This is a genomic window from Pseudomonas sp. (assembly GCF_032058845.1).
Taxonomy (GTDB): domain Bacteria; phylum Pseudomonadota; class Gammaproteobacteria; order Pseudomonadales; family Pseudomonadaceae; genus Aquipseudomonas.
Genome location: NZ_DAMCCR010000029.1, coordinates 1 through 43,610, shown reverse-complemented (window position 1 = coordinate 43,610; position 43,610 = coordinate 1). Strand labels below are relative to the sequence as shown.

The following is a 43,610-nucleotide window of genomic DNA, read 5'->3' as shown; positions in this document are numbered from 1 at the left end:
GACCGCCAAGGTGCCGTGCCCATGGCGCTGCTGACCACCTCAGGCAGCGGCCTCGACCCGCACCTGTCGCCGGCGGCAGTGGCCTGGCAAGTGCCAGGTGTGGCGGCGGCGCGCGGCGTGCAGGCATCGCGCTTGCAAGTGCTGATCGATGACGCCACGCTGCGCCCACTGATCGGCCCGCCGGTGGTCAATGTGCTGTTGCTCAACCAGGCGCTGGACCGCCTTGCGCCCCTGCCCACGAAAGGATGAACCATGACTGACGCGCAACGTGCCGATGCGCTGTTGAACGCTTTGCCGCGCCAGGGTCGGGGGCGGCTGAAGGTGTTTCTCGGTGCGGCGCCGGGTGTGGGAAAAACCTACGCCATGCTCCAGGCGGCCCACAGTCAGCGCCGTCAGGGCGTCGAGGTGCTGGCCGGGGTCGTGGAGAGCCATGGTCGCAGCGAGACCGAGGCGCTGTTGGTCGATCTGCCTCAGGTTGCGCTGCTGCGCTGCGACTACCGCGGTGTGCTCATGCAGGACATGGACCTCGACGCGCTGCTGGCCGCCAGCCCGCAACTGGCGCTGGTGGACGAACTGGCCCACAGCAACGTGCCCGGCAGCCGCCACGCTAAACGCTGGCAGGACGTACAGGAACTGTTGGCCGCCGGTGTCGACGTGTACACCACGCTCAACGTCCAGCATCTGGAAAGCCTGAACGACAAGGTGCGTGGCATCACCGGCGTGCAGGTTCGTGAGACCGTGCCGGACTGGGTGGTACAGGAAGCCTTCGAGTTGGTGCTGATCGACCTGCCGCCGCGCGAGCTGCTCGAGCGCCTGCGCCAGGGCAAGGTCTACGTCCCTGAGCAGGCGCGGGCAGCCATCGATGCGTTCTTCTCGCAGACCAACCTCAGCGCCCTGCGTGAACTGGCCCTGCACACCGCCGCGGCGCAGGTCGATGCGGATCTGGCCCAGGGTTATCGGCAGCGCGGTGAACAGGCGCCGGCGTTGCAGGGGCGGTTGCTGGTTGGGGTCGACGGCGATGCGCAGGCCGAACGGCTGGTGCGCCATGCCAGCCGCGTGGCCCAGCGTCGCCACCTGCCCTGGAGCCTGGTGCATGTGGATCGCGGTGAAGCACGGGACGACACCAGCAGGCAACGTCTGCAGGCCGCCCAGCAACTGGCCGAGCGTCTGGGCGGTGAAGTGGTGTTGCTGCGGGCTGCTGAAGTTGCCAAGGCACTGCTGCAACATGCCCAGGCGCGCCGGGCCAGCCTCCTGCTGGTCGGGCGTAGCCGCCGCCGCTGGTACGCTCCGGCGTTCGGCGCCGGGGTCGGTGTACGCCTGTTGCGTCAGCGTTCGGGCCTGGAAATCACGGTCTTCGATGCAGAGCCGGATGCCGTGCCGCGAGTGCCGACCCGCCGGCCCATCGGGCCGCTGAGGCACTATGGGCTGGCGATGTTGGCCACCGTGCTGGCGGCGGGCCTGGCCTGGACCGTGTCAAGTGTGCTGGAACTGCCGAACATATCTCTGGTGTTTCTTGCGGCAGTGCTGCTGGTGGCGGTGCGCAGCAGCCTGGGCCCAGCCCTGACTTGCGCGGTGCTGTCGTTCCTGAGTTATGACTACCTGTTCATCGCGCCGAATTTCTCGCTGAGCATCCAGCGTGAAGAAGACGTCCTGACCTTGCTGTTCTTCCTGCTGATGGCCGCGCTCACGGGCAACCTGGCGGCGCGGCAGCGGCGGCAGTTGCAGGCCCTGCGGTGGACCCAGGATGAGACCCGGCAGTTGCTCGAACTGTCCCAGCGCCTGGCCCAGGCCACCGATCGCCAGGCAGTCTTCGCGGCTGCAGCGCACCACCTGTCTGGTGGCGACGGGCAGCAGGTCTGCGTAGTGCAACACGAGGTTCATGCGGGTTTGACCGCAGCAGGCCAGCCACTGCCGGCCTTCACCGTCAACGAGCGCGCCGCTGCAGAGTGGGCCTGGCAGCACGGCCAGGCGGCCGGGGCGGGCACGGACACCTTGCCCGAAGGGCGCTGGTGGTGGTGGCCGTTGCGCGACGACGACCAGCCCCTGGCCTTGCTTGCTGCCTGTTCCACCACGTCACGCCCGCTCGGCCGGCAGCACCTGCTGCGCCTGCGCGCACTGGCCCAACCATTGAGCCTGGCGCTGGCCCGGGTGAACCTGGCCGAGCAGTTGGAGGCCGCACGCTTGCAGGGCGAAACCGAACAACTGCGCAGTGCGTTGCTCGCCTCGGTGTCCCACGACCTGCGCACACCCCTGACGGCCATGCGTGGCAGCATCGACAGCTTGTTGGCCCTGGGCGAGGTGATTCCCGCAGCGGATCGCCGCGAGTTGCTGGAGGGTACCCGTGATGAAGCCGAGCGCCTGGACCGCTACATCCAGAACCTGCTCGACATGACCCGCCTGGGCCACGGCGCACTGGCGCTGGCCCGCGACTGGGTGGCGCCGGCTGACATCGTCGGCAGTGCGCTGCAGCGCCTGCACAGCCTGTTGGCATCATTGCAGGTACGCACCGAGGTGCCGGCCGACGCTCCGTTGCTGTTCGTCCACGCCGCGCTGATCGAGCAAGCGCTGGTCAACGTGCTGGAGAACGCCGCACGTTTTTCGCCGGTCAATGGTCGCCTGCAGGTCCAGGTCCAGGTGCGTCCCGGGCAGCTGCGCCTGGCAGTGAGCGACGAAGGTCCGGGGATTCCCGACACCGAGCGCGGCCGGATCTTCGACATGTTCTACACCGCCGCCCGTGGCGACCGCGGCGGGCAGGGCACGGGCCTCGGCCTGGCCATCTGCCAGGGCATGATTGGCGCCCACGGTGGCCATGTCGAAGTGAGTGACGGGCTGGATGGTCAGGGCACCTGCATCACCTTATGCTTGCCGCTGCCCGAGCAGCCTGATCCCGATCCCGAGGCCCCATGAACCTGTCCGCTACCGTGCTGGTCATCGATGATGAACCGCAGATTCGCAAGTTCCTGCGCATCAGCCTGAGTTCACAGGGTTATCAGGTGATCGAGGCCGCCACGGGCGGTGATGGCCTGGCTCAGGCTGCGCTGGGCCAACCGGACCTGGTGGTGCTTGACCTGGGCCTGCCGGACATGGACGGCCAGCAGGTGTTGCGGGCGCTACGCGAATGGAGTGCGGTACCGGTCATGGTGCTGTCGGTCCGTGCCAGCGAAGTGCAGAAGGTCGATGCTCTGGACGGCGGGGCCAATGACTACGTCACCAAGCCGTTCGGCATTCAGGAGTTTCTCGCCCGCGTTCGCGCGTTGCTTCGCTCATCGGCAAGCGCCGGTCTGCCCCACGCGGCAGGCGCGCCAGCGATCAGTCTCGGGGCGTTGACCATCGACCTGGCCGAGCGTCGCGTCAGCCTGGACGGTACGGCCGTCGAGCTGACGCGCAAGGAGTACAGCCTGCTGGCGCAATTGGCCCGCCATCCCGGTCGGGTCATTACTCAGCAACAACTGCTCAAGGACATCTGGGGCCCGAGCCACGTCCATGACACGCACTACTTGCGCATCGTGGTCGGGCACCTGCGCCAGAAGCTGGGTGATGATCCAACGGCGCCGCGCTTCATCCATACCGAAGTCGGCGTCGGCTATCGCCTGCTGACGGGGTAGTGCTCTGCCTTGCGAGCGCGGCGTCGGCCGAGTGGCGGCCGTTCGGTGGCATCCTGAATGGGCCGCCAACACCGAATGGCCTGCTCGTCAGTCGGGGCGCCAGGCCTCACCCGTCGGGCTGAGAAACGCCGCCTCCAACAGCTGTCGCGTGTACGCATGCTGCGGGGCCTGGAAGATGCGTCGGGCGTCGCCTTGCTCCACCACCTCGCCCTGTTTGATCACTATCAACTGATGGCTCAGCGCTTTTACCACGGCCAGATCGTGGCTGATGAACAGGTAGGTCAGGTTGTACTTGCGCTGCAGCGAACGCAGCAGCTCTACGACCTGCCGTTGCACGGTGCGGTCCAGCGCCGAGGTTGGTTCATCCAGCAAGATCAGCGCGGGCTTGAGCACCAGGGCGCGGGCGATGGCGATGCGCTGGCGCTGGCCGCCGGAAAACTCATGGGGGTAGCGATGGCGGGTGGCCGGGTCCAGCCCCACCTCCTGCAGCGCGGCGATGATCGCGGCTTCACGCTCTTCGGCGCTGCCGATGCGATGGATCTGCAGGCCTTCGCCAACGATGTCGGCCACGCTCATGCGCGGGCTGAGGCTGCCGAACGGGTCCTGGAACACGACCTGCATCTGCCGGCGCAGTGGCCTGACCTGCTGCGGGTCGAGGCCTTCCAGCGACTGGCCGTCGAAGCGGATGGCGCCCTCGCTGGCAATCAGGCGCAGGATCGCCAGGCCCAAGGTCGACTTGCCTGAGCCACTCTCACCGACGATGCCCAGGGTCTGCCCCTGAGGCAGGCTGAAGTGGATGCCGTTGACCGCCTTGACGTGGTCGACGGTGCGTCGCAGAAACCCTTTCTTGATCGGGAACCATACTTTCAGGTCGTCGACTTCCAGCAACGCTGCACCGGCTGGATTCGGGACTGGGTCGCCCGTAGGCTCGGCGTTGATCAGCATCTGCGTATAGGGGTGCTGTGGCGCCTCGAACAAGGTGGCGCAGTCGGCCTGCTCGACGATCTTGCCCTGCTGCATCACGCACACGCGGTGGGCGATACGCCGCACCAGGTTGAGGTCATGGCTGATCAGCAGCAGCGCCATGCCCAGGCGCGCCTGCAAGGACTTCAGCAGCTCGAGAATCTTCAGCTGCACGGTCACGTCCAGCGCCGTGGTGGGCTCATCGGCGATCAACAGCTCCGGCTCATTGGCCAGGGCCATGGCGATCATCACCCGCTGACGTTGCCCGCCCGACAGCTCGTGGGGCAGGGCCTTGAGGCGCTTGTGCGGCTCGGGAATACCGACCAGTTCGAGCAACTCCACGGTACGTGCGGTGGCTTGCGGGCCGGTCAGGCCCTTGTGCAGCAAGAGGATTTCGTTGATCTGCTTTTCGATGGTGTGCAGCGGGTTGAGCGAGGTCATCGGCTCCTGGAAGATCATCGCGATGCGGTTGCCGCGAATGCGCTGCATCGGCTTTTCACCGAGCGTGAGCAGGTCCTGTTCCTGGTAGCGGATGCTGCCGCTGGGGTGCCGCGCGAGCGGGTAGGGCAACAGGCGCAGGATCGAGTGCGCCGTCACCGATTTGCCCGAGCCACTCTCGCCGACCAGGGCCAGGGTTTCGCCACGGCGGATGTCGAAGCTGATGCCATCGACCACGCGATTGACCTGGTCACCGCTGAGGAATTCGACGGCCAGGTCGCGCACTTCGATCAGGTTGGGTTCGGTCATGTCATTTCCTCGGATCGAAGGCATCGCGGGCGGATTCGCCAATGAACACCAGCAGGCTCAGCATCACTGCCAGCACAGCGAAGGCACTGATGCCCAGCCAGGGCGCCTGCAGGTTGGATTTGCCCTGTGCCACCAGCTCGCCCAGCGATGGCGCGCCGGCAGGCAGGCCGAAGCCGAGAAAGTCCAGGGCGGTCAGGGTGCCGATGGCGCCGGTGAGGATGAAGGGCATGAAGGTCATGGTGGAAATCATCGCATTGGGCAGGATATGCCGATACATGATCGCCCCGTCGCGCATGCCCAGGGCCCTGGCGGCGCGCACGTATTCCAGGTTGCGCCCACGCAGGAACTCGGCGCGCACCACATCCACCAGGCTCATCCACGAGAACAGCAGCATGATGCCCAGCAACCACCAGAAGTTGGGCTGCACGAAGCTGGCGAGGATGATCAGCAGGTACAGCACCGGCAGCCCCGACCAGATTTCCAGGAAGCGCTGCCCGGCCAGGTCCACCCAGCCACCGTAATAGCCCTGCAAGGCCCCGGCGATCACACCGATGATCGAGCTGGCGATGGTCAGGGTGAGGGCGAACAGTACCGAAATACGGAAGCCATAGATCACCCGCGCCAGCACGTCACGGCCCTGGTCGTCGGTACCCAGCCAGTTGTCTGCCGAGGGCGGGGCCGGGGCCGGTACCTTGAGGTCGTAGTTGATGCTCTGGTAGCTGAAGGGGATGGGCGCCCAGAGCACCCAGGCCTGTTGCTTGGCCAGCAACTCCCGGATGTAGGGGCTCTTGTAGTTGGCTTCGAGCGGAAACTCGCCGCCGAAAGTGGTTTCCGGGTAGCGCTTGAACGCCGGGAAGTACCACGTGTCGTCGTAGTGCACGGCAATGGGTTTGTCGTTGGCAATCAGCTCGGCGCCCAGGCTCAGGCCGAACAGGATGAGGAACAGCCACAGCGACCACCAGCCGCGGCGGTTGGCCTTGAAGCGCTCGAAGCGTCGACGGTTCAGGGGAGAAAAGGCCATGTCAGTGCTTCCTGCTGGCGAAATCGATACGCGGATCGACCAGGGTGTAGGTCAGGTCGCCGATCAGCTTCACCACCAGCCCCAGCAGGGTGAAGATGAACAGGGTGCCGAAGACCACGGGGTAGTCACGGTTGATCGCGGCCTCGAAGCTCATCAGGCCCAGGCCGTCGAGCGAAAAGATCACCTCGATGAGCAGGGAGCCGGTGAAGAAGATGCCGATGAACGCCGACGGAAAGCCGGCGATCACCAGCAGCATGGCGTTGCGGAACACATGCCCGTACAATACGCGTGACCGGCTCAGACCCTTGGCCTTGGCGGTGACCACGTACTGCTTGTTGATCTCGTCGAGGAAGCTGTTCTTGGTCAGCAGGGTCATGGTGGCGAAGTTGCCGATCACCAACGCGGTGATCGGCAGCACCAAGTGCCAGAAATAATCGAGCACCTTGCCGGTGGCCGACAGCTCATCGAAGTTGTTGGAGGTGAGCCCGCGCAGCGGGAACCAGTCGAAGTAGCTACCGCCGGCAAACAGCACGATCAGCAGGATGGCGAACAGGAACGCCGGAATCGCATAGCCGACGATGATCGCCGAACTGGTCCAGACATCGAAGTGGCTGCCGTGCCGCACGGCCTTGGCGATGCCCAGCGGGATCGATACCAGGTACATGATCAAGGTGCTCCACAGCCCGAGCGAGATCGACACCGGCATCTTCTCGACGATCAGGTCGATGACTTTGGCATCGCGAAAGAAGCTGTCGCCGAAGTCCAGGTGGGCGTAGTTCTTGATCATGATCCACAGCCGCTCAGGCGCTGGCTTGTCGAAACCGTACATGTGCTCGATTTCGGCGATCAGGGCAGGGTCCAGGCCCTGCGCGCCGCGGTAGTTGGAGCCGGCCACCGACACCTCTGCGCCACCGCCGGCAATCCGGCTGGTGGCCCCCTCGAACCCTTCGAGCTTGGCGATCATCTGCTCGACCGGCCCGCCAGGCGCGGCCTGGACGATGATGAAGTTGATGACCAGGATGCCCAGCAGGGTCGGGATGATCAGCAGCAGGCGCCGCAGGATATAGGCCAGCATGTCAGTTGGCCTCGGCAGCAGGGGCGGGTTGGGTGGTGACCGAGGGTTTCACCTCGGGCTTGATCCACCAGGTGTCGATGCCGATGTCGGACTTGGGATAGGCGGGCGGGTGACCGATGTGGTCCCAGTACACCACGCGCCAGGTCTTGATGTGCCAGTTGGGGATCACGTAGTAGCCCCACAGCAGTACACGGTCCAGGGCCTTGGCGTGGTCGACCAGCGACTGGCGTGAATCAGCGTTGATCAGCGATTCGACCAGCTGATCGATGGCCGGATCACGCAGGCCGATGTAATTGCGGCTGCCGGGGTTATCGGCGGCGGCGCTGGACCAGTATTCGCGCTGCTCGTTGCCCGGAGAGCTGGACTGCGCAAAGCTTCCGACCATGAGGTCGAAGTCTCGCGAGCGCACGCGATTGACGTATTGCGAGACATCCACGCGGCGGATGCTCAGCTCGATGCCAAGATCTGCCAGATTGCGCTTGAACGGCAGCAGGACCCGTTCGAATTCGGGCTGCGCCAGCAGAAACTCGATCACGACAGGCTTGCCCTGGGCATCGACCATCTTGTCGTCGACGATCTTCCAGCCCGCCGCTTGCAGCAGGCCATAGGCCTTGCGTTGCTGCTCGCGAATCATGCCGCTCGCATCGGTAACCGGGTTGTGGAACGCCTCGGTCAGTGCGCGCGCAGGTATCTGCCCGGCCAGCGGTTGCAGAATGGCCTGTTCGGCCGGCCCCGGCAGGCCTTTGGCGGCCATGTCGGAGTTCTCGAAATAGCTGCCGGTGCGCGTATAGGCGCCGCTGAACAACTGCTTGTTTGCCCATTCGAAGTCAAACAGCTGGCTGAGCGCTTCGCGTACACGGATGTCCTGGAACAGCGGCCGGCGCAGGTTGAAGACGAAACCCTGCATGCCGCTCGGCGTGCCGTTGGGCAGCTCTTCACGCTTCAGGCGGCCCTCGCGCACGGCAGGCACGTTGTAGGCCGTGGCCCAGTTCTTGGCAATGCGCTCTTCCCAGAAGTCGAACTGCCCGGCCTTCAGCGCTTCCAGCGCCACCACGTTGTCGCGGTAGGAATCGAAGGTCATGACGTCGAAGTTGTACAGGCCACGATTGAGCGGAAGGTCCTTGGCCCAGTAGTCCTTGACCCGTTCATAGCGGATCGAGCGCCCCGGCTTGACCTCGGCAACTTTGTACGGGCCGCTGCCCAAGGGAATTTCCAGGTTGCCGCGGGCGAACTCGCGATTGGCGTACCAGTGCTTGGGCAGCACCGGCAACTGGCCGAGGATCATTGGCAGTTCGCGGTTGGTGCCGTGTTTGAAGTCGAAGCGGACCTGCAGCGGGTTCTCCACCACCACCTTGTCGACATCGCCGTAGTACTGGCGGAACAACGGTGCACCCTGGGTCACCAGGGCGTTGAAGCTGAACGCGACATCTTCGGCGCGCATCGGGTGCCCGTCGTGGAAGCGTGCTTCCGGGCGCAGATAGAAACGCACCCAGCGGTTGTCCGGGGCTTTCTCGATCTTGCCGGCGACCAGCCCGTACTCGGTGAACGGCTCGTCCAGGCTCTGGCGCATTAGGGTGTCGTAGATGATCGAGATGTTTTCAGCCTGCACACCTTTGGTGATGTACGGATTGAGGCTGTCGAAACTGCCGAAGCTCGATTGGCGAAACGTGCCGCCTTTGGGCGCGTCCGGGTTGACGTAATCGAAGTGGGTGAAGTTGGCCGGGTATTTGGGCGCCTCGTCGTACAACGTCAGCGCGTGTTGCGGTGCGGCTATGGCGCCCAGGTTGAGACAGGCGAGCATCAGGCCGGCGGCCAGTGCGCCCAGGCGAGGCATCGGCTTCATGGTGCGGTCTCCGGAGTTTTGAGCCACCAGCTGTTCAGCCCCAGGGTGTAGGGCGGCGTGGTGACGAAGGCGAACCGGTTGCGGTAGGCCAGGCGGTGATTGTCGAGGTACCAGTTGGGAATCATGTAGTAGTGCCAGGACAGCACGCGGTCCAGGGCTTTGGCTGCGGCGACCTGGTCATCGCGGCTTTGCGCGGCGAGCAGCTGGTCGAGCAGGTGATCGACCACCGGGTCGTCGATGCCGGCGTAGTTCTTGCTGCCCTTGATCGCGGCCTGGCTGGAGTGGAAGTACTGCCATTGCTCAAGACCCGGACTGAGGGTCTGGCCCAGGGTCATGAGGATCATGTCGAAGTCGAACTGGTCCAGGCGCTGCTTGTACTGTGCCCGGTCCACGGTGCGCAGACCGGCGCTGATGCCGATGCGGTTGAGGTTTTCCACGTAGGGCTGGAAGATGCGCTCCAGGTTGGGGTTGACCAGGAGGATCTCCAGGCGCAGCGGTTGCCCCTTGGCATCGACCAGGCGCTGGCCGTCGAGGGTGTAGCCCGCCTTGGCGAACAGTGCCAGGGCGCGGCGCAGGCTCTCGCGAGGTACGCCATTGCCGCTGGTATGGCTCACCTGATAGGGCTGGGTGAACAGTTTGCTGGGCAATTGATCGCGAAACGGTTTGAGCAGCAGCCATTCCTTGCCCACGGGCAGGCCGCTGGCGGCGAATTCACTGTTGGGGTAGTAGCTGGTCGAGCGCTTGTAGGCGTCATTGAACAGGGCGCGGTTGCTCCACTCGAAATCCAGCATCAAGCCCAGCGCCTGACGCACGTTGGGGTCATCGAACGGGGCGCGGCGGCTGTTCATGAACAGGCCTTGGGTCTGGGTCGGAATGCGGTGCGGGATCTGCGCCTTGATCACCTCGCCACGGCGCACGGCCGGGAAGTTGTAGCTGTTGGCCCAGTTCTTTGCCTGGTGCTCGATGTAGATATCGAATTCACCCGCCTTGAAGGCCTCGAAGGCCACCGTGGCGTCGCGGTAGAACTCGAACTCGACGCGGTTGAAGTTGTACTTGCCACGATTCACTGGCAGGTCCTTGCCCCAGTAATCCTTGACCCGCTCGAAGACCAGGCGCCGGCCCGGCTGGACATCCGTGATGCGATACGGCCCGCTGCCCAGCGGCGGCTCGAACGTAGTGGCCTTGAAGTCGCGCTTTTCCCAGTAATGCTTGGGCAGGACCGGCATTTCGCCCAGGCGCAGGATCAGCAACGGGTTGCCGGCGCGCTTGAAGACGAAACGAATGCGCAGCGGGCCGAGGATGTCGACCCGTTGCACTTCCTGAAGGTTGGTGCGGTACTGCGGGTGGCCTTCCTTGAGCAGCGTGCGATAGGAGAACGCCACATCGGCCGAGGTGATGGGCTTGCCGTCGTGGAAGCGCGCTTCGGGACGCAGGTTGAAGACCACCCAACTGCGGTCCTCGCTGAATTCCACCGAGCGTGCGATCAGGCCATAGCTGGACGTGGGCTCGTCGCCGGACGGGTCGTACTGGCCGGTGCCGACCATCAGCGTCTCGTTCAGCTCGCTGACGCCGTACTGGCCGAAGTTCGGTGTGGCGATGGGGCTCGAGCCCTTGAAGGTATAAGGGTTAAGGGTATCGAACGTACCAAAGGCCATGGCCCGCAATGTGCCGCCCTTGGGCGCTTGCGGATTGACCCAGTCGAAGTGGGTGAAGCTGGCTGGGTACTTGAGCGTGCCGAACTGCGCGTAACCATGGCTTTCGCTCACGGCAGCGCTGGCAGGGAAGCTCAAGGCCAGACTGATTGACAGCAGGAGGGGACGTATCAAGTCGGCATCCGATCCAGAGGCATTGGGCTTGGGTCGGGCTACAGTAACAGCTTGTCAGGGATGGAAAAAGAGACCCCGGCATGGCGCTGTGCTACGGCTACGGCGGTGCTCTGCAAACGCCGTCAACGCCTCGTGGTTCGAGGCGTCGGCAGGTCGGGGCAGGGCGCTGTGGCAGGGCTCAGCGGCCCACGTAGACCGTGAGGGTCTGGCCCGGTTTCAGTGCTTGGCCACTGCGCGGATTCCAGCGCTTGAGGTGTTGCATTTCCACGTTGAAGCGCTTGGCCACCAGGTACAGGGAATCGCCTTTGCGCACCTTGTATTGCGTGGAGCGCTTTTGCGCTGCAGCAACTCGGTTGGCCGCGGCGCTTGGCGCGCTGGGTGCGCTGCCGCCACGCAGGGCCAGTACCTGACCCGCCCTCAGGCTGGAGCCGGACAGTCGATTCCACCGTTGCAGGTCGCGCACCGAGACCCGGTTGGCGCGAGCGATGGCGCCAAGGTTGTCGCCGCGCTTGACCCGATAGCTGCGCGAGGCGGCGGCCGCAGGCACTTGCACTTCGGCCAGCGCTGCCTGGAACACCGCCTTGTTAGGCTGCAGACTGACCCGTTGCTCAGGTTTGAGGTTGGACAGGCTGGCCGCGAGCAGTTGCGCCTTCGCCGTGGGCACCAGCAGTTGCTGCGGACCATCCACGGTCATGCGTTTCTTGAAAGCGGGGTTGAGCTGGATCAGCTCGTCTTCGTCGATGTCGGCGAAGGCCGCCACGCGGGACAGGTCGAGGCGGTCATTGATGGTGACGGCAGCGAAATAGGGTTCGTTGGCGATGGGGCTGAGGTTGACCCCGTAGGCCTCAGGGGCGTTCACGACCTGCGACAAGGCCAGCAGCTTGGGCACGTAGTCGCGGGTTTCCTGCGGCAGTGGCAGGTTCCAGTAGTCGGTGGGCAGGCCCAGGCGCTCATTGCGCTCGATGGCCCGGCTGACGGTGCCTTCGCCGGCGTTGTAGGCGGCCAGGGCGAGCAGCCAGTCACCGTTGAACATGTCGTGCAGGCGGCTCAGGTAGTCGAGGGCTGCGTTGGTCGAGGCGGTGATATCGCGACGGCCATCGTAGAAGTTGGTCTGGCGCAGGTTGAAGTGGCGCCCGGTGGACGGAATGAACTGCCACAGGCCGACGGCATGGGCCCGGGAATAGGCCATGGGGTTGTAAGCGCTTTCGATGGCTGGCAACAAGGCCAGTTCCAGGGGCATGTCGCGCTCTTCCAGACGCTCTACGATGTAGTGCATGTAGAGGCTGCCGCGCTCACCCAGCAGCTCCACGGAGCGGGCGTTGTTGGCGAACCAGATGCGTTGTTGCTCGATACGCGGGTTGAGGTCGACATCCTGCAGCGCGAAGCCCTGGCGCATGCGCACCCAGACGTCCTGCGGCACTTGCGATGCGGCCGGCACGATGATCCGGGGCGCAGGCCGGTGCTTGATCCGTACCTGATAGTTGGGCGCGCGAACGCTGTCGGTCTCATCGACCTTCGGCGCACTCTGACAGCCCACCAGGGTGGCTGTGAGGGCCAATGCGCTGGCCTGGGCCAAGCGCCTCAGGGCGACGGAATGAGAGGTTCTGCGGCTACGGAATGACATCGGCAGGTACGTTTATCCGGGCAAAAAAGTTGGGCGATTCTAGGAACCGCTTCCCCCCGGGTCAACCTTGGGGCTGCCATGCGCTACGTCCTGGCGCTATCAGAACGCGTTCTTCCAGGCCCTGAGGGCAGCGAAAACCGCAATGGAACTAGGGTTTGCCGCTTTTGTCCATTCGTCCGCTTTTTGTTTAACGGATGTTTCAGTCGTCCGCAAAAAAGGATTGGTCAGCCGTTCCAGGCCAATGCTCGAAGGCAATGTGATGCGCTGTTCGGCGCGCAGCTTTTCAACCTCTGCCAGACGCTCGAGCACGTGCGCGTTGTCGGGCTCTGCGGCGTTGGCGAAGCGCAGGTTGCTCAGTGTGTATTCGTGGGCGCAGTAGACGCGTGTGGCCTCTGGCAATACCGCCAGCCGCTGCAGCGAATGGTGCATCTGTTCAGGGGTGCCCTCGAACAGTCGTCCACACCCCCCCGCAAACAACGTGTCACCGCTGAACAGCAGTGGTCCGGTACCTTCAGCGCCTCCACTACCCTCTGCGCTATGAAAAGCGATGTGTCCCAGCGTATGACCAGGCACCTCGATGACCTCGAACGCGATGCCCAGGCACGTCACGGCGTCACCGTCGCGCAGTGCGACATCGCGTGCCGGGATCGTCTCGTTGGCAGGTCCGGACACCTTCGCGCCCGAGCGGGCCTTGAGCGCTTCGACGCCGCCGACATGGTCCTGGTGATGATGAGTGATGAGGATGTCGGTCAGCTGCCACTGGGGGTGAGCGTCGAGCCAGTCGAGCACCGGTCGCGCATCACCTGGGTCGACCACCGCGCAGCGCTGTGTGGCAGTATCCTGCAACAGCCAGATGTAATTGTCGGAGAAAGCAGGCAGTGCTTCGATCTGTATCATGGCGCGCATCCGAATCATCTGGTTGGACATGGACGCATCTTAACGTCCATGGCGCAGCGGGAGAACCTTCCAAGGGAGAGTGCAATGAGCGATCAAGCGTTTGCCCAGGCCGACAACGAGTGGATCGAGCTGATCAGCGAGGCCCGAGCCTGGTTCGAAGGGCCTGTTGGGCAACTGATGCTCAAGCAGGAGCAGGCCCTGCTCGAGGAGGAGCTGGCGCGCTTCTTTGGCGGTTTTCTGGTGCACTACGGCCCCAGCGCCGAAGCGCCGCCCAGCGCGCCACAGGTGCAGCGCAACGTACGCGTGGGTGCGCCGTTCCCGGGTGTGGAGATCGTCTGCGAAGAGCAGGCCTGGCCCTTCAGCGAGCACGCCGCTGATGTGGTCGTGCTGCAGCACGGGCTAGACTTCAGCCTCTCGCCCCATGGCCTGTTGCGGGAAGCGGCCATGACGGTGCGTCCAGGTGGGCACTTGCTGATCGTCGGCATCAACCCGTGGAGCACCTGGGGCATGCGCCACGTGCTGGGCAAGGGCGCGCTGCGCAAGGCGCGCTGCATTTCGGCCTCGCGGGTCGGCGACTGGCTCAACCTGCTGGGTTTCGCCCTGGAGAAACGCCGCTTCGGGTGCTATCGTCCGCCGCTTGCCTCGCCAGCCTGGCAGCGCCGTCTCAAGGGTTGGGAGCGCAAGGCTGGCCAATGGCAACTCGGTGGCGGCGGTGTCTACGTGCTGGTCGCGCGTAAAATGGTGGTCGGCCTTCGGCCATTGCGCCCGCCACGGCGCGAGCCGATGGGCAAGTTGCTGCCGCTGCCGCTGGCCAAGGTCAATCGCCGCCGCAGCGATTCGTGACCAGGAACGCTGCTCGCCGAGCGTCGACAATTTTCAAGCGAATGGGCAGTACATGACCGAAAGCGTCGAGATCTACACCGATGGTGCCTGCAAGGGCAATCCTGGCCTGGGCGGCTGGGGCGTTCTGATCGTCTACAAGGGTGCGGAAAAGGAACTCTGCGGCGGCGAGCTCAACACCACCAATAACCGCATGGAGCTGATGGCGGCCATCCAGGGCCTGATGGTGCTGACCCGTGAGTGTGAGGTCATTCTCACCACAGACTCCCAGTACGTGATGAAAGGCATCACCGAATGGATGACCAACTGGAAGAAACGCGGTTGGAAAACCGCGAGCAAGGAACCGGTGAAGAACGCTGATCTGTGGCGCCTGCTCGACGAGCAGGTCAACCGCCACAAGGTCACCTGGAAATGGGTCCGTGGCCACATCGGCCACCCCGGTAACGAACGCGCCGACCAGTTGGCCAACCGTGGCGTCGAGCAGGTCCGCAGCAGCCGCTGACCGCTGGCACCCCAGGCCAGCAACGCGCTCCAGCCTGGGGTACACTCAGCGCCTTTTTTCGTGATGCAAGTGGAGTCACCGCGTGGAGCAGCAGCAAGACAAACGGCTCATCATTCTCGACACCGAAACCACCGGCATGCCCGTGACCGAAGGGCATCGGGTGATCGAGATCGGCTGCGTCGAGGTCATTGGTCGGCGCCTGACCGGTCGCCACTTTCACGTCTACCTGCAACCTGACCGCGAAAGCGATGAAGGGGCGATTGGCGTCCACGGCATCACCGATGCATTCCTGGTCGGCAAGCCGCGCTTCAACGAAGTGGCGGACGAGTTTTTCGAGTTCATTCAGGGCGCGACCCTGGTGATTCACAACGCAGCGTTCGACGTCGGCTTCATCAACAACGAATTTGCCCTGATCCGCCAGCCACATCGAGCCGATATCTCGGTGCATTGCCCGATCCTCGATACCCTGATGATGGCGCGCTCGCGTCATCCTGGGCAGCGCAACAGCCTCGACGCCTTGTGTAAACGTTACGGCATCGACAACTCCGGACGAGACCTGCACGGTGCTCTGCTCGATGCCGAGTTGCTGGCGGATGTCTACCTGGCAATGACCGGTGGCCAGACCAGCCTGTCGCTGGCCGGCAATGGCAGTGACAACGACGACGGCGGCGCGGCACGCCCCAGCGAAATACGCCGCGTCAGCGGCCGTCAGCCTGGGCCGGTACTGCTCGCCAGCCCAGCCGAGCTCGAAGCGCACGCCGAACGGTTGGCAGCGATTGCCAAGGCTGCCGGTGGCCCGGCGTTGTGGGAAAGTCTTGGCTGAAATCCAAGCTGGGAGGCCCGCAGTTGTTGCTGTGGGCAAGTTAGGCAGCCTCAGGTGGAAGCTGCCACAGGCTGCGCTCACCGAGCGCTGGGCAGCCGTTGCTCAGGTTCGACCAACGGCTGCGTTTCACATCAGGGAACGCGGATCAGCTCAACGCCGTTGCTCACCAGCTCAAAACGATTTTCCCCGAGGTGATTGACCCGGTCACCAATCGCCAGGCGGTAGGTGACGATGGGTGAACCCACCGCGTGGCCATCATCCTGCAGGGTCGATTCCTGAAATTCGTGGACGGGATAGATACGGCCTTCGGCGTCGCGGGCGTGAAACTGGCCGACCATTACTGCTGCCATGAGCGAGGAAACCTCTGAAATATTAGGAAATGTCTGTAGCGATAGACCGATGACGCGGCCAGGAAGTTTTCTCCTCAACAGAAAAAAACCCTGAGCCCTGGCAGTGGTCATCTATACCTAGAACGTTTCACTCACCGTCCAGTCAGGAAATCGCCATGAGCCAAGAGTATTCGGTAGCTGTTGTCGTTGGGAGCCTGCGCAAGGAGTCCTATAACCGTAAGGTCGCGCGTGCACTGGCCGAGCTTGCCCCTTCCAGCCTGTCGCTGAAGATCGTCGAGATCGGCGATCTGCCCCTGTACAACGAAGACGTCGAAGCCAACGCACCAGACACCTGGAAGCGTTTCAGAGACGAGATCCGCCAGAGTGACGCCGTGCTGTTCGTTACCCCCGAGTACAATCGCACCATGCCCGGCTGCCTGAAGAACGCCATCGATGTCGGCTCTCGCCCGTATGGTGAGAGCGCCTGGGGCGGAAAGCCGGCTGCGGTGGTGAGCGTATCGCCGGGCGCCCTGGGCGGCTTCGGTGCCAACCACGCTGTGCGCCAGGCGCTGGTGTTTCTCGACATGCCGTGCATGCAGATGCCAGAAGCCTATGTCGGAAATGCCGCCAGCCTGTTCGATGAGGCCGGCAAGCTGAACGACAAGACGCGGCCCTTCCTGCAGACGTTCATCGACCGCTTCGCCGGCTGGGTCAAACTCAACCGCTCGGTTTGAGCCACCCGCGCTTGTCACACCGGGGCCGCTGGGTAAGATGGACCCTCTCCACAGCTCCGGTGCCCGGTTCAGATGAGCGACAAAGACACCATTTCCATGCACCTGGTGCGTGAAGCGTTGTTGCAGAGCTGTCCCGATGCCTTGGTCAGTGTCGCATTGCTGCAGCGCCTGGGTATCGACGCAGACGCCATGCAGCGGCCTGATGCACGTATCGCCAGTCAGACCTACGCCGCGCTGTGGCGGCGGCTGGCGCGCCAGTGCAGCGATGAGTTCTTTGCCATGGATGCCCGTGGGCTGCCACCGGGCAGCCTGGCATTCATGGCTCGGGTCAGCCTTGCGCAACCCACGGTAGGTGCCGGGCTCGATACCGCGCTGGGCTACCTGGCGCTGGCGCTCGATACGCTGAAACCGCGACTGTTGCGCCAGCAAAGCGTAGCGCAGGTGGTCATCGACGAGCCCAAGCCCACCGCACAACGTGCATTTGCCTATTTCACGCTCTGGATGATCATCCACGGCCTGGCCTGCTGGCTGGCAGGCCGGCGCATTCCCATTCTCGCGGTGGACCTGCGCTGTGACGAGCCGCCGTTCTGCGACGACTACCGTGTGATGTTTTCGGACAATCTGCGTTTTGCCAGCCCCTGCACACGCATGATCGTCGCGGGTGATTGTCTCGACCAGCCCATCCGCCGCAGTGCCGAAGACTTGCAGCAGTTCCTCGCTCAGGCCCCAGGCAACATTCTGGTTCGCTACCGTGACCCTTCGAGCCTTGGGCGACGCATTCGTACAGACCTGCTGTCCCTCGACCCCATGGAATGGCCCGACGTCGAGTGCTTGGCGCATCGCCTGCATCTGTCGGCGTCAACGCTGCGCCGCCGGCTGGCGGAAGAAGGGCAGAGTTATCAAGGCCTCAAAGACAGCGTACGGCGTGAACTGGCCTTGCACTGGCTGGCCGATCCGCGCACGGCCATGGGTGAGGTGGCCGAACGATTGGGCTACGCCGACGCCAGCTCGTTCTACAAAGCGTTCCGCAAATGGTTCGGCTGCAATCCCGGTCACTATCGATCGCTCAACTGAGCCCCCGCAACAGCAGCTCCCGCGGTGATTTTTCCAACTGCCGTAGCCCTGCAGACTTCCCCACGCTCGCGCTCCTTTCTTCAAGGAGCTGGCCATGACCGATTCGACTCAACCGTCCCCCCTCAGCGTGACCGACAGATTCATCAGGAAACGGCTGAAACCCTGGCTGATCGACGCCACGCCGGCCCAGATCAACAATCTGCGTGACCGCTTCCGGGCCTATCATGTGAGCCATCAGCGTGTGCGTCAGGCCACCCTCGGGCTCATCTCGCTCGAAGACTTCGCGAGGCAGCAGTTCAATCACCGCCTTGCCAGCTTCCTACCGCTGGGGCTCTCAATCGAGCAACTGGACTGGCTGGTGCTCAAGCCCAGCATCCCGACGACTTCATTGCCTGGCTGGACCATCCTGCAGCCCGACTATCGGCGCGAGCCTGCACTCCTCAGGCTCATGCAAAACTTTGCGGCTAATACCTCTTATTTCAGTGGCACCGGTCTGGTTCGCACTGGCTCCTACGAGCTCGTCAATGCCGACACCGACGCCTTGATCGCTCAATGCCGGGCAGTGGATGCCGGCGCAGGTTACCAACAGCTGCTGAACCAGGTGTTCACCGATCAAACCCAGGGCCTGTTGACCGAAGACAAGCGGGCAGGATTCTTGTTGGCCATCGAGATTGGGCTGCTCAAGGGGCAATTGACGACCATGATGCGTGCCGCGCTGCACGCGCTGGGCTCTGGCGCCGAAGTGGAGTGCGACAGTTGCCTGCGAGCCAATCCTGTTCAAGTACGGATGCTAGGGCGATTGCTGGCAGGGGTGTTGGCAATCGAGCTATTCGATGCTGAGGGGCACAGAAGTGGGGTGGTGCTGTACATGCCCAGTGACGGTCATGAGGCATTTCGTGTGTTCCCGGACTGGACGCAACTCAGCGCAGCACTGGTGGCGGACCTTCAGCCTGCGGATGACCATCGGGTGTTCGGCCAGCTGGTAGGCCTGGATGAGCGCGCAGCCTTTCTGCAGCAATTGAGGCTGCGACTCAAAGATGACGTACCTGATCTGCAGGTACAGTCCCTTCCCATCGAGGGCGACCCGTTCGCCGCGCTGGTGGCCTCTCAGGTCGCACGGCTGAAAACGGATGCGCGGTTGCTGCTGGTGCCCACCGCGCTGGCTGATGCCACTGCCACCAGAAACCGCCGCGAGCAGTGGGAAGCGGCAGGGCTCGGCCTTGCAGGCCTGGCGGGGTTCTTCATTCCGGTCGTGGGTGCCGTGCTGCTCGGGCAATTGGTCGTACAGGTCCTGTCTGAAGTGTTCGAGGGCGTGCAGGACTGGGCGCAAGGGCATCAACATGAGGCGCTCGATCATTTTCTCGGTGTTGCAGAAACAGTGGCCGTGACCGCCGCCGTCGTGGGCGGGAGCACGCTTGTGGCACGCGGCTTCAGCCGTAGTGCGCTGGTCGATGGCTTGCAGCCCGTGACCCTGGACAACGGCGCGAAGCGCCTGTGGTCTGCAGATCCCAGCGCGTATGAAACCGCCAACCCGCAGGCGCCTCTGCAGGCCGACGGGCTCTATGGCGAGGGCGAGCAACGGTGGGTACGCATTGGACAGGCCTGGTACGAAGTACACCGCCCAGACAGCGATGGGCCATGGCGCTTGCGGCATCCCCAACGGCCGCAGGCCTATGGACCGATCATCGAAAGCAATGGGCAGCGAGGCTGGCGGTTGCATTTCACGCGCCCTTTGGAGTGGCATGACCGTGCGCGCATGCTCGATACGCTATGGCCCCTGCAACCGCCGCTCAACCCCCACGAGGTAGAACAGATACTGCAAATTGCGGGGATGGACACTGACGAGTTGCGCGGCCTGGTGGTCGAAAATCGACCGCTGCCGGTGACGTTGCTGCAAACGATGCGGCATTTTGAAACGCGCCGGCGTATCGATCAATTCTTCACGGCCCTTGAAGACGGGCGCCCGATCACCGATGCGCAGATCCAGCGTTGGTGCTTGACACAACCCGGTATCCGCGGGCTCGACAGCGTAGCGCAGCGCGAGGCGATACTGGCCAATCAGATGCGCTGGCGCCTGTCGTTGTTCGATCATCTGAACGTAGCGCCATTGCCAGAAAACCCCTTGCGCCAGTTGCTGCAACGAGATTTTCCCGGCTTGCCGGACGTCTACGCCGAAGACGTGACGCGTGATGTGAGCGACGTACAGCGGCAGCTGGCACTGCTGGAACAGCGTGTACCCTTTACCCTGGCGCGCAAAGCACGGTCGCTGAGGCAAGTGGCGCGTTTGAGCGGTGCTGTCGAAGGCCTGTCATTCGATGACCAGTACAGCGATGACACCGCCGATCTGACCATCTGCCTGCTACGACGCTTCCCGCATTGGCCTTCTCAGTTGAATATCGAGGTCAGGGAGGGTGCGATCTGGGGCCGCCGAGTGACGATCATGGATCCTCAAGCGGACCCGCAGGCGCTTCGTATCCTAGTACATCGGGCTGGTCGCTTCGAAGTATACGACGCGCAGGAACAACCAGTTGGGCTGGAGATAGCCGAGCCCGGAGGACTGTTCGAATCACTCACGGCGCTGTTGACACCCCAACAACGCCAGCTCCTTGCGCTTGATCCGGCCGATGCACCCAGACAGCTTCGCAGCCAATTGTTGCGTCAGTTGCCCGAGACCGTCAGCCGTCGACTGCAGCTGCTGGGGTGGAGGGTCGAGGCGCCGTGGTTCAACCCTGGTCGGCGATTGGGCGATGGTCGTGTCGGCTATTTGCTCAGTGGCAGAGGCCATCCATCACCGTCTGGCCGAGCGCTGCGCGATCGAGTGCGGGCGCTGTATCCCGGCCTCAATGATCAGGAGGTCAGGCTCTATGTCCAGGTCGTTCTGAATTCGCATGATTCCCCCTTCGACCTGTTGCTTGAACAGGAAGGCCAATACCGGTTGCTGGACCGCACGATGACCCGCTGGCAAAACGCCCAGTCGCCTGACAGCATCCGTCACTGGCGCAACCAGCTGGCACAGCGCCTGCGCAACGGTTGGCGGATGCTGGGGCCTCTGGAAATGGGCGGCGATGGACTGAGCTTCATGATGCGTCTGGACCTCAGCGGCATGCTCGTGCGGAATTTGCCCGAATTGCCCAGCCGCATAGAGTTCGACCATGTCTCGGTCGTCGTTCTACGCAATATGGCCCTGCGCGAGGTGCCGTCGAGTTTTCTGCGTGCGTTCGGCAATCTGCGCCGTCTCAACCTGGGCAGCAATGAGCTGGGTCATATCCCTGAGGGCCTGTCCCACCTTGGACGCTTGCGCATATTGAATCTGGATCACAATCGGATTCGTCTGGATGAGGAAGGTGAGGAGGTGCTCAGCACACTCCACAACGTGTCTTTGCTCAACCTGAGTTACAACCCCCTTGGCGACTTCCGGATGCGCTTCCACTTCCTGCCACGGATTTCCTGGATCAGCTTGCGCCACTGCCAGCTGAGTGTCTGGCCGACAGGTCTGGACCTGTGTGGGTTCCTGGAAGCGGCGGACCTGCGCAACAACCGCCTCACCGAGGTGCCCGAGGCTATCCTCAACATGCCGCTTGCCTATCGCCGTGCGTTGATGGTCGAGAACAATCCGCTGAGTACTGAGCAACGCGATGCTCTGTTCAACGTCGGTGCCCATGATCTGGTCCATGAGGACTTTCCGGATCTGCCTACCGAGGGGCTGTCACCGGCCGCTGCGCGTGCTGAGTGGCTAGGGCGGTTGGCCCCAGAGCAGAGGGCGGAGCAGGCCCTGCGTTGGGATCGTCTTCTGGCTCTGCCTGACAGTGCTGGCGTTTTCGACCTGTTTGGTCAGCTTCAACGCACGATGGACTTCACCCAGGCGCCAGCGTATCTGAGTGAGCAGGTCTGGTCGATGGTGATGGCACTGGACAGTGATGCTAGCTTGCGTGAGATCATTTTCAACCGGGCGAACGAGCCACTGACCTGCGCCGACAGCGTGGCAGAGCGGTTCAGTGATCTGCAGGTCCAGGTCCTGGAGGTCCAGGCCAATGCAGACGCCGATGATGAGCAACGCGCTGCGCGCCTGCTGTCGCTGGGCCGCCGTCTATGGCGTCTGGCTCGCGTCGAGCAGTTTGCCCGCCAGGACATGCAGCAGCGTGAGCTGGCTGGGCGTGCCGTCGATGAGATCGAAGTAAGCCTTTATTACCGGGTGAATCTGGCTGCTGCCTTGGACCTTCCTCTGCAACCCGCCAGCATGTATTTCGAACGGGTCGCCAATGTCACCGCCGCTCAGTTGCAGGATGCGCTGCATTTCGTGCGCAGTGGTGAAACCCGTGAGGCGGTGGCCGAAAGCCTGACTCAGCGTGCATTCTGGCAGCACTATCTGCAAGCGCAGCACGAGCAGGCGTTCAGCCAGTTGCAGGAAACCTTCGAGCGGGAAGGGTCGCTGCTGGATGAGCAGATGGACGCCCTCAGCAGTGAGGAGTATCGCCAGCGATGGGATGCCCTCAGCGTACGACGCGACAGCGCCTTCGATGCGCTGCGCCTGCAACTGACATTGGAAGCGATGGAGGAGCTGGACTCCGAAACCCCGCCGGGCTGAGCCGACGTGGCCAAAGCCGTCACGCAGACTGACGGCTTTGGCCATTGCCCCCTCAGCCCCACGGCGCGAACATCCCGGCTACGGCGGTGGCACTTTTTCCCTCAGAGCCCAAGCTTCATGAGCCAGCGTCGTCGGGCTTGAAGGATGACGGACATGCTCATCAGCAATACATCGTTCCTCGTATCGGGTGCGGCCTCGGGTCTCGGCGCGGCGACTGCACAGATGCTGGTCGAGGCGGGTGCACGGGTCATGCTGGTCGACCGCGATGCCCCCGCCGTCGAAGCCAAAGCGCGGCAGCTTGGCGATAATTCGCGTTTTGCCGTCGCCGACATCACCGACGAGCACGCCGCTCAGGCTGCAGTCAACGCGGCGCTTGAGGCGTTTGGCCGCCTGCACGGGCTGATCAACTGCGCAGGCATCGTTTCTGGTGAAAAGGTCCTGGGCAAGCAAGGCCCGCATGGGCTGGACAGCTTTGCCCGGGTCATCCACGTCAACCTGATCGGTAGTTTCAACCTGATGCGACTGGTCGCGGCTGCGATCGCCGAGAGCGGCGCGGACGCTGATGGCGAGCGGGGCGTGATCATCAATACCGCCTCTGTCGCGGCCTTCGATGGTCAGATCGGCCAGGCCGCCTATGCTGCGTCGAAAGGCGCCATCGCCAGCATGACCCTGCCCGCAGCGCGAGAGCTGGCCCGCTATGGCATCCGCGTGATGACCATCGCGCCCGGGATTTTCGAGACCCCCATGATGGCCGGCATGACCGAAGAGGTGCGCAGCTCGCTGGCGGCCGGCGTACCGTTCCCGCCGCGCCTGGGCCGTCCGCAGGAGTACGCGGCGCTGGTGCGCCATATCATCGAAAACAGCATGCTCAATGGCGAGGTGATCCGTCTGGACGGCGCCCTGCGCATGGCCGCTCGCTAAGGGGAATCCATCATGACCTTGCACAACGATCCCATCGTCATCGTCAGCGCCGTGCGCACGCCCATGGGTGGCCTGCAAGGCGACCTGTCATCCCGTACGGCGCCGCAGCTCGGCGCCGTTGCCATTGCCGCAGCGGTTGAACGTGCGGCGCTGGACCCGGCGGAGGTCGAACAGGTGCTCTTCGGCTGCGTTCTGCCTGCGGGTCTCGGTCAGGCTCCCGCGCGCCAGGCCGCGCTTGGCGCCGGCCTTGGCCAGCACACCACCTGCACCACCCTGAACAAGATGTGTGGCTCAGGCATGCAAGCCGTGATCATGGGCCATGACCTGCTGCTCGCCGGCAGCGCACAAGTGGTGGTCGCTGGCGGCATGGAGAGCATGAGCAATGCGCCCTATGTGCTGGACAAAGCGCGCAACGGCTACCGCATGGGCCATGGCCAGCTGCTCGACCACATGTTTCTCGATGGCTTGGAAGATGCCTACGACAAGGGCCGGTTGATGGGCACGTTCGCCGAGGATTGCGCCCAGACCCATGGCTTTAGCCGCCAGGCCCAAGACGACTTCGCCATCGCATCATTGACCCGTGCCCAGCAGGCCATGGCCGAGGGTCGCTTCGCTGCGGAAATCGTCCCAGTGCAGGTCACCGAAGGCAAGCAGACCCGCATCATCAGCGAGGATGAACAGCCACCCAAAGCCCGCCTTGAGAAGATTCCTCAGCTGCGCCCGGCGTTTCGCGCCGATGGCACTGTGACGGCGGCCAACGCCAGTTCGATTTCCGATGGGGCGGCCGCCCTGGTCTTGATGCGTCGCTCCCAGGCCGAACAGCGCGGGCTTGCAGCCTTGGCCGTGATCCATGGGCATGCGGCGTTTGCCGATGCGCCGGCGTTGTTTCCCACCGCGCCCATCGGCGCCATCGAACAGCTCCTGGGGCGCACGGGCTGGTCGCTGGATGACGTGGACCTGTTCGAAATCAACGAAGCATTCGCCGTCGTGGCCCTGGCTGCCATGCAGGTCCTGCAGTTGCCCCATGACAAGGTCAATGTGCACGGCGGCGCCTGCGCGTTGGGCCATCCGATCGGCGCTTCGGGCGCGCGCATTCTGGTGACCTTGCTTTCGGCGTTACGCCAGAGAGGCCTGCGCCGCGGGGTTGCGGCCATTTGCATCGGCGGTGGCGAGGCTACGGCGCTCGCTGTCGAATGCCTGTACTGAGGTGAACCATGCTGCTGACTGACGAGCAACAACAGATCACTGACGCGATCCGCGACTTCGCCCAGGAACGCCTCAAGCCCTTTGCCGAACAGTGGGACAAAGCCCATCGCTTCCCCCGTGAAGCCATCGATGAAATGGCCGCGCTTGGCCTGTTCGGCATGCTGGTGCCGGAGCAGTGGGGCGGCAGTGATACCGGGTACGTGGCCTATGCCTTGGCCCTGGAGGAAATCGCGGCCGGGGATGGTGCCTGTTCCACCATCATGAGCGTGCACAATTCGGTCGGTTGCGTGCCGATTCTCAACTTCGGCAGCGAGGCGCAGAAACAGCGTTTTCTCACCCCCCTGGCCCAGGGTGAGCTGCTGGGCGCATTCGCCCTGACCGAGCCGCACGCAGGCTCCGACGCCAGCGCGCTGAAGACCCGAGCGCGACGCGACGGTGACCACTACATCATCGATGGCAGCAAGCAGTTCATCACATCCGGGCAGAACGCCGGGGTGGTGATCGTCTTCGCCGTGACCGACCCCGCGGCGGGCAAACGCGGACTTAGTGCCTTTATCGTGCCCACCGACACGCCGGGCTACGAGGTCGCCCGGGTCGAGGACAAGCTCGGCCAGCACGCCTCCGACACCTGCCAGTTGCATTTCCAGGGTATGCGCGTCCCGGCCGCCAACCGTCTGGGCGAGGAGGGCGAGGGCTATCGCATTGCGCTGGCCAACCTGGAAGGCGGTCGTGTGGGCATCGCCGCACAGTCGGTCGGCATGGCCCGCGCGGCGTTCGAGGTGGCGCGCGACTATGCCCGTGAGCGGCAGAGCTTCGGCAAGCCGCTCATCGAGCACCAGGCGGTCGCCTTCCGCCTCGCCGACATGGCCACGCGCATTGCCGTGGCGCGGCAGATGGTGTTGCACGCGGCCGCGCTGCGCGATGCCGGGCGTCCTGCCTTGGTCGAAGCATCGATGGCCAAGCTGTTCGCTTCGGAAATGGCCGAGCAGGTCTGTTCCGATGCCTTGCAGACCTTGGGTGGATATGGCTATCTGAGCGACTTCCCGCTGGAGCGGATCTACCGTGATGTCCGTGTCTGCCAGATCTACGAAGGCACCAGCGATATTCAGCGCATGGTCATCGCGCGCAATCTTTGAAGGAGCAGCTTGCATGGCATTCGAAAGCATCATTCTGGACATTCACGGCAAAGTTGGCCTTATCACCCTTAATCGGCCGCAAGCCCTCAACGCCCTAAACGCGCAGATCGTCGCGGAGATCAACCAGGCTCTGGACCAGCTCGAGCGCGATCCGCAGATCGGCTGTGTGGTGCTGACCGGTTCTGCCAAGGCCTTCGCCGCCGGCGCCGACATCAAGGAAATGGCAGACCTCAGCTACCCGCAGATCTACACCGAAGACCTGTTCAGCGACGCCGATCGCATCGCCAATCGGCGCAAGCCGATCATCGCGGCGGTGTCGGGCTTCGCCCTGGGCGGCGGCTGCGAACTGGCGATGATGTGCGATTTCATTCTCGCTGCCGATACTGCCAAATTCGGTCAGCCGGAGATCAACCTTGGCGTGCTGCCGGGCATGGGCGGTACGCAGCGCCTGACCCGCGCCGTGGGCAAGGCCAAGGCCATGGAGCTGTGCCTTAGCGGTCGTCTGATGGGCGCCGAGGAAGCCGAACGCGCAGGTCTGGTGGCGCGCATCGTGCCGCAGGCCGAGTTGCTCGACGAAGCCTTGAAGGTGGCGACCAGCATCGCCAGCAAGTCGATTCCGGTGACCATGATGGTCAAGGAAAGCGTCAACCGCGCCTTCGAGGTGACGTTGAGCGAGGGTGTGCGCTTCGAGCGCCGAGTGTTCCATGCAGCATTTGCCACCGAAGACCAGAAAGAGGGCATGGCGGCGTTCATCGCCAAGCGTGAGGCGCAGTTCAAGGACCGCTGACGCGTCACCGCAGGGCCGCCTCGCCAGCCTGCCGCTGCGCGCGTGCATCCCTGACGGCAGCGCAATCCTGTGGTGCTCGAGGAGGCTGAGGCGTGTGGAAGGAACCCGTCTTCATCACTCTGCGGATCGGCGTTGAAGTGACGATGTAGTTCGCCAACCGATGATCCGTTCTGCACCCAGCACCCGGCGCCGCATTGTCAGTGCCGGTGCTGGAACGCCCCCCGAACGTCGCATTGCAAATAGCGGAAGATGGCTTAGGCTCAGGCCATCTTTCGATAACGACAATAAAAGCAGGCGTTGCATGAGCGCGAATCTCAGCCAGTTGCGCAAGTTCGTTTCCCCTGAAATCATCTTTGGCGCCGGTAGCCGACATCATGTCGCCAATTACGCCCGTACCTTCGGTGCGCGCAAGGTTCTGCTGGTCAGCGACCCGGGTGTGGTGGCGGCCGGGTGGGTGGCCGATGTCGAAGCCAGTCTGCAAGGCCAGGGCATCGGCTATTGCCTGTACACCGAGGTCTCGCCCAACACGCGAATCGAGGAAGTCATGGCCGGCGCCGAGCGCTATCGCAGCGAGCAGTGTGACGTGATCGTGGCCGTCGGCGGTGGCAGCCCCATGGATTGCGCCAAGGGCATCGGCATCGTGGTTGCCCATGGCCGGCACATTCTCGAGTTCGAAGGGGTCGACACCATCCGCGTACCCAGCCCGCCGCTGATCCTGATTCCCACCACGGCCGGCACCTCGGCCGATGTCTCGCAGTTCGTCATTCTGTCCAACCAGCAGGAGCGCATGAAGTTCTCCATCGTCAGCAAGGCAGTGGTGCCGGACGTGTCGCTGATCGACCCGGAAACCACCTTGAGCATGGATCCGTTCCTCTCGGCCTGTACCGGCATCGATGCGTTGGTGCACGCCATCGAGGCGTTCGTTTCAACGGGCCATGGGCCACTGACGGACCCTCATGCACTGGAGGCCATACGCCTGATCAATGGCAATCTGGTAGCGATGATTGCCCAGCCCGGCGACCTGGCGCTGCGCGAGAAAGTCATGCTCGGCAGCATGCAGGCAGGCCTGGCCTTTTCCAACGCGATTCTGGGCGCCGTACATGCCATGTCGCACAGCCTGGGTGGTTTTCTCGACCTGCCCCATGGCTTGTGCAATGCGGTGCTGGTCGAGCACGTGGTGGCATTCAACTACAGCGCCGCGCCCGAGCGCTTCAAGGTCATCGCTCAGACACTGGGCATTGATTGCCGTGGGCTGAACCATCAGCAGGTGCGTCAGCGTCTGGTCGAGCACCTGATCGCCCTCAAGCGGGCCGTCGGTTTCCACGAAACCCTCGGCTTGCACGGCGTCGGCAGCAGCGACATCCCGTTCCTCTCGCGCCATGCCATGGACGACCCGTGCATTCTGACCAACCCGCGCAATTCGAGCCTGCGCGATGTCGAGGTGGTGTATGGCGAGGCGCTCTGAACCGGGCGTCGAGGCCTCCAGTGACGCGCCCTCACACGCATCGCCGCGTACTGGCGCTGCGCTGGCAGGCCTGCTCGGGCTGTCCAACCATACCGTGCGCAAGAGCCACTACCCTGAGCTTGCGGTGCGCCTGGAAGAGCTCGAAGCCGAACGCAAGCGCTACTCATGGCTGTTCGAACATGCCGTGCACGGGATTTTCCAGGCCAGCCTGGAAGATGGCATGCGCGCTGCCAACCCGGCGCTGGCGCGCATGCTCGGCTACACCGATCCGCTGGCGGTGATGTTTTCACGCACTGAACTGGCCAGCCGGCTGTTCGTCGGCGGTCGCCAGGAATTGCAGGGGGTGGTCGAGGTCTTGCAGCGTGAGCAGGCCTTGCTCGGCTATGAAACCCGCCTGCGCCGACGCGACGGCAGCAGCGTCGAGGTACTCATGAACCTGCTCATGCGGCCTGACGAGCAGGGCGTGGTAGAGGGCTTCGTGGCCGACATCACCGAGCGCAAGCTTGCTCAGGAGCGTCTGCAGCAACTCAATGATCAGCTCGAACAGCGGGTCGCCGAGCGCACCAATGAGCTGATCGAGGCGCGCGATGCCGCCCAGGCCGCCAACCTGAGCAAGGACAAGTACCTGGCCGCAGCCAGCCATGACCTGTTGCAGCCGCTCAATGCTGCACGGCTGCTGATCTCGACGCTGCGCGAGCGCACCCTGGCTGCGGCCGAGCAGGTGCTGGTGGAGCGTGCGCATCAGGCGCTGGAGGGGGCCGAGGACCTGTTGACGGACTTGCTGGATATCTCGCGCCTGGACCAGGCCAGCATCCAGCCGGACCTCGACCTGTACCGCCTGGATGAAATCCTGTTGCCGCTGGCCTCGGAGTTCGAGTCCGTCGCCGCTGCTGCAGGCCTGCACCTGCGGGTCCGGGGCGGGCAGGTGGTGCTGCAGACCGATCTGCGCCTGCTCACGCGTATCCTGCGCAATTTCCTCAGCAATGCATGCCGCTATACCGACCGGGGACGTGTGCTGCTGGGCTGGCGCTTGCGCGGTCAGACGCTACGCATCGAGGTGTGGGATACCGGTCGTGGTATCGCCCAGGATCGTCTGCAGGCGATCTTTCTCGAGTTCAACCAGCTGGATGTCGGTCGTGCAGCCGATCGCAAGGGCGTTGGCCTGGGTTTGGCAATCGTCGAGCGGATTGCGCGGATCCTGCAGTGTCCGGTGGGGGTTCGATCGTGGCCGGGACGAGGTTCTGTGTTCAGTATCGACATTCCGGTGTCCACCGAGCGCCCCGCGCAGCCCGTGCCGACGCTCCCGCAGCCGACGCTCGGCGATCCACTGCCTGGGCGCCGCCTGCTGGTGCTGGACAACGAGCTGAGCATCCGCCTGAGCATGGCCGCACTCCTGGCGCAGTGGGGGTGCGAGGTGGTGACCGCCAGCGATCTGGCGGAATCGTTGCTCGTGCTCCAAGGGCGCGCGCCAGAGCTGGTGCTTGCCGATTTTCACCTCGACCATGGCGTGACCGGGTGTGACGTGATCCTGGCGCTGCGCACCCATTTCGATCAAGCCATTGCCGCCGTGATGATCACCGCTGATCGGAGTGAGCAGAGCCGGCGCGCCATGCAGCGCGTCAATGCGCCCTTGCTCAACAAACCCGTCAAACCCGGCAAACTGCGGGCAGTGCTCAGCCAGTTGCTGGGCTGAGTGGCGGCAGCAAGGCCTTGTGCTCCCCAGCTCAAAGGCTGATTTACAAGGGCGGGATGTGCCGTTTTCCGACCACCTACGCTCATTTAGGTTGCCCACTCGCACGCGGCACCTTAGACTGCCGCCCCCTGCAAACAAGCGTCTGCTAGGCGCTTGAACAATTCCGTTGCCTGCGCGCGACGCTGGCGACCCCCGGATCGCCCAAATGCACCTTTTTTCATAGAGAAGTCGATGACCAAGGAACAGTTACTGGCCATGTCGGCCGATGACTACATGAATGCCGATCAGCTCGGTTACTTCACCTCGCTGCTGCAAGCGATGAAAGTGGATACCCATGAGCGTATCGAGCTGAGCCGTACCACCATCGAGAGTCTGGATACGCCGTCAGACCCTGCCGACGTTGCCTCCGTCGAGGAAGAGCGACACTGGCTGGTCAATGCCATCGAGCGCGATCAGCGTCTGCTGCCGCAACTCGAAATGGCGCTGGGCCGCATTCAGGACGAAAGCTTCGGCTGGTGCGATGACAGCGGCGAGCCCATCGGCCTGCAGCGCCTGCTGATCAGCCCCACGACCAAGTATTGCATCGAGGCTCAAGAGCGCCACGAGCAGCTCGACCGTCACCTGCGCCAGGTCTGAATGCTCAAGCGCAAAGGCCCCAAGGAGTGATCCCTGGGGCTTTTGTGTGCAGAGGGTTTCAACGTCCGGCCGTACGCTATCGTCGTCATTGGCAGGGCCTTGCTGAGCGATCCAGCCATCTGGCCAGCTGACAGGCATCCAGGTGCAGACGGCGAAACCCCTTGACCCTGCCCGTGGCGCTTTCCTTGACGTGGAAAAAGTCGATGCCGGCGGGGATCACAATGAAACGTGGTAAGTTCACGCGGTGCAGGGCGTAGGAAACACTCGTTTCCTCTCGACGAATTTCGGTCTTTTCGTGCATATTCTTTTCCCGGAACGTGTAGATGATCACCAGATGCTCGTGGGTGCAAACCGGACACATCTACGCATCTTTCCTGACGCAGCTGTTGTCAGACATTGCGCTTTGTTCGGCCCGAAAACGCCGCCAGCCTGGTCAGGTAAAAGAAGTTGGCGAAGGATGTAATCATTCCTGCGAGTCTCGTTGCTTACTGCGACAGACGCTTTACGCACTGATTAGTAGTCTCCCGCATTCAACTTGAAGTCCCGCCGCCAAGCCTGCGCGCGAGCGCTGCCCAAGCGATGGGTGCAACCGTTTCGAGGATTTCTCAATTGGCAGTCAGTACGCTGGATACACATGCATTGTTTGTCTTGGGTGATCTGCGCGCCCAACTCGTCAAACTGTTCCAGGGGCGTTTTGTTTACATCAGTGAGCAGGGTCCAGACGGTTTGTACATGGCTGAGGTCGATCTTGAGAGCGCCCTGGTCGTCGATGACAAACAGGGTCTTGAACTCAAGGTAGGCGATCACCTGCGGGCTGCCGTTTTGCCCAGCCGGGACGGCGGCAAACTGGAACTGCGCTTTCGCGACATCAAGTTCAATGTCTATGGGGTAGGGGATTATGCTTTTGTCTCCGTGCCCGAAGGCAACGGCATCGTTTTCCGCGAGGCGCACGGCGTGCTGATGGTCTTCGCCGCGCACCAGCAGATACCTGAGGGCCTGGGCAAATTGCTCAAGGGCGTTATCGGCAAAGTGGCTAAATGGCGCAAGGGCGAACTCACCACATTCAAGGCCAGTGAGTGATGTGCGAGCCTGTCCCGCGCCTGCCGCAGGGATCCGTTGAGGACTATCATGCGCACGCCAGGGTCATCGCTGAGCAATGGCTGGCGCAGCGAACCGTGCTGCAAGGCCAGTGGTTTGACTGGGTAGCGGCGCAGCTCTACGGGTTGAGCCCGCCGGCTTTCGCTACGGCCGTACGACGTGAGCTGCAACGGCTGACGTCGGCCTGAACCTCTCAGTTGCCGCCATCACGCCCACTGACCTCTTCAGGCATGTCATCCCCTGCAGCCCGCTTGCGAAACAGCGCTGCCCTCGCCAGCAGCAGTGTCGTCACAGGTACGGTGATCGACAGCAAAATCGGGATCAGCCAGGCATGCAGAACCAGGCTTTGCTTGAGACTGGAGAAGTACAGGATCGAAGCCAGCGCCACACACCACGCACCCAGCGTTGATGCCAGCGCTGGCGGATGCATGCGCTGGAAGTAGTCTTTCAGGCGCACCAGCCCCAATGCGCCAAGCAGGGCGAACAGGCTGCCGCACAGCAGTAGCGCGGCCGTAGTGACCTCCAGCCAGAACGACAATTCAACGGTTTCGGTCATTCGATCACCTCGCCTCGCAGAAGGAATTTGGCCAGTGCGAACGACCCTACGAAACCGAACAGCGCAATCAGCAGCGCGCCCTCGAAGTAGGTGTCACTGGCGTAGCGAATCCCCAGCACCAGCATCATCAACATGCCCAGGATGTACAGGTAGTCCAGCGCCAGGACCCGGTCCTGGGCCGAGGGGCCGCGAAACAGCCGCACCAGTGTCAGGCACATGGCGATGATGATGATGAACAGGCTGGCAAGCACGGCATTGGCAAGCACTCCGGTCATTCGAAGATCTCCATCAGTGGACGTTCATACACCCGCTTGAAATGCTCGATGAAGGCGGCTTCGTCCTCGAGATCGAATACATGCAGCAGCAGCACGCTGCGATCGAGCGCCAGCTCCGACCAGACAGTTCCCGGCACTACGGTGGTGATCATCGACAGTGCAGCCAGGCCATGGGCTTCGCGCAGATCGAGAGGCACATGCACGAACGCCGAGCGCGGCGGGCGCGAACCCATGCGCAGAACCCCGGTCGCCACCTGAATATTCGAGAGAATGACGTCAATGCCGACTCTTGCGACCAACTTCACCACGACCCATGGACGCTTCACGTGCGCATGCTGGGGGCGCAGTGGCGCCAGCAGCAGCGGCGCAAACAACGCCAGGCCGGCGGCCAGCAGAATATTGCCCGGGCTGACCGACAGGTTGAGCAGAAGCCACAGGACGAACAGGGCAACGGACAATAAGGGTGCAGGGAACAGACGGCTCATGGCTGTACCTCAGAGCGTTGAGTCGTGGGTCCTGGCAAGGGTTTGCTCGACATTACCGCATCGATATAGCGCTCGGGAGTTCGCAGGCTGGCCGCCGTGTCCTGTGTGTAGCGCAGTAGCGGCTCGGCCTTGAAGCTCAGTGCCAGACACAAACCCAGCAGAATCACGATGGGCAGGCACTCATAGCGACGCAGTACCGGTGATGGGCGTTCCTCCGGTTTCCAGAAGCGCTGGATGCCAACCCGGCCGAAGGCGATCAGTGATGCCAGGCCGGAGAGTATCAGCAGCCCGACCAGCAACCATCCCTCAGGCGGCAGCGGCTGTTGCGGCGCGATGCCCAGGCCCAGAGGGTTGAACAGGGCGCTGATCAGTCCCAGCTTGCCGATGAAGCCAGACAGCGGCGGCATGCCGATGATCAACAGCGCGCAGGCAATGAAACTCAAGCCCAGAAATGCCATGGTCCAGGGGATGATCTGACCGATAACCGCCTTTTGATTGTCATCCAGGTTGATGCCTTTGGGCGGATGCAGCGATTCGAGCGGGGAGGGCAGGGCGTCTTCCTCCTCGTACAGCGGTTGTTCGTTGGCTGAGCGCGATCGCTCGATCAGCTCGGCGAGCAGGAACAATGCGCTCAGCGCCAGGGTGGAGCTGACCAGATAGAACAGTGCCGCGCCGGTGAGCACCGGCTGGCCGAAGCCGATCGCGGCCAACAGAGTGCCTGCCGACACCAGGATGCTCAACGCTGCCATGCGCTCCAGCCGCTGCGCCGCCAGCAGTGACACGGCCGCCACCGCGAGGGTCACCAAGCCACCGTAGACCAGCCACTGGCCGCCGAAATACGCCGAAGCCCCTGCTTGGCCGGAGAACAGCAGCGTCCACAGGCGCAGCGTGGCATACAGGCCCACCTTGGTCATGATGGCGAACAACGCCGCCACTGGCGCACTGGCTGAGGCGTAGGCACGCACCAGCCAGAAGTTCAGCGGCCAGATACCCGCTTTGGCCAGGAACGCCATGGCCAGGATTGCAGCGCCCGCATGCAGCAGGCCGCGATCGGCTTCGGGCACCAGCGGGATCTTCAACGCCAGATCGGCCATGTTCAGAGTGCCCGTGACGCCATAGAGCATGGCGGCGCCGATCAGAAACAGAGAGGAAGCGAACAGATTGATGGCGATGTAGTGCAGCCCCGCCTTCACCCGAGCGCGCCCGGAGCCATGCAGGATCAAACCGTAGGAGGCCGCCAGCAACACCTCGAAGAACACGAACAGGTTGAACAGGTCGGCGGTCAGAAAGGCACCGTACAAGCCCATCAGCTGAATCTGAAACAGTGCATGGAAGCTGGCGCCGGCATTGGCCCAGCGCGCGCGCGCGAAGAGCAATGCGCTGACCCCGATCACGCCCGTCAGCGTCAGCATCAGTGCAGACAGGTGATCGAGCACCAGCACGATGCCGAACGGTGCCGGCCAGTTGCCCGGCAAATAGACCCCGATCGACTCAGCGGCGCCTTGATTTTTCACCCACAACAGCAGCGTCACCGCTACCGCCAGCCCTGCCGTGCTGGACAGCAGGTTCACGCGGGCCTTGAGCTGACGATGCTTCTCTCCAAGCATGAGCATCAGCGCAGCGGTCAGCAGCGGCAACAGGATCGGCAGGGCGATCAGCTGGTTCATCACGGTCATTCTTCACGCTCCCGGCCATCGACGTGGTCGGTCCCGGTCAGGCCTCTGGAGGCCAGCATGACCACGAGGAACAGTGCGGTCATGGCGAAGCTGATGACGATGGCGGTCAGTACCAGTGCCTGTGGCAAAGGATCGGTGTAATGCAGCAGGTCCTGGGTTACGCCTTCCTTGATGATCGGCTCCTTGCCAATGAACAGGCTGCCCATGCTGAAGATGAACAGGTTGACCCCGTACGAAAGCAGGCACAGGCCCATGATGACCTGATACGTTCGCGGACGCAGAATCAGCCATACACCTGATGCGGCGAGCACGCCGATGGCTACAGCAATCACTTCTTCCATCAGGCAGCTCCCGCTTGGCTGGATTTGGCCGGTCCGCCCGGGCGATAGGCACGAACCGATTGGTGCGCGAGGGCCGTGAGGATCAGCAGGGTCGAACCCACCACCACGCTGAACACACCCACATCGAACAACAGGGCGCTTGCCACGTGCAGCTCGCCAAGCAGCGGCAGGTTCAAGTGAGCAGTGTGGGTGGTCAGGAATGGATAGCCGAAGGCCATGGCGCCGACACCCGTCAGCGTCGCGAACAGCAAGCCGACGCCCATCCAGCGCAGCGGCCGAAGACTCATCTGCGCCTCGACCCACTGCGTACCAGCCACCATGTATTGCAGGATGAACGCAACCGACATCACCAGACCCGCGACGAAACCACCCCCCGGCTGGTTGTGCCCACGCATGAACAGGTACATCGACACCAGCAGCGCCATGGGCAGGAGCAGACGCACCAGCACCGCGGGCACCATCATGAAGCCCAGCGCGGTATCCGCGGCATGGCGCGGGTTGACCAGATCAGTGATCACGTCAGGTGCCAGGCGCCGCTGCTGAGCGGGCAACTGCATGCTTTCCTTGGGCGGCCGGAAGCGGCGCAACAGGGCAAACACCGTAAGCCCGACCGCCACCAGTACCGTGATCTCGCCCAGGGTATCGAAGCCGCGGAAGTCCACAAGCATCACGTTGACCACATTGGTACCGCCACCCTCCGGGAGGGCCCGGCTGAGGTAGAACGACGAGATCACGTTAGGCGTTGGCCGGGTCAGCATCGCGTACGACAGCAAGGCCATGCCGCCGCCGACCAGAATAGCCAGTACCAGGTCACGTACGCGCCGCATACGGGCACGATCCAGGCTGCCCGGCAAGGGTGACACCCCGGCGATTCGCCGTGGCAGCCAGCGCAGACCCAGCAGGATCAGCACGGTGGTGACCACCTCGACCACCAGTTGAGTGAGAGCAAGGTCCGGCGCGGAAAACCAGACAAATGTGATGCAGGTCATCAGGCCGCAGACGCTGACCATGATGAGGGCCGCCAAGCGGTGATACTTGGCCTGCCAGGCCGCGCCAATGGCGCAGGCGATGGCGATCAGCCAGAGCGCGACAAACACCCCGGACCCTGGGATCTTCGGACGCTCCCCCCAGGTCAGGCCGCTGTAGAGCATCGGTGTGAGCCCGGCCAGGAAGGCGGCGAGTACCAGCATGAACAACTGGGTTTGCAGGCGCCGGCTGGTCAGCAGGCGCTCAGTGCGCTGCGCCAGCAACATCAGGTGCACCTGGCCTCGCTCGAACATGCGCTTGCCATTGAAGCGCTCGATCAGGGGAGGATAGGGGAAACGACCGCGACGCAGCTGCTTGCGCAGCAGCAGGTAAAGGATGATCCCGCCCGACATGGCCACCAGGCTCATGATCATGGGCGCATTCCAACCATGCCAGATGGCCAGACTGTATTCAGGGAGTGGTCCACCGACCACGGGCAATGCGGCGGCAGCAAGCAGGGGGGCAACCGATTGAGCCGGGAAAATGCCGACCACCAGGCACGTCAGCACCAATAGTTCGACCGGAGCACGCATCCAGCGCGGAGGCTCATGGGGAATGTGCGGGAGGTCCTTGGCTGGAGGTCCAAAGAACACGTCGACCGTGAACCGCAGGGCGTAGGCCACGCTGAACGTGCCGGCCAGTGTGGCGATGACCGGCAGCGCCGTTTCGACCCACACCGAGGAGCTGATAAACACCGTTTCGGCGAAGAACATCTCTTTCGAAAGGAATCCGTTCATCAACGGCACCCCGGCCATGGACGCACTGGCGACCATGGCCAGTGTGGCGGTGAAGGGTATCAGTCGGATCAGGCCACTCAGGCGGCGGATGTCGCGCGTGCCGCTCTCATGGTCGATGATGCCTGCCGCCATGAACAGCGAGGCCTTGAACGTGGCGTGGTTGAGAATGTGGAACACGGCCGCCACCGCCGCCAGTGGGCTGTTGAGGCCCAGTAGCAAAGTGATCAGGCCCAGGTGGCTGATTGTCGAGTAGGCCAGCAGGCCTTTGAGGTCGTTCTGGAACATGGCCGCGAAGGCGCCCAGCAGCAAGGTGCAGGCGCCGGCACCACCGACGATCCAGAACCATTCGTCTGTGCCTGACAGCGCCGGCCAGAAACGCGCCATCAGGAATACTCCGGCCTTGACCATGGTTGCCGAGTGCAGATAGGCGGAGACCGGTGTGGGCGCCGCCATTGCATGAGGCAGCCAGAAATGGAATGGGAACTGTGCACTCTTGCTCAACGCGCCAATGAGGATCAAAGGCAGCAGCACTGGGTACAGCGCGTGCTGACGAATCAGGTCACCTGCGCTCAGGATCTTGTCGAGGTCGTAGCTGCCTACCACGTGGCCCAGCAGCAGCGCACCGACCAGCAGGCATAGTCCCCCCGCGCCGGTCACCATCAAAGCCATGTAGGCGCCACGCCTGGCATCGGCGCGATGGTGCCAGTAGCCAATCAGCAGGAAGGAAAACAGGCTGGTCAGTTCCCAGAAGAACACCAGCTGGATCAGGTTGCCGGAGATCACCAGGCCGAGCATCGCACCCATGAACGCCAGGAAGAAGGCGAAGAAGCGTGGCACTGGATCCTGGGGGGACATGTAGTAGCGCGCATACAGCGACACCAATGTACCGATGCCCAGCACCAGGAGGCTGAATAGCCAGGCGAAGCCATCCATGCGCAAGACAAGGTTGAGTCCGAGGCTCGGCAGCCACAGGAACTCTTCGCGAATGACTCCACCATCGGCGATCTGCGGATACATGAACGCTACCTGAACGGTACCGACCAGTGCCACGAGGCCCGCAAGAATGGACTCGGCGTTGCGCGCGTTGTGCGGCAGGACGGCCGCCAGGCAACTGCCTATGAAGGGCAGAAGCAATAGCACTATCAAGGACATAGCGTTCCAATCGGCAGGAGTTTGCAAAGAATAATACGTGCCGGGTTGCTGATCACCAACACGTAACCTGTCGCAGAATCCTACAAACCGGCAGCATCCTTCTGTTTTTTTATGACATTTCTTTACGAGGTGGCGCGGCTGGCATGGGAGCGCTGCTACGTTTTGTCCTCGCAGCAAGGGCTGGGTTCAATCTGTTTCTCAGGGCGGGAGCGTCGTTGTAGCTTGAGTTCGCTCACCACGACCGCCAGCACGATCAGGCCAGCGCCCACCAGCGCCATGCCCGGCAGACGCTCACCCGCCAACCGGCCAAAGACCCCGGCCCAGACCGGCTCTCCTGCATAGATCAAGGTGGCCCGAGTGGGGGAGATCGACTGCTGCGCCCAGTTCATGGCGACCTGAATGACGGCACTCATTGCGCCAAGCCCGAGTGCGCTGTACACCAACAGTCCCGAGAAGGCGGGCAGCGACTCCTGCAGCGGCGCCATCATCATGAAAGACAGCAACGACGCAGTCGCCAGCTGTACGACCGTCACCCGGCGCACATCCACCTTGCCGGCATAGCGGCTGATCAGAATGATTTCCGCAGCGATCGCCACGGCGCTCACCAGCGTGATCAGCTCGCCGCTGCTCAGGTGCATCGCGCCGGCTTCAGGTCCTGCCAGCAGCACCAGCCCCAGGAATGCCACGCAGATCCCCAGGCTGGGCATCAACCCAGGTCGGCGCCCGAGCACCACCCACTGCAGCAGTGGCACGAACGGCACATACAGCGCGGTGATGAAGGCCGACTGGCTGCTGGTAATCGTTTGCAGCCCCATGGTCTGCAGGCCGTAGCCAAGCATGATGGTGATTCCGATCAGCATGCCTGCCTTGAGCTCGAGCAGCGTCACGCCAGCCAGGCTGCGCCAACTGATCAAGGCAACGAATACGGCTGCTGCCGCAAAGCGCAGACCGACGAAGAACATCGGCCCGCTGACGCTCATGACGTTGTGCACCAGCAGGAACGTACCGCCCCAAAGCAAGGTAATGAAGACCAGCACGGCCTCTGCCTTGCTCAGGCGCAGAGAGGGACGCAGGCGTTGGCTGCGGGTGGGATCGGTCATGGGCTTGCACGCTCGGCAGACGCGGCGCACAATCGCCGCAAAGTGCGCAGTATACTGCGCAATCTCGACCAGTGAGCAAACCTTTGTCCAAGCCTACCGAGCATCCAGGCTCCGTGTTGCAGCATGTCAGCCACAACATCCGCCAGTTGCGTTGCGCCGCCGGACTGAGCCAGTCCGCACTTGCCCAGCGCTCTGGTGTGAGTCGACGCATGCTTGTCGCCATCGAGGCAGGTGAAAAGAACGTCAGCCTCGCCACGCTTGATCGCGTGGCCAGTGCGCTCCAGGTTCCATTCAGCCAGCTCATCCAGGCTGCAGAGCAGCGAGACCGTGGTCGTATCGATGAGCTGGCGTGGGCAGGCCAGGCGGGCAGCAAAGCTGTTTTGCTCGGGACCAGCCCGGCCAGTCGAGAGGTGGAGCTATGGGAGTGGCGGCTTGAGCCGGGCGAGCATTATGTCAGTGAGGCAGATGCCGATGGATGGAGCGAACAGATCTATGTTGCCGAGGGTTGCCTAACGCTGGTGCTCGAGGGCGTGGAACGCACGCTAAGGGCCGGAGAGTTCTTCGTTTTCGCCAGTAACTGCTTTTATAGCTATAAGAATGTCGACAGCGTTCAAGTGCGCTTTGTGCGTAACGTGGTGATCTGAAGCCCTTCGGATTCGCCAGCTCCGATAGCGTTCCCGGGTGTTGACCTCAGGTTTGCTTGAGGTTCTATCCTGCCTGCCTTTGTTTCGAATGCCCCTTCCAAGGAGACTGTCGATGATGGCCAGGCCTGACTCACCTCGCTTCACCCAACTGATCGAATACTGTGTTGCGCCGGTGTGCCAGGAGCGCTTGGCGCAAGCGTTGTTGCGGGAGTGCCAGGCTCTGCTGCAAACACACCAGGGTTTGCTTGGGGCGGAGGTACAGGCCAGTGACGACGGTCGGCGGGTGTTGCAAAGCCTTCGCTGGCGATCACGCGCAGAAGGGGTTTTCGGCGACGAGTTCTTCAGCGGTACCGGTTTTTGTCAGATGCTGCTCCAGTATCGCTCTAGTAGTGTGCGTTTTGCGTCGTATGAGTCACTTGATCTGCGGTGCAGGCACACTGCTTCTCAATCGTGGGGCGAACCTGTGCTCGAGGCGTGTAACGCTTGAGGTGTCCACGCCTACCCTGACTCCCTGATTTGCAATGGGCGCAGTGCTATTCGGTGATAGTCATCATTCGAAGCGAAGTCTCTGTAGGAAAAGGCTCTTAATCCTGTCGAATTTGCCGTATGCGACAGCCTGTGCCGAGTGCAGGATGTAGGCGCATGTCGGGCTGCTAGAGTAGGCACCTCGATCAAACTGGAGTCGGAGTGTGCATGAGCAATCAGTTCCCTGTTTCACAGGCGGTGCCCCAGCGCCTTGAGCGCGTCCGCGAAGTCATGCGGCGCAGGCGTGTCGACGCCTTGCTGGTACCGTCGGCAGATCCTCACCTCTCAGAATACCTGCCTGAGCACTGGCAGGGCCGTCAGTGGTTGTCGGGCTTCCATGGGTCTGTCGGCACGTTGATCATTACCGCGCAGTTCGCAGGGTTGTGGGCCGACAGCCGTTACTGGGAGCAGGCGGCTGTGGAACTCGCCGGCACCGGCGTCACATTGATCAAGTACAGCTCGGAGCAGCTTTCGCCCAGCCAATGGCTGGTTGAGCATATCCCGTCCGCGAGCGTTGTCAGCGTCGACGGGGCTGTCATGGCTTTGGCCAGCGGCCGCGACTTGCAGGCCCAGCTACAGGCTCGCGATGTCACGTTGCAAACCGACGTTGACCTGCTTGATGAGGTCTGGCTGGACAGGCCGCCACTGCCAGGTTTTCCGGTCTACGAGCATGAGTTTCCTTATGCCACGCTCGGCCGAGTTGCCAAGCTGGCAACCGTGCGCGAGACCCTGCGTTCGCGTAACGCGGATGCACATGTGATTGCAGCGCTCGATGACATCGCCTGGCTCTTCAATCTTCGTGGCAGTGATGTGTCCTACAACCCGCTTTTCCTGTCGTTCGCCCTGATTGAGCCTCAGCGTGCAACGTTGTTCGTGGATGCCACCAAGCTCGACGAGCCGCTTCGTCGTATTCTGGAGGGCGATGGGATCGAGATCCGCGACTACGCAGATATCGCTGGAGCGCTACGGTCGCTTGCACCCGCCACCCGGCTGCTGATCGACCCGGCGCGAGTGACCATGGGCCTGATCGGCAACCTGCAGCCTGGTGTGGAGTTGGTCGAAGCCACTAACCCGACGCACTTGTCCAAGTCGCGCAAGTCCGAACAGGACCTTCATCATGTCCGACATGCAATGGAGCAGGATGGCGCTGCGTTGTGTGAATTTTTTGCCTGGTTGGAATCGAATCTCGGCCGTGGTGATGTGACCGAACTCACCGTGGATGAGCACCTTACTGCTGCACGTGCCCGGCGCAAGGATTTCATCTCGCCCAGCTTTGCGACCATCGCCGCGTTCAATGCCAATGGAGCAATGCCTCACTATCGCGCTACTGCACACGCTCATGCGCGGATACAGGGTGATGGCCTGCTGTTGCTCGATTCAGGCGGGCAATACCTGGGTGGCACAACTGACATCACGCGTATGGTGCCTGTGGGAACGCCCAGCATGGAGCAGCGGCATGACTGCACGCGGGTGCTCAAAGGGGTAATCGCCTTGTCCAGAGCCCGTGTTCCTGAGGGGATCGCGTCGCCCTTGCTGGACGCCATCGCCCGTGCGCCATTGTGGGCTGAGCAGGTCGACTACGGGCATGGCACCGGCCATGGAGTGGGGTACTTCCTTAATGTGCACGAAGGGCCGCAGGTCATTTCCTATCGCGCCACGCCTTGCGCCCAAACGGCATTACGTACTGGGATGATCACTTCGATCGAGCCAGGAACCTATCGACCGGGGCAATGGGGTGTGCGCATCGAAAACCTGGTGGCGACTCGCGATGCAGGCAACAGCGCCTTTGGCGCATTTCTTGATTTCGAGACACTGACATTATGTCCGATCGACACGCGCTGCCTGCTTGCGGATCTGCTGGATGTCAGCGAGCGGGCCTGGCTGAACGCTTATCATGAGCTTGTGTTTCAGCGATTGGCGCCTTTGCTTGAAAGCGATGCATTGATCTGGCTGGAGCGGCGCACGCAAAGGATATGAGCGCGGGTTCAAGGCAGCCCACCGGGCTGCCTCTGTTTCACTTAGCGACAGATGACGATCATGCTGCGACTGGTATAGCCAGCTGGGTTGATGCCGAACAGATAGTCGCCAGGCTCTCCCTCCGAATTACCCGAGCGGGCAATCACCTTGTAATTTTTCGGGCTACAGGCGCTCATGGCCCTGCTATAGCACTTCTCCCAGGAGGAGGTGAGCCCTGAACAATCGATATGCAGGCCTTTTTTGCCCCGCTTGACTTCGGTCTGCGCGTTTGCGGCGCATCCAGTTGCTGTCAGGATCGCCAGGATAAGGATGATACGTTTCATTCCTGTCCTTAATACTTGCCAGGTGCAAAGCCTGACATTCTAGTGATCGCAGCGTTGCTTTATCGCTGCGATGGGGCTCGCGTTGATCGTAACGAATTAAAACGGTTGATGGCGTAGGGTCCGATCCTGATAGCGCTGATCGACTTGTTTTAAATGCAAACATTTCTCATGTCAATCAGCCGGTATCGCCACTGCTGTCTCTCTGCGCATCGTCAGGGTGGCACCCACCGAAGCGACGATAATGGCCAAGATAGCCAGCCACTGAGTGTTGGTCAGCATTTCGCTTAAAAAGATCAGTCCAGATAGCGCTGCAATGGCGGGCTCGATACTCATCAATGTACCGAAAGTGCGTGCTGGCAGCCGTGTCAGTGCAATCATTTCCAGGCTGTAGGGCAGGGCGGTTGATAGTACGGCCACGCCAATGGCAACAGGAATGATTGCCGGATCGAGCAACGCGCTACCTGCATGGACGATACCCACTGGGGCGATAAACAAGGCTGCGATCACCACGCCCAGGGCGGCAGTCTGCACGCCGTGCTCGGCGCCGGCCTTCTGTCCGTAAAGAATGTAAAGCGCCCAGCATACCCCTGCGCCCAGCGCATAGGCTGCGCCGCGAAGGTCGATCGCTGCGTTGGTATGGCCCAGAGGGATGAGCATCAACAGTCCAGTCACTGCCAGCGCGATCCAGATGAAGTCGACCAGTCGACGTGAAGCCAGCAACGCCACGGCCAAGGGGCCAGTGAACTCGAGCGCTACGGCAATACCCAGCGGTACGGTGCGTACAGACATATAGAAGAGCAGGTTCATGCCGCCCAGGGCCATGCCATAGATAATCACGCTACGAAGCGTGGCCCTGTCCAGGCGCGCACGCCAGGGGCGCAGAAGCAGCACCATGATCACACTGGCAAAAATCAGTCGCAATGCAGTGGTTCCCTGAGCGCCAATGAGCGGAAAAAGACTTTTTGCGAGCGATGCTCCGGACTGTATCGAAAGCATGGCTATTAACAGCAGGCCAACGGGGAATAGAATGCCGGCCAGGCTGCGGGGGGAGCTGTTCATGAAGATGAAACCATCCTGATAGGGGCGAAGGTGCGCACTATAGTGCGCATCCTCTCGCCCACCTGCAACTAGCATGGATTTGGCCCGGCTCAGCCCTTGGTGCGAATGTGCATGCAGTCACGAAATAAGTGCTTGACCGCTCTGCGAATGTCTTTATACTGCGCACCACTTCCAGGGCAAACGGAACGAAAAACTCCTTGAGATTCAACGAGTTGGATGTTTCTTCGGTGCTGGAAGTGCTTCGATCTCCTGATCGGCAGCGGTGAAAAAGGTGGTTGACAGCGGTTTGTAACGCTGTATGATT

The 43,610-nt window shown here is 62.7% G+C and carries 39 protein-coding genes; 21 read left to right on the top strand and 18 right to left on the bottom strand.

The window, feature by feature from the left end; all coding sequences use genetic code 11:
• The 3 genes from RT028_RS08205 to RT028_RS08195 all read left to right on the top strand — a co-directional run.
• Positions 1-249, top strand: a 249-nt coding sequence (locus tag RT028_RS08205; RefSeq protein WP_312934208.1) for a potassium-transporting ATPase subunit C, incomplete at its 5' end; no start/stop codon positions are given.
• A gap of 3 nt (positions 250-252) precedes the next feature.
• The gene (locus RT028_RS08200; protein WP_312934207.1) at positions 253-2,907 is read left to right on the top strand and encodes a sensor histidine kinase KdpD; all 2,655 of its coding nucleotides are present in this window, start codon (positions 253-255) and stop codon (positions 2,905-2,907) included.
• On the top strand, positions 2,904-3,605 hold the full coding sequence (locus RT028_RS08195; protein WP_312934206.1) for a response regulator: 702 nt from the start codon (positions 2,904-2,906) through the stop codon (positions 3,603-3,605). The genes RT028_RS08200 and RT028_RS08195 overlap by 4 nt, the downstream gene beginning before the upstream one ends.
• Before the next feature lie 87 nt (positions 3,606-3,692).
• On the opposite strand, the gene RT028_RS08190 is transcribed toward RT028_RS08195, so the two are convergent.
• The 7 genes from RT028_RS08190 to gloB form a co-directional block, all read right to left on the bottom strand.
• A complete protein-coding gene (locus RT028_RS08190; RefSeq protein WP_312934205.1) occupies positions 3,693-5,315 on the bottom strand; it encodes an ABC transporter ATP-binding protein in 1,623 nt (540 codons plus the stop codon).
• 1 nt (position 5,316) lies between these two features.
• Positions 5,317-6,336 (bottom strand): ABC transporter permease, encoded by a 1,020-nt coding sequence (locus RT028_RS08185; RefSeq protein ID WP_312934204.1) that lies wholly within the window; start codon positions 6,334-6,336, stop codon positions 5,317-5,319.
• 1 nt (position 6,337) lies between these two features.
• Complete coding sequence (locus RT028_RS08180; RefSeq protein ID WP_312934203.1) at positions 6,338-7,411, bottom strand: microcin C ABC transporter permease YejB; 1,074 nt, start codon at positions 7,409-7,411, stop codon at positions 6,338-6,340.
• Position 7,412: 1 nt separating this feature from the next.
• Complete coding sequence (locus tag RT028_RS08175) at positions 7,413-9,254, bottom strand: extracellular solute-binding protein (RefSeq protein WP_312934202.1); 1,842 nt, start codon at positions 9,252-9,254, stop codon at positions 7,413-7,415.
• On the bottom strand, positions 9,251-11,080 hold the full coding sequence (locus RT028_RS08170; protein ID WP_312934201.1) for an extracellular solute-binding protein: 1,830 nt from the start codon (positions 11,078-11,080) through the stop codon (positions 9,251-9,253). The genes RT028_RS08175 and RT028_RS08170 overlap by 4 nt, the downstream gene beginning before the upstream one ends.
• A gap of 178 nt (positions 11,081-11,258) precedes the next feature.
• A complete protein-coding gene (locus RT028_RS08165) occupies positions 11,259-12,704 on the bottom strand; it encodes a transglycosylase SLT domain-containing protein (protein ID WP_312934200.1) in 1,446 nt (481 codons plus the stop codon).
• A gap of 99 nt (positions 12,705-12,803) precedes the next feature.
• Positions 12,804-13,601: a hydroxyacylglutathione hydrolase gene (gene gloB / locus RT028_RS08160; RefSeq protein WP_312934209.1), complete on the bottom strand. Its 798-nt coding sequence runs from the start codon at positions 13,599-13,601 to the stop codon at positions 12,804-12,806.
• 84 nt (positions 13,602-13,685) lie between these two features.
• On the opposite strand from gloB, the gene RT028_RS08155 reads away from it, so the two are divergent.
• The 3 genes from RT028_RS08155 to dnaQ all read left to right on the top strand — a co-directional run bounded on the left by RT028_RS08155 (position 13,686) and on the right by dnaQ (position 15,766).
• Positions 13,686-14,444 (top strand): methyltransferase domain-containing protein, encoded by a 759-nt coding sequence (locus RT028_RS08155; protein WP_312934199.1) that lies wholly within the window; start codon positions 13,686-13,688, stop codon positions 14,442-14,444.
• Positions 14,445-14,496: 52 nt separating this feature from the next.
• Positions 14,497-14,943 (top strand): ribonuclease HI, encoded by a 447-nt coding sequence (gene rnhA, locus RT028_RS08150; protein ID WP_312934198.1) that lies wholly within the window; start codon positions 14,497-14,499, stop codon positions 14,941-14,943.
• Between the two features lie 82 nt (positions 14,944-15,025).
• A complete protein-coding gene (gene dnaQ / locus RT028_RS08145) occupies positions 15,026-15,766 on the top strand; it encodes a DNA polymerase III subunit epsilon (protein ID WP_312934197.1) in 741 nt (246 codons plus the stop codon).
• 131 nt (positions 15,767-15,897) lie between these two features.
• On the opposite strand, the gene RT028_RS08140 is transcribed toward dnaQ, so the two are convergent.
• The gene (locus tag RT028_RS08140) at positions 15,898-16,116 is read right to left on the bottom strand and encodes a hypothetical protein (protein WP_312934196.1); all 219 of its coding nucleotides are present in this window, start codon (positions 16,114-16,116) and stop codon (positions 15,898-15,900) included.
• A gap of 155 nt (positions 16,117-16,271) precedes the next feature.
• On the opposite strand from RT028_RS08140, the gene RT028_RS08135 reads away from it, so the two are divergent.
• The 11 genes from RT028_RS08135 to RT028_RS08090 all read left to right on the top strand — a co-directional run bounded on the left by RT028_RS08135 (position 16,272) and on the right by RT028_RS08090 (position 30,332).
• Positions 16,272-16,829: an NAD(P)H-dependent oxidoreductase gene (locus RT028_RS08135; protein ID WP_312934195.1), complete on the top strand. Its 558-nt coding sequence runs from the start codon at positions 16,272-16,274 to the stop codon at positions 16,827-16,829.
• 72 nt (positions 16,830-16,901) lie between these two features.
• A complete protein-coding gene (locus RT028_RS08130) occupies positions 16,902-17,903 on the top strand; it encodes an AraC family transcriptional regulator (protein ID WP_312934194.1) in 1,002 nt (333 codons plus the stop codon).
• A 94-nt stretch (positions 17,904-17,997) separates the two neighbouring features.
• Positions 17,998-22,488 carry an NEL-type E3 ubiquitin ligase domain-containing protein gene (locus RT028_RS08125; RefSeq protein WP_312934193.1) on the top strand — a complete coding sequence of 1,497 codons (4,491 nt, stop codon included), beginning with the start codon at positions 17,998-18,000 and terminating at the stop codon, positions 22,486-22,488.
• 153 nt (positions 22,489-22,641) lie between these two features.
• Positions 22,642-23,409 (top strand): SDR family NAD(P)-dependent oxidoreductase, encoded by a 768-nt coding sequence (locus RT028_RS08120; RefSeq protein ID WP_312934192.1) that lies wholly within the window; start codon positions 22,642-22,644, stop codon positions 23,407-23,409.
• A gap of 12 nt (positions 23,410-23,421) precedes the next feature.
• Positions 23,422-24,615: an acetyl-CoA C-acyltransferase gene (locus RT028_RS08115; protein WP_312934191.1), complete on the top strand. Its 1,194-nt coding sequence runs from the start codon at positions 23,422-23,424 to the stop codon at positions 24,613-24,615.
• An 8-nt stretch (positions 24,616-24,623) separates the two neighbouring features.
• The gene (locus tag RT028_RS08110; protein WP_312934190.1) at positions 24,624-25,751 is read left to right on the top strand and encodes an acyl-CoA dehydrogenase; all 1,128 of its coding nucleotides are present in this window, start codon (positions 24,624-24,626) and stop codon (positions 25,749-25,751) included.
• Between the two features lie 13 nt (positions 25,752-25,764).
• Entirely contained in the window at positions 25,765-26,538 is a 774-nt protein-coding gene (locus tag RT028_RS08105; RefSeq protein WP_312934189.1) for an enoyl-CoA hydratase, read from the top strand.
• Positions 26,539-26,630: 92 nt separating this feature from the next.
• Positions 26,631-26,687, top strand: coding sequence for a pyrroloquinoline quinone precursor peptide PqqA (pqqA, locus tag RT028_RS20305; protein WP_409567204.1), 57 nt, complete (start codon positions 26,631-26,633; stop codon positions 26,685-26,687).
• A gap of 152 nt (positions 26,688-26,839) precedes the next feature.
• On the top strand, positions 26,840-28,003 hold the full coding sequence (gene ercA / locus RT028_RS08100) for an alcohol dehydrogenase-like regulatory protein ErcA (protein WP_312934188.1): 1,164 nt from the start codon (positions 26,840-26,842) through the stop codon (positions 28,001-28,003).
• A complete protein-coding gene (locus tag RT028_RS08095) occupies positions 27,987-29,696 on the top strand; it encodes a hybrid sensor histidine kinase/response regulator (protein WP_312934187.1) in 1,710 nt (569 codons plus the stop codon). The genes ercA and RT028_RS08095 overlap by 17 nt, the downstream gene beginning before the upstream one ends.
• Positions 29,697-29,927: 231 nt before the next feature.
• Entirely contained in the window at positions 29,928-30,332 is a 405-nt protein-coding gene (locus RT028_RS08090; protein ID WP_312934186.1) for a TraR/DksA C4-type zinc finger protein, read from the top strand.
• Between the two features lie 85 nt (positions 30,333-30,417).
• On the opposite strand, the gene RT028_RS08085 is transcribed toward RT028_RS08090, so the two are convergent.
• The gene (locus tag RT028_RS08085) at positions 30,418-30,663 is read right to left on the bottom strand and encodes a hypothetical protein (protein ID WP_312934185.1); all 246 of its coding nucleotides are present in this window, start codon (positions 30,661-30,663) and stop codon (positions 30,418-30,420) included.
• A gap of 278 nt (positions 30,664-30,941) precedes the next feature.
• Here RT028_RS08085 and RT028_RS08080 point away from each other — a divergent pair, with 278 nt between their 5' ends.
• Together RT028_RS08080 and RT028_RS08075 are read left to right on the top strand one after the other, a co-directional pair.
• Positions 30,942-31,412 (top strand): hypothetical protein, encoded by a 471-nt coding sequence (locus RT028_RS08080; protein ID WP_312934184.1) that lies wholly within the window; start codon positions 30,942-30,944, stop codon positions 31,410-31,412.
• The gene (locus RT028_RS08075) at positions 31,412-31,618 is read left to right on the top strand and encodes a hypothetical protein (protein WP_312934183.1); all 207 of its coding nucleotides are present in this window, start codon (positions 31,412-31,414) and stop codon (positions 31,616-31,618) included. Before RT028_RS08080 ends, RT028_RS08075 begins: the two co-directional genes overlap by 1 nt.
• A gap of 5 nt (positions 31,619-31,623) precedes the next feature.
• Here RT028_RS08075 and RT028_RS08070 read toward each other — a convergent pair whose 3' ends face one another.
• The 7 genes from RT028_RS08070 to RT028_RS08040 form a co-directional block, all read right to left on the bottom strand.
• On the bottom strand, positions 31,624-31,986 hold the full coding sequence (locus RT028_RS08070) for a Na+/H+ antiporter subunit G (RefSeq protein ID WP_312934182.1): 363 nt from the start codon (positions 31,984-31,986) through the stop codon (positions 31,624-31,626).
• Positions 31,983-32,261 carry a K+/H+ antiporter subunit F gene (locus RT028_RS08065; RefSeq protein WP_312934181.1) on the bottom strand — a complete coding sequence of 93 codons (279 nt, stop codon included), beginning with the start codon at positions 32,259-32,261 and terminating at the stop codon, positions 31,983-31,985. Before RT028_RS08065 ends, RT028_RS08070 begins: the two co-directional genes overlap by 4 nt.
• The gene (locus tag RT028_RS08060; protein ID WP_312934180.1) at positions 32,258-32,746 is read right to left on the bottom strand and encodes a Na+/H+ antiporter subunit E; all 489 of its coding nucleotides are present in this window, start codon (positions 32,744-32,746) and stop codon (positions 32,258-32,260) included. Before RT028_RS08060 ends, RT028_RS08065 begins: the two co-directional genes overlap by 4 nt.
• Positions 32,743-34,422, bottom strand: coding sequence for a monovalent cation/H+ antiporter subunit D (locus RT028_RS08055; RefSeq protein WP_312934179.1), 1,680 nt, complete (start codon positions 34,420-34,422; stop codon positions 32,743-32,745). The genes RT028_RS08060 and RT028_RS08055 overlap by 4 nt, the downstream gene beginning before the upstream one ends.
• Positions 34,419-34,763 carry a Na+/H+ antiporter subunit C gene (locus RT028_RS08050; protein WP_312934178.1) on the bottom strand — a complete coding sequence of 115 codons (345 nt, stop codon included), beginning with the start codon at positions 34,761-34,763 and terminating at the stop codon, positions 34,419-34,421. Before RT028_RS08050 ends, RT028_RS08055 begins: the two co-directional genes overlap by 4 nt.
• Positions 34,763-37,678, bottom strand: coding sequence for a monovalent cation/H+ antiporter subunit A (locus RT028_RS08045; protein WP_312934177.1), 2,916 nt, complete (start codon positions 37,676-37,678; stop codon positions 34,763-34,765). The genes RT028_RS08050 and RT028_RS08045 overlap by 1 nt, the downstream gene beginning before the upstream one ends.
• A gap of 155 nt (positions 37,679-37,833) precedes the next feature.
• Complete coding sequence (locus RT028_RS08040; protein ID WP_312934176.1) at positions 37,834-38,778, bottom strand: DMT family transporter; 945 nt, start codon at positions 38,776-38,778, stop codon at positions 37,834-37,836.
• A gap of 83 nt (positions 38,779-38,861) precedes the next feature.
• Here RT028_RS08040 and RT028_RS08035 point away from each other — a divergent pair, with 83 nt between their 5' ends.
• The gene (locus tag RT028_RS08035) at positions 38,862-39,422 is read left to right on the top strand and encodes an XRE family transcriptional regulator (RefSeq protein WP_312934175.1); all 561 of its coding nucleotides are present in this window, start codon (positions 38,862-38,864) and stop codon (positions 39,420-39,422) included.
• Positions 39,423-40,115: 693 nt separating this feature from the next.
• On the top strand, positions 40,116-41,924 hold the full coding sequence (locus RT028_RS08030) for an aminopeptidase P family protein (RefSeq protein ID WP_312934174.1): 1,809 nt from the start codon (positions 40,116-40,118) through the stop codon (positions 41,922-41,924).
• Between the two features lie 41 nt (positions 41,925-41,965).
• Here RT028_RS08030 and RT028_RS08025 read toward each other — a convergent pair whose 3' ends face one another.
• The gene (locus RT028_RS08025; RefSeq protein ID WP_312934173.1) at positions 41,966-42,247 is read right to left on the bottom strand and encodes a hypothetical protein; all 282 of its coding nucleotides are present in this window, start codon (positions 42,245-42,247) and stop codon (positions 41,966-41,968) included.
• Positions 42,248-42,418: 171 nt separating this feature from the next.
• Positions 42,419-43,306, bottom strand: a complete 888-nt coding sequence (gene rhtA, locus RT028_RS08020; RefSeq protein WP_312934172.1) for a threonine/homoserine exporter RhtA — start codon at positions 43,304-43,306, stop codon at positions 42,419-42,421.
• Positions 43,307-43,610: the final 304 nt, after the last annotated feature.

Excerpts from the sequence above, each read along its gene's own strand:
- RT028_RS08135 (WP_312934195.1), top strand. The coding sequence starts at position 16,272 with ATGAGCCAAGAGTATTCGGTAGCTGTTGTCGTTGGGAGCCTGCGCAAG.
- RT028_RS08045 (WP_312934177.1), bottom strand. The coding sequence starts at position 37,678 with ATGTCCTTGATAGTGCTATTGCTTCTGCCCTTCATAGGCAGTTGCCTG.
- rhtA (WP_312934172.1), bottom strand. The coding sequence starts at position 43,306 with ATGAACAGCTCCCCCCGCAGCCTGGCCGGCATTCTATTCCCCGTTGGC.
- RT028_RS08040 (WP_312934176.1), bottom strand. The coding sequence starts at position 38,778 with ATGACCGATCCCACCCGCAGCCAACGCCTGCGTCCCTCTCTGCGCCTG.
- RT028_RS08120 (WP_312934192.1), top strand. The coding sequence starts at position 22,642 with ATGCTCATCAGCAATACATCGTTCCTCGTATCGGGTGCGGCCTCGGGT.
- RT028_RS08055 (WP_312934179.1), bottom strand. The coding sequence starts at position 34,422 with ATGACCGTGATGAACCAGCTGATCGCCCTGCCGATCCTGTTGCCGCTG.
- RT028_RS08165 (WP_312934200.1), bottom strand. The coding sequence starts at position 12,704 with ATGTCATTCCGTAGCCGCAGAACCTCTCATTCCGTCGCCCTGAGGCGC.
- RT028_RS08195 (WP_312934206.1), top strand. The coding sequence starts at position 2,904 with ATGAACCTGTCCGCTACCGTGCTGGTCATCGATGATGAACCGCAGATT.
- RT028_RS08095 (WP_312934187.1), top strand. The coding sequence starts at position 27,987 with ATGGCGAGGCGCTCTGAACCGGGCGTCGAGGCCTCCAGTGACGCGCCC.
- gloB (WP_312934209.1), bottom strand. The coding sequence starts at position 13,601 with ATGATACAGATCGAAGCACTGCCTGCTTTCTCCGACAATTACATCTGG.
- RT028_RS08090 (WP_312934186.1), top strand. The coding sequence starts at position 29,928 with ATGACCAAGGAACAGTTACTGGCCATGTCGGCCGATGACTACATGAAT.
- RT028_RS08200 (WP_312934207.1), top strand. The coding sequence starts at position 253 with ATGACTGACGCGCAACGTGCCGATGCGCTGTTGAACGCTTTGCCGCGC.
- RT028_RS08030 (WP_312934174.1), top strand. The coding sequence starts at position 40,116 with ATGAGCAATCAGTTCCCTGTTTCACAGGCGGTGCCCCAGCGCCTTGAG.
- RT028_RS08180 (WP_312934203.1), bottom strand. The coding sequence starts at position 7,411 with ATGCTGGCCTATATCCTGCGGCGCCTGCTGCTGATCATCCCGACCCTG.
- RT028_RS08185 (WP_312934204.1), bottom strand. The coding sequence starts at position 6,336 with ATGGCCTTTTCTCCCCTGAACCGTCGACGCTTCGAGCGCTTCAAGGCC.
- RT028_RS08065 (WP_312934181.1), bottom strand. The coding sequence starts at position 32,261 with ATGACCGGAGTGCTTGCCAATGCCGTGCTTGCCAGCCTGTTCATCATC.
- ercA (WP_312934188.1), top strand. The coding sequence starts at position 26,840 with ATGAGCGCGAATCTCAGCCAGTTGCGCAAGTTCGTTTCCCCTGAAATC.
- RT028_RS08115 (WP_312934191.1), top strand. The coding sequence starts at position 23,422 with ATGACCTTGCACAACGATCCCATCGTCATCGTCAGCGCCGTGCGCACG.
- RT028_RS08155 (WP_312934199.1), top strand. The coding sequence starts at position 13,686 with ATGAGCGATCAAGCGTTTGCCCAGGCCGACAACGAGTGGATCGAGCTG.
- RT028_RS08075 (WP_312934183.1), top strand. The coding sequence starts at position 31,412 with ATGTGCGAGCCTGTCCCGCGCCTGCCGCAGGGATCCGTTGAGGACTAT.
- RT028_RS08125 (WP_312934193.1), top strand. The coding sequence starts at position 17,998 with ATGACCGATTCGACTCAACCGTCCCCCCTCAGCGTGACCGACAGATTC.
- RT028_RS08140 (WP_312934196.1), bottom strand. The coding sequence starts at position 16,116 with ATGGCAGCAGTAATGGTCGGCCAGTTTCACGCCCGCGACGCCGAAGGC.
- RT028_RS08050 (WP_312934178.1), bottom strand. The coding sequence starts at position 34,763 with ATGGAAGAAGTGATTGCTGTAGCCATCGGCGTGCTCGCCGCATCAGGT.
- rnhA (WP_312934198.1), top strand. The coding sequence starts at position 14,497 with ATGACCGAAAGCGTCGAGATCTACACCGATGGTGCCTGCAAGGGCAAT.
- RT028_RS08105 (WP_312934189.1), top strand. The coding sequence starts at position 25,765 with ATGGCATTCGAAAGCATCATTCTGGACATTCACGGCAAAGTTGGCCTT.
- RT028_RS08190 (WP_312934205.1), bottom strand. The coding sequence starts at position 5,315 with ATGACCGAACCCAACCTGATCGAAGTGCGCGACCTGGCCGTCGAATTC.
- RT028_RS08025 (WP_312934173.1), bottom strand. The coding sequence starts at position 42,247 with ATGAAACGTATCATCCTTATCCTGGCGATCCTGACAGCAACTGGATGC.
- RT028_RS08070 (WP_312934182.1), bottom strand. The coding sequence starts at position 31,986 with ATGACCGAAACCGTTGAATTGTCGTTCTGGCTGGAGGTCACTACGGCC.
- RT028_RS08175 (WP_312934202.1), bottom strand. The coding sequence starts at position 9,254 with ATGAAGCCGATGCCTCGCCTGGGCGCACTGGCCGCCGGCCTGATGCTC.
- RT028_RS08110 (WP_312934190.1), top strand. The coding sequence starts at position 24,624 with ATGCTGCTGACTGACGAGCAACAACAGATCACTGACGCGATCCGCGAC.
- RT028_RS08130 (WP_312934194.1), top strand. The coding sequence starts at position 16,902 with ATGAGCGACAAAGACACCATTTCCATGCACCTGGTGCGTGAAGCGTTG.
- RT028_RS08060 (WP_312934180.1), bottom strand. The coding sequence starts at position 32,746 with ATGAGCCGTCTGTTCCCTGCACCCTTATTGTCCGTTGCCCTGTTCGTC.